The organism is Streptomyces sp. NPDC050743 (assembly GCF_044456925.1).
In the GTDB taxonomy this organism is placed as follows: domain Bacteria; phylum Actinomycetota; class Actinomycetes; order Streptomycetales; family Streptomycetaceae; genus Streptomyces.
Window position 1 is genome coordinate 1 of sequence record NZ_JBITGJ010000001.1, and the last position, 56,640, is coordinate 56,640.

42 protein-coding genes, 1 rRNA gene and 4 pseudogenes are annotated in these 56,640 nt (G+C 72.7%); 19 read left to right on the forward strand and 28 right to left on the reverse strand.

Going from position 1 to position 56,640, the window contains the following annotated elements; translation table 11 throughout:
- Positions 1-292: ribosomal RNA gene (locus ACIBJF_RS00005) — 16S ribosomal RNA — on the reverse strand; the annotation flags it as partial.
- A gap of 550 nt (positions 293-842) precedes the next feature.
- Here ACIBJF_RS00005 and ACIBJF_RS00010 point away from each other — a divergent pair.
- Together ACIBJF_RS00010 and ptsP are read left to right on the forward strand one after the other, a co-directional pair.
- Positions 843-1,292 carry a PTS glucose transporter subunit IIA gene (locus tag ACIBJF_RS00010; protein WP_399171362.1) on the forward strand — a complete coding sequence of 150 codons (450 nt, stop codon included), beginning with the start codon at positions 843-845 and terminating at the stop codon, positions 1,290-1,292.
- A 78-nt stretch (positions 1,293-1,370) separates the two neighbouring features.
- Positions 1,371-3,041, forward strand: coding sequence for a phosphoenolpyruvate--protein phosphotransferase (ptsP, locus tag ACIBJF_RS00015; protein ID WP_399171363.1), 1,671 nt, complete (start codon positions 1,371-1,373; stop codon positions 3,039-3,041).
- Between the two features lie 118 nt (positions 3,042-3,159).
- On the opposite strand, the pseudogene ACIBJF_RS00020 reads toward ptsP, so the two are convergent.
- Positions 3,160-4,052: pseudogene (locus ACIBJF_RS00020) on the reverse strand (hypothetical protein).
- A 24-nt stretch (positions 4,053-4,076) separates the two neighbouring features.
- Positions 4,077-5,348 (reverse strand): MFS transporter, encoded by a 1,272-nt coding sequence (locus ACIBJF_RS00025; RefSeq protein WP_399171364.1) that lies wholly within the window; start codon positions 5,346-5,348, stop codon positions 4,077-4,079.
- Between the two features lie 56 nt (positions 5,349-5,404).
- Between ACIBJF_RS00025 and ACIBJF_RS00030 the strand changes: the two genes are divergently transcribed.
- Entirely contained in the window at positions 5,405-6,724 is a 1,320-nt protein-coding gene (locus ACIBJF_RS00030) for an aminotransferase class I/II-fold pyridoxal phosphate-dependent enzyme (protein ID WP_399171365.1), read from the forward strand.
- Between the two features lie 10 nt (positions 6,725-6,734).
- Here ACIBJF_RS00030 and ACIBJF_RS00035 read toward each other — a convergent pair whose 3' ends face one another.
- Positions 6,735-8,711, reverse strand: a complete 1,977-nt coding sequence (locus ACIBJF_RS00035; protein WP_399171366.1) for an acetoacetate--CoA ligase — start codon at positions 8,709-8,711, stop codon at positions 6,735-6,737.
- A 214-nt stretch (positions 8,712-8,925) separates the two neighbouring features.
- Between ACIBJF_RS00035 and ACIBJF_RS00040 the strand changes: the two genes are divergently transcribed.
- Positions 8,926-11,286, forward strand: a complete 2,361-nt coding sequence (locus tag ACIBJF_RS00040; protein ID WP_399171367.1) for a glycoside hydrolase family 31 protein — start codon at positions 8,926-8,928, stop codon at positions 11,284-11,286.
- A gap of 8 nt (positions 11,287-11,294) precedes the next feature.
- Here ACIBJF_RS00040 and ACIBJF_RS00045 read toward each other — a convergent pair whose 3' ends face one another.
- On the reverse strand, positions 11,295-11,831 hold the full coding sequence (locus ACIBJF_RS00045; protein WP_399171368.1) for an NUDIX domain-containing protein: 537 nt from the start codon (positions 11,829-11,831) through the stop codon (positions 11,295-11,297).
- Positions 11,832-11,877: 46 nt separating this feature from the next.
- Positions 11,878-12,687 carry a M15 family metallopeptidase gene (locus tag ACIBJF_RS00050; protein WP_399171369.1) on the reverse strand — a complete coding sequence of 270 codons (810 nt, stop codon included), beginning with the start codon at positions 12,685-12,687 and terminating at the stop codon, positions 11,878-11,880.
- A 153-nt stretch (positions 12,688-12,840) separates the two neighbouring features.
- Here ACIBJF_RS00050 and ACIBJF_RS00055 point away from each other — a divergent pair, with 153 nt between their 5' ends.
- The 5 genes and pseudogenes from ACIBJF_RS00055 (at position 12,841) to glpK (ending at position 18,051) form a co-directional block, all read left to right on the forward strand.
- Positions 12,841-13,266: a Zn-ribbon domain-containing OB-fold protein gene (locus ACIBJF_RS00055; protein ID WP_399171370.1), complete on the forward strand. Its 426-nt coding sequence runs from the start codon at positions 12,841-12,843 to the stop codon at positions 13,264-13,266.
- Positions 13,263-13,397: pseudogene (locus ACIBJF_RS00060) on the forward strand (lipid-transfer protein); the annotation flags it as partial. The gene ACIBJF_RS00055 and the pseudogene ACIBJF_RS00060, both read left to right, overlap by 4 nt.
- Positions 13,398-13,612: 215 nt before the next feature.
- Entirely contained in the window at positions 13,613-15,262 is a 1,650-nt protein-coding gene (locus tag ACIBJF_RS00065) for an EAL domain-containing protein (RefSeq protein ID WP_399171371.1), read from the forward strand.
- A gap of 382 nt (positions 15,263-15,644) precedes the next feature.
- Positions 15,645-16,394, forward strand: a complete 750-nt coding sequence (locus tag ACIBJF_RS00070) for an MIP/aquaporin family protein (protein ID WP_356307569.1) — start codon at positions 15,645-15,647, stop codon at positions 16,392-16,394.
- Positions 16,395-16,530: 136 nt separating this feature from the next.
- The gene (gene glpK, locus ACIBJF_RS00075; RefSeq protein WP_399171372.1) at positions 16,531-18,051 is read left to right on the forward strand and encodes a glycerol kinase GlpK; all 1,521 of its coding nucleotides are present in this window, start codon (positions 16,531-16,533) and stop codon (positions 18,049-18,051) included.
- 141 nt (positions 18,052-18,192) lie between these two features.
- On the opposite strand, the gene ACIBJF_RS00080 is transcribed toward glpK, so the two are convergent.
- The 4 genes from ACIBJF_RS00080 to ACIBJF_RS00095 are packed head-to-tail and all read right to left on the reverse strand — an operon-like array spanning position 18,193 to position 22,580.
- Positions 18,193-18,798, reverse strand: coding sequence for a GTP-binding protein (locus tag ACIBJF_RS00080; protein WP_399171373.1), 606 nt, complete (start codon positions 18,796-18,798; stop codon positions 18,193-18,195).
- Positions 18,799-18,837: 39 nt separating this feature from the next.
- Positions 18,838-19,233, reverse strand: coding sequence for a DUF742 domain-containing protein (locus ACIBJF_RS00085; RefSeq protein WP_399171374.1), 396 nt, complete (start codon positions 19,231-19,233; stop codon positions 18,838-18,840).
- A gap of 9 nt (positions 19,234-19,242) precedes the next feature.
- The gene (locus ACIBJF_RS00090; protein ID WP_399171375.1) at positions 19,243-19,677 is read right to left on the reverse strand and encodes a roadblock/LC7 domain-containing protein; all 435 of its coding nucleotides are present in this window, start codon (positions 19,675-19,677) and stop codon (positions 19,243-19,245) included.
- A complete protein-coding gene (locus ACIBJF_RS00095; protein WP_399171376.1) occupies positions 19,674-22,580 on the reverse strand; it encodes a nitrate- and nitrite sensing domain-containing protein in 2,907 nt (968 codons plus the stop codon). Before ACIBJF_RS00095 ends, ACIBJF_RS00090 begins: the two co-directional genes overlap by 4 nt.
- Positions 22,581-22,998: 418 nt before the next feature.
- Here ACIBJF_RS00095 and ACIBJF_RS00100 point away from each other — a divergent pair, with 418 nt between their 5' ends.
- A complete protein-coding gene (locus tag ACIBJF_RS00100; RefSeq protein ID WP_351809643.1) occupies positions 22,999-23,529 on the forward strand; it encodes a hypothetical protein in 531 nt (176 codons plus the stop codon).
- Positions 23,530-23,546: 17 nt separating this feature from the next.
- Here ACIBJF_RS00100 and ACIBJF_RS00105 read toward each other — a convergent pair whose 3' ends face one another.
- The 4 genes from ACIBJF_RS00105 to ACIBJF_RS00120 all read right to left on the reverse strand — a co-directional run bounded on the left by ACIBJF_RS00105 (position 23,547) and on the right by ACIBJF_RS00120 (position 31,522).
- Positions 23,547-28,235 (reverse strand): hypothetical protein, encoded by a 4,689-nt coding sequence (locus tag ACIBJF_RS00105; protein ID WP_399171377.1) that lies wholly within the window; start codon positions 28,233-28,235, stop codon positions 23,547-23,549.
- Between the two features lie 65 nt (positions 28,236-28,300).
- Complete coding sequence (locus tag ACIBJF_RS00110; protein WP_399171378.1) at positions 28,301-29,179, reverse strand: hypothetical protein; 879 nt, start codon at positions 29,177-29,179, stop codon at positions 28,301-28,303.
- Between the two features lie 31 nt (positions 29,180-29,210).
- Positions 29,211-30,740: a hypothetical protein gene (locus ACIBJF_RS00115; protein ID WP_399171379.1), complete on the reverse strand. Its 1,530-nt coding sequence runs from the start codon at positions 30,738-30,740 to the stop codon at positions 29,211-29,213.
- Positions 30,741-30,820: 80 nt separating this feature from the next.
- A complete protein-coding gene (locus tag ACIBJF_RS00120; RefSeq protein WP_399171380.1) occupies positions 30,821-31,522 on the reverse strand; it encodes a GntR family transcriptional regulator in 702 nt (233 codons plus the stop codon).
- Positions 31,523-31,635: 113 nt separating this feature from the next.
- Here ACIBJF_RS00120 and ACIBJF_RS00125 point away from each other — a divergent pair, with 113 nt between their 5' ends.
- Positions 31,636-32,475, forward strand: coding sequence for a putative hydro-lyase (locus ACIBJF_RS00125; RefSeq protein WP_399171381.1), 840 nt, complete (start codon positions 31,636-31,638; stop codon positions 32,473-32,475).
- A gap of 440 nt (positions 32,476-32,915) precedes the next feature.
- Here the strand turns inward: ACIBJF_RS00125 and ACIBJF_RS00130 are convergent.
- The 5 genes and pseudogenes from ACIBJF_RS00130 to ACIBJF_RS00150 all read right to left on the reverse strand — a co-directional run.
- Positions 32,916-33,755, reverse strand: a pseudogene (locus ACIBJF_RS00130) (SGNH/GDSL hydrolase family protein); the annotation flags it as partial.
- The gene (locus ACIBJF_RS00135) at positions 33,752-34,927 is read right to left on the reverse strand and encodes a glycosyltransferase (protein WP_399171382.1); all 1,176 of its coding nucleotides are present in this window, start codon (positions 34,925-34,927) and stop codon (positions 33,752-33,754) included. The gene ACIBJF_RS00135 and the pseudogene ACIBJF_RS00130, both read right to left, overlap by 4 nt.
- Positions 34,924-36,051 carry a glycosyltransferase family 4 protein gene (locus ACIBJF_RS00140; RefSeq protein WP_399171383.1) on the reverse strand — a complete coding sequence of 376 codons (1,128 nt, stop codon included), beginning with the start codon at positions 36,049-36,051 and terminating at the stop codon, positions 34,924-34,926. The genes ACIBJF_RS00135 and ACIBJF_RS00140 overlap by 4 nt, the downstream gene beginning before the upstream one ends.
- Positions 36,052-36,237: 186 nt before the next feature.
- The gene (locus tag ACIBJF_RS00145) at positions 36,238-37,656 is read right to left on the reverse strand and encodes a HEAT repeat domain-containing protein (RefSeq protein WP_399171384.1); all 1,419 of its coding nucleotides are present in this window, start codon (positions 37,654-37,656) and stop codon (positions 36,238-36,240) included.
- Between the two features lie 301 nt (positions 37,657-37,957).
- Positions 37,958-38,350 carry an ankyrin repeat domain-containing protein gene (locus ACIBJF_RS00150; RefSeq protein ID WP_399171385.1) on the reverse strand — a complete coding sequence of 131 codons (393 nt, stop codon included), beginning with the start codon at positions 38,348-38,350 and terminating at the stop codon, positions 37,958-37,960.
- A gap of 310 nt (positions 38,351-38,660) precedes the next feature.
- On the opposite strand from ACIBJF_RS00150, the gene ACIBJF_RS00155 reads away from it, so the two are divergent.
- Together ACIBJF_RS00155 and ACIBJF_RS00160 are read left to right on the forward strand one after the other, a co-directional pair.
- Positions 38,661-38,855 carry a hypothetical protein gene (locus tag ACIBJF_RS00155; RefSeq protein WP_365332815.1) on the forward strand — a complete coding sequence of 65 codons (195 nt, stop codon included), beginning with the start codon at positions 38,661-38,663 and terminating at the stop codon, positions 38,853-38,855.
- 40 nt (positions 38,856-38,895) lie between these two features.
- Positions 38,896-40,497 (forward strand): hypothetical protein, encoded by a 1,602-nt coding sequence (locus ACIBJF_RS00160; RefSeq protein WP_399171386.1) that lies wholly within the window; start codon positions 38,896-38,898, stop codon positions 40,495-40,497.
- Between the two features lie 46 nt (positions 40,498-40,543).
- Here the strand turns inward: ACIBJF_RS00160 and ACIBJF_RS00165 are convergent, their stop codons facing one another.
- Positions 40,544-42,052 carry a PLP-dependent aminotransferase family protein gene (locus tag ACIBJF_RS00165; protein WP_399171387.1) on the reverse strand — a complete coding sequence of 503 codons (1,509 nt, stop codon included), beginning with the start codon at positions 42,050-42,052 and terminating at the stop codon, positions 40,544-40,546.
- A gap of 102 nt (positions 42,053-42,154) precedes the next feature.
- On the opposite strand from ACIBJF_RS00165, the gene ACIBJF_RS00170 reads away from it, so the two are divergent.
- The 4 genes from ACIBJF_RS00170 (at position 42,155) to ACIBJF_RS00185 (ending at position 45,644) form a co-directional block, all read left to right on the forward strand.
- The gene (locus tag ACIBJF_RS00170) at positions 42,155-42,808 is read left to right on the forward strand and encodes a YitT family protein (protein ID WP_399171388.1); all 654 of its coding nucleotides are present in this window, start codon (positions 42,155-42,157) and stop codon (positions 42,806-42,808) included.
- A complete protein-coding gene (locus ACIBJF_RS00175; protein ID WP_399171389.1) occupies positions 42,805-43,581 on the forward strand; it encodes a glycerophosphodiester phosphodiesterase in 777 nt (258 codons plus the stop codon). Before ACIBJF_RS00170 ends, ACIBJF_RS00175 begins: the two co-directional genes overlap by 4 nt.
- 63 nt (positions 43,582-43,644) lie before the next feature.
- Positions 43,645-44,991, forward strand: coding sequence for an MFS transporter (locus tag ACIBJF_RS00180; protein ID WP_399171390.1), 1,347 nt, complete (start codon positions 43,645-43,647; stop codon positions 44,989-44,991).
- Between the two features lie 278 nt (positions 44,992-45,269).
- Entirely contained in the window at positions 45,270-45,644 is a 375-nt protein-coding gene (locus tag ACIBJF_RS00185; protein ID WP_003977404.1) for an RNA polymerase-binding protein RbpA, read from the forward strand.
- Between the two features lie 99 nt (positions 45,645-45,743).
- On the opposite strand, the gene fxsA is transcribed toward ACIBJF_RS00185, so the two are convergent.
- The 4 genes from fxsA to ACIBJF_RS00205 form a co-directional block, all read right to left on the reverse strand.
- Entirely contained in the window at positions 45,744-46,298 is a 555-nt protein-coding gene (gene fxsA / locus ACIBJF_RS00190) for an FxsA family membrane protein (RefSeq protein ID WP_399171391.1), read from the reverse strand.
- A gap of 67 nt (positions 46,299-46,365) precedes the next feature.
- Positions 46,366-47,163, reverse strand: coding sequence for a polyprenol monophosphomannose synthase (locus ACIBJF_RS00195; RefSeq protein WP_399171392.1), 798 nt, complete (start codon positions 47,161-47,163; stop codon positions 46,366-46,368).
- Positions 47,164-47,721: 558 nt separating this feature from the next.
- On the reverse strand, positions 47,722-49,341 hold the full coding sequence (locus ACIBJF_RS00200; protein WP_399171393.1) for an amidohydrolase: 1,620 nt from the start codon (positions 49,339-49,341) through the stop codon (positions 47,722-47,724).
- A gap of 62 nt (positions 49,342-49,403) precedes the next feature.
- Positions 49,404-49,844, reverse strand: a complete 441-nt coding sequence (locus tag ACIBJF_RS00205; protein ID WP_069782031.1) for an Lrp/AsnC family transcriptional regulator — start codon at positions 49,842-49,844, stop codon at positions 49,404-49,406.
- 244 nt (positions 49,845-50,088) lie between these two features.
- On the opposite strand from ACIBJF_RS00205, the gene ACIBJF_RS00210 reads away from it, so the two are divergent.
- Positions 50,089-50,523, forward strand: a complete 435-nt coding sequence (locus ACIBJF_RS00210) for a hypothetical protein (protein ID WP_399171394.1) — start codon at positions 50,089-50,091, stop codon at positions 50,521-50,523.
- 6 nt (positions 50,524-50,529) lie between these two features.
- Here ACIBJF_RS00210 and ACIBJF_RS00215 read toward each other — a convergent pair whose 3' ends face one another.
- The 3 genes and pseudogenes from ACIBJF_RS00215 to ACIBJF_RS00225 form a co-directional block, all read right to left on the reverse strand.
- Positions 50,530-51,627 (reverse strand): phosphotransferase family protein, encoded by a 1,098-nt coding sequence (locus ACIBJF_RS00215; RefSeq protein ID WP_399171395.1) that lies wholly within the window; start codon positions 51,625-51,627, stop codon positions 50,530-50,532.
- A gap of 50 nt (positions 51,628-51,677) precedes the next feature.
- Positions 51,678-52,777, reverse strand: a pseudogene (locus ACIBJF_RS00220) (hypothetical protein).
- A gap of 345 nt (positions 52,778-53,122) precedes the next feature.
- Complete coding sequence (locus ACIBJF_RS00225) at positions 53,123-54,295, reverse strand: acyl-CoA dehydrogenase family protein (protein ID WP_399171396.1); 1,173 nt, start codon at positions 54,293-54,295, stop codon at positions 53,123-53,125.
- Positions 54,296-54,627: 332 nt separating this feature from the next.
- Here ACIBJF_RS00225 and ACIBJF_RS00230 point away from each other — a divergent pair, with 332 nt between their 5' ends.
- Entirely contained in the window at positions 54,628-55,860 is a 1,233-nt protein-coding gene (locus tag ACIBJF_RS00230) for a glycoside hydrolase family 18 protein (protein WP_399171397.1), read from the forward strand.
- Positions 55,861-55,917: 57 nt separating this feature from the next.
- On the opposite strand, the gene ACIBJF_RS00235 is transcribed toward ACIBJF_RS00230, so the two are convergent.
- A complete protein-coding gene (locus tag ACIBJF_RS00235; protein WP_399171398.1) occupies positions 55,918-56,538 on the reverse strand; it encodes a TetR/AcrR family transcriptional regulator in 621 nt (206 codons plus the stop codon).
- Positions 56,539-56,640: the final 102 nt, after the last annotated feature.

Consider the following 56,640-nt stretch of genomic DNA (forward strand, 5'->3'; position numbering starts at 1 on the left):
TCTCAGGCCGGCTACCCGTCGTCGCCTTGGTGAGCCGTTACCTCACCAACAAGCTGATAGGCCGCGGGCTCATCCTGCACCGCCGGAGCTTTCCAGCCTCCACCATGCGGAGGAGGCTCGTATCCGGTATTAGACCCCGTTTCCAGGGCTTGTCCCAGAGTGCAGGGCAGATTGCCCACGTGTTACTCACCCGTTCGCCACTAATCCCCACCGAAGTGGTTCATCGTTCGACTTGCATGTGTTAAGCACGCCGCCAGCGTTCGTCCTGAGCCAGGATCAAACTCTCCGTGAATGTTTACCGGTAATCCGGTCGACACCACGAGAGCGGAACAGTCGGAGGAATAGTCCGACCGTTCACAGCGTCCTCGCTGTGTTTTTTTCAAAGGAACCTCGCCCCAGCGGATGCTGGAGACGGGGTATCAACATATCTGGCGTTGACTTTTGGCACGCTGTTGAGTTCTCAAGGAACGGTCGCTTCCTTTGTACTCACCCTCTCGGGCTTTCCTCCGGGCGCTTCCCTTCGGTGTTTCCGACTCTATCAGGGTTTTTCCGACTCTCTGACCACCACTCTGCGGACATGCAGAAGCGGATCCAGAGATTCAGGATCTGACGAGTTTGGGTTCTGCCGAGCGAGGGCGCTCTCGCGGCGCTCCGTCCCAAGCAGGAGTACGACTGTACACGGAGCCTCGAAGGCCGTGCAAATCCAGGAGGTTGGTGGTCTAGACCACTAGCTGGTAGCTTCCATACGGAACCGCCACTTCATCTGACATACGCTGCTCCCAGCGCCGTCCGGGACAGGCGGTGACGGCCCGTAAGCAGCTCCACTCCTTGGGAGGCCTCCCATGACCACCGTGACGTCCCCGCTCGCTGGACGGGCCATCGAACTGGCCGAAGTGCCGGATCCGGTCTTCTCCGGGGCCATGGTCGGCCCGGGCACCGCGATCGACCCCGTGCGTGAGCCCTCCGAGGCCGTGGCGCCCGTGGACGGCGTCATCGTCTCCCTGCACCCGCACGCCTTCGTCGTGGTGGACGACAGTGGGCACGGCGTGCTCACCCACCTCGGCATCGACACGGTGCAGCTCAACGGCGAGGGCTTCGAGCTGCTCGTCAGCAAGGGCGACACCGTGACGCGCGGCCAGGCCATCGTGCGCTGGAACCCCTCCGCAGTCGAGGCCGCCGGCAAGTCCCCGGTCTGCCCCGTCGTCGCCCTGGAAGCCACGGCCGAGTCCCTCTCCGAGCTCCGTGACAGCGGAGACGTGAAGGCCGGCGACAGCCTCTTCGCCTGGAACTGACGACAGTGCCGTCGTCGGACGGCGATCAGGACAACCACCGCGGCGGCGGGACCCGCCGCACTATCGGAGACGGGTGAGATGGAGACAACGCTGCGAGGCGTCGGCGTGAGCCATGGCGTGGCCATCGGCGAGGTTCGGCACATGGGTACGGCGGTGCTGGAGCCGCCGGCCAAGCAGATCCCCGCGGAGGAGGCCGAGCGTGAGCAGGGGCGCGCCCGCCAGGCCGTGGACGCCGTGGCCGCCGATCTGATGGCGCGCGGCAATCTGGCGGGGGGCGAGGCCCAGGCCGTGCTCGAGGCACAGGCCATGATGGCCCAGGACCCCGAGCTGATGGCGGACGTGGACCGGCGGATCGCCGTCGGCAGCACGGCCGAGCGTGCGGTGTACGACGCGTTCGCGGCGTACCGGGAGCTGCTGGCCGGTGCGGGTGAGTACCTCGCCGGTCGCGTGGCCGACCTCGATGACGTGCGGAATCGTATCGTCGCCCGGCTCCTGGGCGTTCCGATGCCGGGTGTCCCGGACAGCGACGAGCCCTATGTGCTCGTGGCGCGGGACCTGGCTCCCGCCGACACCGCGCTGCTGGATCCCTCGCTGGTGCTCGGTTTCGTGACCGAGGAGGGCGGGCCGACCAGTCACAGCGCGATCCTGGCGCGGGCGCTGGGTGTGCCGGCGGTCGTGGCGCTGCCGGGTGCCGGTGAGCTGGCCGAGGGCACGGTGATCGCCGTGGACGGCAGCACCGGCGACATCTTCGTGAACCCGAGCGAGGAGAAGAAGGCGCAGCTGGAGGCCGCGGCCGCCGAGCGCAAGGCCGCGCTGGCCGCCTCGACCGGCCCGGGCGCGACCGCGGACGGGCACAAGGTGCCGCTGCTGGCCAACGTGGGTGGTCCGGCGGACGTACCGGCCGCCGTGGAGGCCGGGGCCGAGGGTGTCGGCCTGTTCCGTACCGAGTTCCTGTTCCTGGACGACAGCAAGAACGCTCCTTCCGAGGAGAAGCAGGTGGAGGCCTACCGGCAGGTGCTGGAGGCGTTCCCCGAGGGTCGTGTGGTCGTGCGCGTGCTCGACGCCGGCGCGGACAAGCCGCTGGACTTCCTGACTCCGTCCGACGAGCCGAACCCGGCGCTGGGCGTGCGAGGTCTGCGGACGCTGCTCGACCACCCCGAGATCCTTCGCACGCAGCTGACCGCGCTGGCGAGGGCCGCCGAGGGGCTGCCGGTCTACCTCGAGGTCATGGCGCCGATGGTGGCGGACCGTGCGGACGCGAAGGCGTTCGCCGACGCCTGCCGTGAGGCGGGGCTGCGGGCGAAGTTCGGCGCGATGGTGGAGATCCCGTCGGCCGCGCTGCGGGCGCGTTCGATCCTGCAGGAGGTCGAGTTCCTGTCGCTGGGCACCAATGATCTCGCGCAGTACACGTTCGCGGCCGACCGGCAGGTGGGTGCGGTGTCGCGGCTCCAGGACCCGTGGCAGCCGGCGCTGCTCGACCTGGTCGCGCTGTCCGCCGAGGCGGCCAAGGCCGAGGGCAAGAGCTGTGGTGTGTGCGGTGAGGCCGCGTCCGACCCGCTGCTGGCCTGTGTGCTGACCGGTCTCGGTGTCACCTCCCTGTCCATGGGTGCGGCGTCGATTCCTTATGTCCGGGCGACGCTGGCGAAGTACACGCTGGCGCAGTGCGAGCGGGCGGCGGCGGCCGCGCGCGCCTCTGACAGCGCCGAGGAGGCGCGCAGCGCGGCTCAGGCGGTGCTGTCCGGCGAGTAGCCGTACCGGCGGCGCATCGCGTGTGCCAGGTGCAGGGGCGTCCCGCCTTCGGGTGGGGCGCCCCTGGTGCGTTCGGCGCGTTCCCGGCCCCGTCGGCCCCTTCGGCGGGCCGGTCGGGTCAGTGCCGGTGGCCGGGTGCCGGGTTCTCGTCCCCGAGGTCGGGGGTGGGCAGTAATCGACGCCGGGTTCCGGAGAGATGAGGTCGCCGGATTCGACGTCGGTGCAGTAGGCGTCGAAGACCTCGGCGGCGGTGAGGGGTTCGAGGACGCCGGAGCGCAGTCGCCAGCCGTAGACGCGGTCGGCCGTGTCCGGGGCGCTGGCGCGCAGGACGAGTCCGCCGGGGCTTCGGGTCGCGAGGCCGAGTGCGAGGACGCTGGTGAATTCCAGGACCTCGGCCTCGTCGAGGCGGATTCCGCCGTCGCTGTCCTGGTCTCCGTTCAGCACGGAGACGAGGGTGTCCGGGGATCCTGAGACGCTGCACACGAGGTGCCGGTCGCCGGGCGGTGCGGTGTCGAGGATGCGGACCAGGAGGTCGGAGGCGCGGGTGAAGGCCGCCCTGCCGATGTCCTCGCCGCAGGTGGGGCAGGGTCCGAGGCGGGACAGCAGGGTGGTGGCGTACTCCCAGGTCGCCTGTCGTACGGCTTCGTCGACGAGGGCGGGTACGAGTGTGGCGAGGGGCTGGCCGTCGTAGGGGATGGTGGGGCCGGTGGCCGCCAGTTCCGCGGTGAAGCGGGTCCGGCTGGCCGGGGCTTCCGGGTCGAGGCCGGTTTCCGCGCAGTAGGCGGCGTAGTCCTCGGGGTCGAACAGGGCGAGTGTGGTGTGGGTGCCCTGGGCGGCGCGGGCTTTGAGGACGGTCTCGACCTGCTTCAGGTAGGTCGCGTGGTCGTCGAAGGTGAAGCTGCGGTAGCGCCGCATGGCGCGGAAGTCGTGTTCGTCGGTGAGCAGGCCGATGGTGCCGGCGATCTCTCGGCGCAGGACGCGTCGCATGGTCTGGTGGTCGGTGTGCGCCATGTTTCCCCCAAAGTGCGCGGTCGATCAGTGCTCACTCACCGTAACCGGCGGCACTGACAACGGGCTTCGCTGGAGCCGGTCGCGGACCAGTCGGTGCTGGAGAGCGCAGGTCAGGGTGATGGCGGCGCCGAAGACGGTCCAGCCGAGGGGGCCGGTGGCGATGGCGGCGGTGACGGCGAGTGGGCCGAGGCTGCGCTGGCCGGACTGGGCGAGGCCGTGCACGCCGACGTAGGCGCCCTGTGCGGTGTCCGGCGCGAGGGCGAGGGAGAGTTCCCAGGACACGACGGCGTGCAGCATCTCGGCCAGGGTGAAGAGGGCGGCGGACGCGGTGAGCAGGCAGATGGCCTGGGTGGTGCCGCCGGTGGCGGACAGGGCGAGGGTGAGGCCGCCGGCCGCGGAGGCGGCGGACAGCGGGAGGAGCAGTCTCCGGGCTGCCTCCGTGGTGGTGCCGTAGCGGGCGAGCGGCACCTGGAGGGCGACCACCATCACGTTGTTGAGGACGAGCAGCAGGGGTGCGAGGCCGTGCGGTACGCCCTCGATGTGCGCGATCCACAGGGGCAGGCCGATCTGGAAGACGGAGTCGTCGAGGAAGAGGACCATGTCGGTCGCCACGTACGCGAGGTAGGTGCGGTCGCGCCAGGGGTTCGCCGGCCGGGCGCCGTGGGATGTGGTGCCGGCGGCGGCTATGCGGCTGCTGGACGGGGGTTCGGGGCAGGTGAGGGTGAGGAGCGCGATCGCCAGGAAGGAGAGTGCGTCGCCGGTGAGGAGCCAGCGGTAGGCGGTGGTGGTGCCGAGGGTGAGGGCGGCCGCGGCGGCGAGGCCGCCCATGGCCCAGCCGGCGTTGGAGGCGGTGCGGTTGACGGCCTGGTAGCGGACGCGGTCGGGGCCGGCGATGCGGGCTGCGTAGAGCTTGGTGAGGACGCTGGAGGCGCGGTCGCCGAGGCTGCCGACGGCCGAGATCGCGAGCAGCGGGAGGTAGTGGTCGGTGGTGAGCAGGCCGAAGGACGCGAGGGCGCGCAGGAGTTGGAGTGCGATCAGGATCCGGGTGAGGGGGAAGCGGTCGGCGATGCGTCCGCCGAGGGGTGCGCCCGCGATGCCGACGGCGCCGGAGACGGCCGCGAGGGTGCCGACCTGGGCGACGGAGAGGCCGGAGACGTAGGTGAAGTACAGGACGGAGACGGATGCCCACAGGCCGCTTCCGATGCGGTCGATGAAGGTGATGAGGAGCATCCGGCGTCCGTCGCGGCCTCCTGGTATGCGCGAGGGCCGGTTGGCGGCCTCGGGCTTCGCGTCCACTGTTCCCCCTCAGATGGAGCTTGCTCGGAGTTATGTACTGATACATAATTAGTAACGTGGCAACACAATATGAGATCAGCGGTACGACGGCCAAAGGGATTGCCGCATCCGTCGAACGAGGCGTGGCTGAGGGGTCGTTGGCGCCTGGGACCGCGCTGCCGCCCGTGCGACGGCTCGCGGACGACCTGGGGGTGAGTCCGGGCACCGTCGCCACGGCCTACAAGGAGTTGCGACGGCGGGGCATCGTCGTCACGCGCGGGCGCGGCGGCACGGTGGTCGCACCGGCTCCCGCGGTCGCGTCGCGGCGGCCGCCCAGGGTTCCCGAAGGACTGCGGGACCTGGCCGGCGGGCATCCCGATCCGGCGCTGCTGCCCGCTCTGCTGCCGCCGTCTCGCCTTTCCCCGGGCGCCCGCTCCCATCGCTCCGCGCCCCGGCTGGCCCGGCTGGAGGACGTGGTGCGCGCGTGGCTGGGCGTGGACGGCGTCCCCGTGGAGCACGTGACGTTCGCGCACGGGGCGCTGGACCTGATCGGCCGGGTGCTGTCGGTCGAGTTGCGTCCCGGGGACGGCGTGGCGATGGAGGACCCCGGTTATCACCATCTGCTGGATCTGGTCGCGGCCCTGGGACTGCGCACCGTCCCAGTCGCCGTGGACGACGAGGGAATGCGCCCGGAGGCCCTGCGCGGGGCGCTCGGGGCCGGGGGGCGGGCCGTGGTGTTCAGTCCGCGGGCGCAGAATCCGTGCGGCGGATGCTTTTCCCCGGCTCGTCGCGACGCGCTGGCCGAGGTGCTGCGCGACGCGCCCGAGGTGCTGGTGGTGGAGAACGACCACGCATCGGAAGTGGCCGGCGCCCCGCTGCACACGGTGACAGGTGCGGGGCCTGCGCGCTGGGTGCACGTGCGGACCGTCAGCAAGTTCCTGGGGACCGATCTGCGCTGGGCGGCCGCCGCCTGTGATCCGGTCACGCTCGCCCGGCACGACGGTCGGCTGCTGCTCACCTCGGGCTGGGTCAGTCACCTGCTGCAGGAGACCGTGCACGGGCTGATGACGGACGAGGGCACGCGTGCGTTGGTGGCACGCGCGCGTGAGACGTACGCGCTCCGGCGTACCGCGCTGGCCGGCGAGCTGGCCGCACGCGGTGTCGCCTCGCACGGTGCGAGCGGGATGAACCTGTGGGTGCCCGTGCGCGACGAGTCGGCGGTGGTGAACGGGCTGCGGTCGTACGGCTGGTGGGTCGCGGCCGGGGCGCGGTTCCGCCTGGCCTCCGGGCCGGGGGTGCGGATCACGGCCGCCGGCCTTGAGCCCGCCGACGCCGCGCGGCTGGCCTCGGACTTCGCCGCCGTGCTGGGCGAGTCCGAGGCCACCTACGGGGGGTGATCCACCCGGGTCAGGCGCGCTTGCGGGCGAGTTCCTCGTAGAAGCCGAGCAGGGAGAGGTTGTCGATGGAGCCCGGGTTGACCGCCTTCTCCAGGGGCGTGCCCTGCAGGAGGCGCTTGACGGGGACCTCGATGCGCTTGCCGGTGAGGGTGTGCGGGACGCCCGGTACCTCGATGATCTCGTCGGGTACGTGGCGCGGCGAGAGCTGTTCGCGGATGGTCTGCTTGATCCGGTTCTGGAGTGCCTCGTCGAGGACGGCGCCGGGCGCGAGGTGCACGAACAGCGGCATCCAGTAGCCGCCGTCGGGCTGCTCAATGCCGATGACGAGGGACTCCCTGATTTCGGGCAGGCGCTCGACGACCTCGTAGATGTCGGCCGAGCCCATGCGCACGCCCTGCCGGTTGAGGGTGGAGTCGGAGCGGCCGTGGATGATCACGGTGCCGCGTGCGGTCACCGTGATCCAGTCGCCGTGCCGCCAGACGCCGGGGTAGGTGTCGAAGTAGCTGTCGTGGTAGCGGCTGCCGTCGGGGTCGTTCCAGAAGCGGATCGGCATGGAGGGCATCGGGTTGGTGACGACCAGCTCGCCGACCTCGTCGATGACGGGCTTGCCGCTCGGGTCCCAGGCCTGCAGGTCGGTGCCGAGACCGGGCGCCTGGAGTTCGCCGGTGTACACCGGGAGGGTCGGTACGCCGCCGGCGAAGCAGGAGCAGACGTCGGTGCCGCCGCTGACGGAGGCGATCCACAGGTCGGCCCCGCTCTCCGCGAACTCGTCGTGCAGCCAGCGGAAGCCGTCGGGCGGCAGCGGCGAGCCGGTGGTGGCGACGCACTTCACCTTGGAGAGGTCGTGGTCGCGCGCGGGGTGGACGCCGGCCTTGCGGCAGGCCATGACATAGGCGGCGGAGGTGCCGTAGAGGGTGGCGCCGGTGCGTTCGGCGACCCGCCACTGGGCGCCCGTGTCCGGGTAGCCGGGGCTGCCGTCGTACAGGACGATCGTCGTGCCCGTGAGCAGGCCGGAGACGAGGAAGTTCCACATCATCCAGCCGGTCGAGGTGTACCAGAAGAAGCGGTCCTCGGGGCCGAGGTCGCAGTGCAGGCCCAGCTGCTTGAGGTGTTCGACCAGGATGCCGCCCTGGGACTGGACGATGGCCTTGGGCAGGCCGGTGGTGCCGGAGGAGTACAGCACCCACAGCGGGTGGTCGAAGGGGACCTGCTCGAAGACCGGCTCGGTGTCCCCCGCCGTCAGCGCCGACCACTCCAGGGCCCCCTCGGGCGCCTCGGTGCCGAGCAGCGGGATGTGGACGACGGCGCGCACGGTGGGCAGCTCGCGGCGCAGTTCGGCGACGATCTCGCGGCGGTCGTGCTCCTTGCCGCCGTAGCGGTAGCCGTCGACGGTGAACAGGACGACGGGTTCGACCTGCTGGAAGCGGTCGAGGACGCTGCGGGCGCCGAAGTCGGGGGCACAGGAGGTCCAGACGGCGCCGACGGCGGCCGTGGCGAGCAGGGCGACGACGGCCTGCGGGATGTTCGGCAGATAGCCGCTGACGCGGTCGCCGGGGCGGACGCCCAGGGCGCGCAGCTCGGCGGCGAGGGAGCCGACCTGGCGGCGCAGCTCGGACCAGGTCACCGGACGCGGCTCATGGGTCTCGTCGACGTGCAGGAGGGCGGGCTCGTCCGCGCGGTCGGCCGCGGCGCGCAGGGCGTGCTCGGCGTAGTTGAGGGTGGCTCCGGGGAACCACTGGGCGCCGGGCATGGCGCGGTCGCCGAGCACGCGCGCGTAGGGCGTCGAGAAGCGGACGTCGAACCACTCGGTGACGGCTTCCCAGAAAGTCTCCAGATGGTCGACGGACCACTGGTGCAGGGCGGGGTAGCCGCCCTCGGCCGGGGCGCCGTGGTGCTCGGCGGCCCATGCCTGGAACTGGGTGATGCGTGCCTGGGCGATCCGCTCGGGATCGGGCTGCCAGAGCGGCTGGGGGTTCGCGGTCGACATGGGGCGGCTCCCGGGCTGTGCGCGTCGTGTGCGTCGGTCCGCGCACGTGCTGGGGTGTGCGCGTGACGCGGCTGACAGGGACGATGCCATGTGATCGACTTCTGCACCAGGGTGCGCCCCACATAGTCGGTGTCATGAAGATGTGGTCCCGGCACGGGTGAACGGCAGTTGAACGACACGCGCGCGTGGGGCGCTCAATGGCAGGGTGAGCAGCATGGACGGTCGTGACCTGGTGCGTTCGGTGAGTGTGGTCGGTGTGGGGAGGGCGGCTCGGGGGTTGCGTACCGTACGGGCGGCGTGGCGCAGGCGGCGGATCGACGCCGTCGGGCTGCCGCGCCGGGGAGCCGAGCGGGCACGGGTCCCGGGGCAGGTGGAGGGCGTGGAGCCGGGGCCGGGCGGCGGACTGATCCGGTTCGGCCGGTCCGAGTTGCGGATCACCGTCGCGGTGAACGGGGCGGTGTTCTGGGGGTGGGACGGCGCGGGTCCGCAGCCGTCCTACGCGCTCGCGGGGAGTTGCCCGGAGCCGGATCCGCGCGCGGTGCTGGAGCCCGACAAGGACGGTGGCTGGCGGGTGGTCGCCGAGCGGGTGACGGTCACCGTCTCGCGGCACGGCGCGGTGGAGGTGTGCACGCCCGGCGGCGTGACCCTGCGACGCGATCTGCCGCCGCGGTGGTGGGAGCCGGTCGAGGGGGGCACGGCGCGCTGGATGCAGCGGTCGGAGGTGGCGGCGGACGCGCGTTTCTTCGGTCTGGGCGGCCGGTCGTCCGGGCCCCGGCTGCGGGACGGCGCGTACCGGCTGTGGAACACCGATCCCGGCCGGGCGTTCGGCCCCGGCGACGATCCGCTGTACGTGACCATGCCGGTGCAGCTCGTGGTGGCCGACGCCGGCACGCATCTGGTGTTCCACGACAGCACATGGGACGGCACGGTCGTGCTGCGCGAGGGCGAGGAGGGCGCCGGGTCCGGGCACGACCGGGCGGGGCGCTGCGAGCTGCGGATGGACGGCGGCCCGCTGCGCTGCTGGGTGATGGTGGGCACCCCCGCGCGCGTGCTGCACACCTGGGCCTCGCTGACCGGGGCGCCCGCGCTGCCGCCCTCATGGGCGCTGGGCCACCAGCACGCGCGGTGGGGCTTCGGCAGCGAGCAGGAGGTCCGCCGGATCGTCGCCGGCTACCAGGAGCGCGGGCTGCCGCTGGACGCCGTGCACCTGGACATCGATCACTTCGACGGCCACCAGGTGTTCACCGTCGACCGGGAGCGGTTCCCGAAGCTGCCGCAGCTCGCCGAGGAGCTGCGCCGGGACGGAGTCCGGCTGGTGTCGATCGTCGACCCGGCCGTGAAGGCGGCGCCGGGCAACGCCGTGTACGACAGCGGTTCGGCCGTGGACGCGTTCGTGCGGGACGCCTCCGGGCGGACGGTGCGCGGTGTGGTGTGGGCCGGGGAGTCGGTCTATCCGGACTTCACGCACACGCGCGTGCGCAAGTGGTGGGGCGGACTCTACGAGGAGCGCCTCGGGCAGGGCTTCGCCGGGTTCTGGCACGACATGAACGAGCCGACGTCGTTCAACGCCTTCGGGGAGCTCACGCTGCCGCGGTCGGCCCGGCACGCCCTGGAAGGGCGCGGGGGCGACCACCGGGAGGCGCACAACGTGTACGCGCTCTGCATGGCCCGGGCGGCCTACGAGGGGCTGCGCGAGCTGTCACCCGGGGAGCGGCCCTTCCTGTTCTCCCGGTCGGGCTGGGCGGGGATGCAGCGGTACGGGGGCACCTGGTCCGGGGACGTGGCGACCGGCTGGCCCGGGCTGCGGGCCTCGCTGTCGCTGGTGCTGGGGCTCGGGCTGTGCGGGGTGCCGTACTCGGGCCCGGACGTGGGCGGCTTCGACGGCAGTCCGTCGGCCGAGCTGTATCTGAGGTGGTTCCAGCTCGGGGCGTATCTGCCGCTGTTCCGCACGCATGCGAGTCTGCGGGCGGGGCGGCGCGAGCCGTGGGAGTTCGGCGCCGAGGTGCTGGAGCACGCGCGCGTGGCGCTGCTCGAAAGGCGGCGGCTGCTGCCGTACTTCATGACGCTGGCGCATCTGGCGCGGCGCACCGGCGCGCCGTATGTGCGGCCGCTGTGGTGGGGGGCGCCGGAGGACCGGGCGCTGCGCGACTGCGAGGACACGTTTCTGCTCGGGGACGCTCTGCTGGTGGCTCCGGTGCTGGATCCGGGTGCCGACCGGCGGGCGGTGCAGCTGCCGCGCGGCCGCTGGTACGACACCGTGACGGAGGAGGCGTACGAGGGGCCGGCGCAGGTGCTCGTCGACGCGCCGCTGTCGCGGATACCGGTGTTCGCGCGCGCGGGTGCGGTCGTCCCCGTGCGCGGCGCCGACGGCGGCCTCGAACTGGAGGTGTGGGCACCCTCGCGCGGCCGCACGGGCGGCGGTCTGGTCGTGCCGGACGCGGACGGCGCGTGGGACGAGCCGGACATCGAACGCTACGTCGTCCGCCGGCACGGCCCCAGGGTGGTCGTCACCCGGGAGCGGGACAACGGCTCCGCCGAGCCCCCCTGCCCGGTGCGGGTGCGGGGGCTCGGCTGAGCCGCGCCTCAGACGTACCGGCCCTCGAACCAGGCCCGTACGGCCACGGTGTGCAGCGGGAAGGCGAGTTCCTCGGGCCTGCGCAGCAGCTGCCAGCCCTCGGTCTCCTCCGTGGGGGCGGCGGGCGGGAGCCCTTCCACCGGGCGCTCCGGGAGGAGTCCGAACAGCAGCAGGTGACCGTCGGGCGAACTCATGGCGTCCACGAGCCGCACGTCCCGGGCGGCCGCGTCGATGCCGGTCTCCTCCTTGAGCTCGCGTACGATGGCCTGCTTCCAGTCCTCCCGGTCATCGATGTAGCCGCCGGGCAGTGCCGTGCCCCCGCGCGCGGGGGCGACGGTCCGGGTGATGACGACCAGGGCCGTGCCCTTGGTGTCGTACACGGGCTGGATCGCGATCGCCACCGGCAGCGGATTGCGGTAGGCGACCGTCCCGCAGGACGGGCAGGTGCGCGGCCAGCCGGACACGCCCTCTCCATAGGGCGCTCCGCAACTCGAACAATGCGAGTCCGGTGCGGAGTTGTCAGTTGAGTGCTGAGTTTCGGACACGCGCGGACTGTATCCGATCAGAGGAGGGACATCTTCCGGAGGTTGCTCACTGGCCGCCGACGAGCGACTTCGAGGAGACGGGGAAGTCGAAATAGGTGTCCGGGTAGGGCTCGGGCTTGTACGTGTAGTGCCACCACTCCTCGGCGAGGTTCACGAATCCGAGGTTTTCCAGGGTGTTCTTGAGCAGCAGGCGGTTGGCGCGCTGTTCACCCTGGATGCGCGGGTCGAGCGTGTGCGCGAGGGTGTCGAAGCAGTCGAATCCAGTGCCCATGTCGACGGAGTTGTCCGGGAAACGCTCGTCCTTGGGCGCGAAGCAGGGCACGAGCGGCTGTCCCGGATGGTAGGGCCGGGTCGGCCTCGCGGGGAGCTTCACGATCGTGAGGTCCATGGTCGAGCCGCGGCTGTGGCCGGATTTCTCGGCGATGTAGCCGTCCGCGAACAGCCGGGTCTTGTCGACGGTCGGGTAGAACTCGCCCTTCATCGCTTGGTCGTCGAGGTCCTTGGCCCAGCGCACGAAGTGGTTCACGGCCCGCTGCGGCCGGTAGCAGTCGTACACCTTGAGGGTGTAGCCCTTGCGCAGCAGCGTGAGCTGCGCCTTGTGCAGGGCTTCGGCGGCGGGGCGGGTGAGGATGCACATCGGCTGCTCGTAGCCGTCGATGCGCTCGCCGACGAAGTTGTGCGGGGTGAAGTAGCGCATCTCCTGGACGATCGTCGGATCCACGGTCCTCAGGGCCACGAAGTCCTTCGGCGCCTTGGGCTCCGTCGTCGCCCCCGCGGTGGCGGGGGCGGTGGTCACGGCCAGCAGGGCGGCGAAGGTGGTGACGAGACCGCGGACTGCACTGGTGAGTCGTGTCATGTCTCCTGCATCTATCAGGTCCGCGTCGCGGCCGGGAAGCGATCGGAAGCGATTCACCCCGACGCCCTGCCCATTTCCGGGTGCCCGTGACACACTCCTGACGCTTCGTCAGAAACCTGCTGGGGAGGGCCATTGCCGCACACACCCGCACCCGTGGCCGACGGATGGTTCGCCGGCGCGGGAGACGGCTTCCGGCTCCTGGGCACCCGCTGCTCGTCCTGCGCCACGGTCTTCTTCCCGCGCGAGGACGTCCACTGCCGCAATCCGCACTGCGACGGCGGCTCCCTGGAGGAGGTGCCCCTGTCGCGGAGCGGGCGCGTCTGGTCGTACACGGACAGCCGATACCGTCCGCCGTCACCCTATGTGAGCAATCCGGAACTTCCGTGGGAGCCGTACGCGTTGATCGCTGTGGAGCTGGAGGCCGAGCGGATCGTGGTGCTGGGACAGGCGGCTCCCGGGGTCACCGTCGCCGATCTGACGGTGGGCATGGAGGTGGAGGTCGTCCCCGGAGTGCTCCACGAGGACGCGGAGACGACCTGGACGACCTGGCACTGGCGGCCGACGGGGGTGAGGGCGTGACGAGGGACGTGGCGGTGCTCGGCGCGTGCATGCACCCATGGGGCAAGTGGCGCCACTCCTTCGTGGAGTACGGGACGGCGGCGGCCCGCGCGGCGCTCGCGGACGCCGGCGTGGACTGGCGCGATGTCGGTCCGGCAGATCGCCGGGCCACGCGTGGGGATCTCCGCCAACCAGGGGCTCTTCGGGCACGGATCGTCGGTGGTCGCGGTGCGGTGACGGCATGGGCAGGCGGCATACGACACCGGAGGCCACAGAGGTTTTCCACGCTGTGTGATCACCCCGGAATCCTGCGTGAACGTCTCATGAACTGCCCCTGGGCGCACGCGGGCAGCGCCATCATGCTCCCGTGCACTCCTGGACGGATACTCTCCGCTTCGCCTTCCAGCCGGTGGTCAACCTGAGGACGGGCGCGGTCACCGCACTGGAGACGCTCGCCCGCCCGGAGACCGGTGACATCCTGGCTGAGGCCCGCCGAGACCCCGAACTCGACGCCAAACTCACGGTGTTGGCGCTCCGCGCCGCGACGCACAAGGAAACCCTGCTGCCGCTGCACCTGAACGTGTTCGCGGCCACCCTCGCCGACCTCGGCGGCCTCACGCCGCTGCACGATGCCGTGCGCGCGGCCGGGCGCCTGCCGTGGGAGGTGACGCTGGACGTGGTCCCGCCCTACACGCATGTGCCGCAACGGGCCCTGCTGGAGGCCGTGGCGGCGCTGCGCGAGCTGGGCTTCCGGATCAGCGCGGACGGCATCGGGGACGGCGACGTACCGCTCCGGCTGCTCACCGACCTCTCCCCCGACCTTGTCAAACTCGACGCCTCGCTGCTGTCCCGGCCCGCCGCGGTGCGGGCCATGCGAACGCTGTGCGAGGAGCTGGGCGCCCTGGTCGCGGTGGAGGGCGTGGAGACCGAGCTGCAGTACGCCGCGGCGCTGTCAGCCGGGGCGCAGCTGGGCCAGGGCGAGCTGTTCGCGCCGCCGGCCCGGATCCCGGCCGCGGACGTATACGTTCCGCCCCGCTCCCCGGGCACCGTCGGTGTGCCCCGGTCCGGGCCGTCGGTGCGGGAGTTCGTGCGCCCGGCCGCCGTACTGCCGGTGACCGCCTCCGCGGGGCAGGTGCGGGCCCTGCTGACCGGATCGCCGGACGTGTCCGGTGTGCTGCTGGTGGACCAGGCCGGCCGGCCCGTGCGCTCGGTGCACCGCTCACGCTTCCTGCTGTCGATGTCGGGCCGCTACGGGCACGCCCTGTACGCCGACCGGCCGGCCTTCAAGCTGGGGGACGCGCCCCGCACGGTCGGCGTCGACGCCACCGCCTGGGAGGTGCTGGACGTCGTCGCGGTCGGCGGCCGGGACCGGACCTCCGACGATGTCGCGGTGGTGGACCGGCACGGCCGGTGGGTGGGCGTCGTACGGCTCGCGGACCTGGTGCGGGCCCTGGCCGAGAGCCGGGTCGAGGAGGCCGCCGGGCTCAATCCGCTGACCCGGCTGCCCGGTTCGGACGCGATCACCAGCGAGGTGGACCGGTGGATCGCGGACGGCCGGACATTCGCGCTCAGCTGGCTGGACATCGACCACTTCAAGCAGGTCAACGACGGTGCCGGGTTCGCCATGGGCGACGAGCTGATCCGGTCGGTCGGACGAGCGCTGCAGCAGGCGGCCTCGGGGCACGCGCGCGTGGGGCACATCGGCGGGGACGACTTTTTGGTGCTGGCCGAGGAGGAGGCGCTCGACCCGCTGGTCACGGCCGTGCTCGACGCGCCCTGGTCGGCGGGAGACCGGTCGGTCACGCTCTCCCTCGCGACTGTGGTGTGCGCGCCGGGAAGCGTGGGCGACCACCGCCAGGCCGCCGCCCACCTCGCTCCGCTGAAGCAGGCGGCCAAGGCGCTGCGGGGCGCGAGCTGGGTGCTCGGCCGGGCCGGGCTGCCCGGTCACGAGGTCCGGCGCGGCGCGGGGGCGGCGCCGGCGCAGGCCGGGTACGCGACCGTCGAGCCGGGGTGGTGAACGTCCTCCCCGGACACCCCCGTTGCGGCCCGGCAGCGGTGACCTGGGCGGCGACTGAGTCGCCGGCACGATCGCGCCCGCGCCACGGGGCAAGTCGCCGTCACCGTCGCCGTCGGCAACCTTGACGCCCCCGTGGCGCCGGTGAACACTTCCCGGTGTCAGTCGACATCGCCGTACATTCTCGGCGTTATCAGGCGCACCGCGCCACGGGTCCGTCCTGTTCCACTGCCCTTCCCTCCCCGGCGATACGGCTGCGACGGCACGCTCGGCACGGACGCCGGGCGGGGCGCGGGGCTCCCTGCCTACGGCTGAAGACGCCAACGGAACGTTCCTGCACGGAGGGCCGGGGCTGACCGCCCCCACCGGCGCCAAGGGAGCCGCCATGAGCAACGGAGACATCTTCGTCGGCGAGGTCATAGGCACCGCGATCCTGATCCTCTTCGGTGCCGGCGTCTGCGCCGCCGTCACCCTCAGATACTCCAAGGCGCGGGCCTCGGGCTGGGTCGTCATCGCGTTCGGCTGGGGCTTCGGCGTGCTCGCGGGCGCGTACACCGCCGCTCCCCTCTCCGGCGGCCAGCTCAACCCCGCGGTCACCATCGGCATCGCCATCGACACCGGCAAGTGGGGCAAGGTCTGGGTGTATCTGCTGGGCCAGCTCGTCGGCGCGATGCTCGGGGCCGTACTGGCCTACCTGGTCTATCTCGCCCAGTTCCAGGCCAACGTCCGCAAGGAGGGCACGACGGAGGGCACCGCCGACGAACCGGTGCCCACGCTCGGCATCTTCTCGACCATCCCGGAGATCCGGAACCCGGTCGCCAACCTCATCACCGAGATCATCGCGACCATCGCGCTCGTGCTGCCGATCCTCGCGTTCGGACTGACCAAGGGGCTCGGCGAGTCCGGCACCACCGTGCTGATCGTCTCCCTGCTCGTCGTCGGCATCGGGCTCTCCCTCGGCGGGCCCACCGGCTACGCCATCAACCCGGCCCGCGACCTCGGACCGCGGATCGTCCACACCTTCCTGCCGATCCCCAACAAGGGCACGTCCGACTGGGGGTACGCCTGGATCCCGGTCATCGGGCCCCTGATCGGCGGCGCACTGGCCGGCGCCATCTACAACGCGGCCTTCTGATCACCCCGTACGTCACTTCCGAGCCCGTACGCCCACTCCCGGCCCGTGCGCGTCCTCCCCGGCCCGTACGCCACCCTCCTCTCCCCGCACGCGCCCCTCTGACCAGCTACCCGACCCAGCGACCCAGGGGACTGCCATGACGGACACCGCCGACACCTACGTAGCCGCCATCGACCAGGGCACCACGTCCAGCCGCTGCATCGTCTTCGACCACAGCGGCGCCATCGTCGCCGTCGACCAGCGCGAGCACCGCCAGATCTTCCCGAAGCCGGGCTGGGTGGAGCACGACGCGACCGAGATCTGGTCCAAGGTGCAGGCCGTGGTGGCCGGTGCGCTCGCCAAGGCCGGACTGCGCGCCGACCAGCTGAGCGCGCTCGGCATCACCAACCAGCGGGAGACGACCGTCCTGTGGGACCGCGCCACGGGCAAGCCCGTGCACAACGCGATCGTCTGGCAGGACACCCGCACCGCCGCCCTGTGCAACGAACTGGGCGGCGCGGACGGCCAGGACCGCTTCCGCGAGCAGACCGGGCTGCCGCTGGCCAGCTACTTCTCCGGGCCCAAGGCGGCCTGGCTGCTGGACCACGTGCCCGGCCTGAGGGAGCGGGCCGAACGCGGTGAGATCGCCTTCGGCACGATCGACTCCTGGCTGATCTGGAACCTCACCGGCGGTACCGAGGGCGGCCGGCACGTCACCGACGTCACGAACGCCGGCCGCACCATGCTGATGAACCTGGAGACGCTCCAGTGGGATCCCGCCATCCTGTCCGCCATGAACGTGCCGGAGGCGGTGCTGCCCGAGATCAGGTCCTCCGCGGAGGTGTACGGCACGGCGGTCGGGCAGCTCGCCGGGGTGCCCGTGGCCTCCGCGCTGGGCGACCAGCAGGCCGCCGTCTTCGGGCAGGCCTGCTACGACGTGGGCACCGCCAAGAACACCTACGGCACCGGCAGCTTCCTGCTGCTGAACACCGGCACCCGGCCGGTGCCGTCCAAGAGCGGGCTGCTGACGACGATGGGCTACAAGATCGGCGGGGAGGCGCCGGTGTACTGCCTGGAGGGGTCCATCGCGATAACGGGCGCGCTGGTCCAGTGGTTCCGCGACCAGCTCGGGATCATCAGCGGCGCCGACGAGATCGAGACGCTGGCGGGGAGCGTCGCGGACAACGGCGGCGCCTACATCGTGCCCGCGTTCTCGGGCCTGTTCGCGCCGTACTGGCGCTCCGACGCACGCGGTGTCGTCACCGGCCTCACCCGGTACGTCACGAAGGCCCATCTCGCGCGCGCGGTGCTGGAGGCGACGAGCTGGCAGACCCGGGAGGTCGTGGACGCCATGTACCAGGACTCCGGGGTGCGGATCACCACCCTGAAGGTCGACGGCGGCATGACGAAGAACAACCTGCTCATGCAGCACCAGGCGGACGTCCTCGGGGTCCCGGTCATCCGGCCCCGGGTGTCGGAGACGACCTGCCTGGGCGCCGCCTACGCGGCCGGCCTGGCGACGGGCGTGTGGAACGACCTGGACGAGCTGAAGTCGCACTGGCAGCAGGACGCGGAGTGGGTACCGGCGATGGAGCCGTCGGTACGCGACCGCGAGTACCGCAACTGGCGCAAGGCCGTGGAGAAGAGCTTCGCCTGGCTGGAGGAGGACGGCGCGTGACGGCGCGCGGCACGCGCGCGTGAGGGTTCATCCCCTGGCACGCGCGCGTGAGGACTCCTCCCGCGGCACGCGCGCGTGAGGACTCCTCACCGGACCACGGCCCGTACCCCGGTCGGCGAGGGTACGGGCCGTGCCCGTGGGTCAGCCGAGGGCGGCGTGGCGGCGGTCGGCCGCGTAGTCCATCGCGTGCCGGACGACTCCGATGAGCACGTCCTTGACGGACTCCCGGTCGCGCGCGTCGCACAGCAGGACGGGGACCCCCGCGTCCAGGTCGAGGGCCTGCCGCACCGCCTCGGCCGGGTAACGGGCCGCTCCCTCGAAACAGTTGACGCCGACGAGGAAGGGGATGCCACGCCGCTCGAAGTAGTCGACGGCGGCGAAGCAGTCCTCAAGACGCCGTGTGTCGGCGAGGACGACGGCTCCGAGCGCGCCCTCGGACAACTCGTCCCACATGAACCAGAACCGTTCCTGCCCGGGCGTGCCGAAGAGGTACAGCACCAGGTCCTCGCGCAGGGTGATACGGCCGAAGTCCATGGCCACGGTGGTGGTGTGCTTGGCCTCCACACCGCTGGTGTCGTCGACGGGGCGGCCGGCCTCGCTGAGCGGTTCCTCGGTGCGCAGCGGCCTGATCTCGCTGACCGCGCCGACGAGGGTCGTCTTGCCCACGCCGAAACCGCCGGCCACCAGGATCTTGAGCGTGACGGGCTCGACCGGGGGCTCGCCACGCTCCGAACGCCCGAGGATCATCAGTTTCTTCTCCTGCTCGAGAGGTCTTGCCGAACGGGGTCACAGCGCCCTGAGGCCGTTGATCACGTCGCGCAGAATGCTCTCGTCCGGCAGCTCGGCCGGTGGCACCGGGCGCGTGACATGGACGAGTTCGGCGTGCACCAGGTCGCCGATGAGCACCCGCACCACGCCGATCGGCAGGTCGAGGCCGGCCGCGAGTTCGGCGACCGACTGCGGTTCGCCGCGGCAGAGCCCGACGATCTCCACGTGCTCGGGCGACAGCACCGGATCCGTCTCCGGGTCGCCCGCGTGGGGTTCCGTGACGACCACCGCGATCAGATCGAGCCGGTGCTGGGCCGCACTCGTGGTACGGCCGCGTGTCATGGCGTACGGACGGACGACCGGTCCGGCCTCGTCGTCGAACCAGTGGTTTCCTGCCTGACCGTCTGCGCTCATGACATCCCACTACCCGCCTGCGGGCAGATCGGTGCGCGGGCTGGTGCCCAGATGTACGCCGACCCGCTTGACCAGGAGCGTCATCTCGTAGGCGACCTGTCCGACGTCGGAGTCGGCGTCGGACAGGACGGCGAGGCAGCTGCCGTCCCCGGCGGCGGTGACGAACAGGAAGGCGTCGTCCAGCTCGACCACCGTCTGCCGGACGCCGCCCGCGTCGAAGTGGCGGCCCACGCCCTTGGCGAGGCTGTGGAAGCCGGATGCGACGGCGGCGAGATGCTCGCCGTCCTCCCGGGTCAGGGCCTTGGACACCCCCGTCGGGAGCCCGTCGCCGGACAGGACGACGGCCTTGCGGATGCTGGCGACCCGGTCGACCAGGTCGTCCAGGAGCCAGTTGAGCCCGCCGTCGTCGGTCGTCGTGTGGCCGGTCGCCTTCGGTGCGGTCATCGACCGTCCCCCTTAGTGGTTCCTTGTGCTGTGCCGTCGTGGTCTGCGTCGCCGCCGGCGTTCTCCTTCCGGCCGCGCTGCCAGCCGCGCTGCAGCGAGGCCATCCGGCTGCGGACCTCCTCGGCGTCGCGGTCGGCGGGCTGGGGCGCGCGCTCGGCGCGCCCTGTGGTGTCCTGCTTGAGCTGCGGGGCGAGGCTGGCCTGACGTATGCGCCGGGGCAGGGGTCCGGTGGCCGGGTCGTCGCCCGATGCGCTGGCGGGCTGTGCGTCCAGGTGGCCGCTGGTGTCGCCGGCGCCGGACGACTCGCCGGAGCGCCCGACCGGGCCGGCGCCGGACAGGCCCGTGGCACCCGGGTCCTCGGCGGCGGGAGGCGCGGGCGGCCGGGTACGCCGGGGCAAGGCGGGGACGTCGGGCGCCGCGCCGGTGTCGTCCGCGGGGGCCGCGTCGTGTTGCCGGACCCGGTCGGTGAGTTCGGCGGGGCGGCGGGAGGCGGTGGTGCGCCGGTGGGCGGGCAGGGGGGCCGGTCCGTCCGTCTCAGGGCGGCCGGAGGCGGCGGAGGGCTGCTGGTCCGGATCGTCGCGGCGGGGGCGCTGGTCGGTGACGGGCCTGCCGTGCGAGCTGACCAGTTTGGGGGTCTGCCGGCGCGGCAGCGGTATGGGTCCGCGATCGCCGGCCTCTTCGAGCGGCACGCGGTCGGCGGACGGGGACGGCGCCTGGTCGTCGGAGCGGGTGCGGGTGCGGCGGGGGCGGAACAGTCCGCCGCGCTCGCTGTCCTCCTCCCCCAGGACGCCGGGATAGCCGTCGATGGCGTCGAGATCCACCGGCGCCTCCAGCTCGAACGGGCCGTCCAGCAGCGAGGTCGGCACGCCGGGCAGCTGCGCCGGCGCCGACCGTCCGGCTCCACGGCCCGCCTGCCCGATCCCCTTCGCCGGGCGGTCCCGGTCGAGGCGGAAGCCGAGGCCGTTGGTGTCCGGTACGTCGTCGCTCAGCAGCGCGTCGGGGATGAAGACGACCGCGGTGGTGCCGCCGTAGGGCGAGGGCTGGAGCGAGACCCGGATGTTCTGGCGCTGGGCGAGGCGGCTGACCACGAACAGGCCGAGCCGGTCGGTGTCGGACAGTTCGAACTCGGGGGTCTCGGCGAGGCGCAGGTTCGCGTCCAGCAGCGCCTCGGCCGTCATGCCCAGACCCCGGTCGTGGATCTCCAGCGTGAAGCCGTTGGCCACCCGCTCGCCGAGGACCTGGACGGCGGTGTGCGGAGGCGAGAAGACCGTGGCGTTCTCCAGGAGTTCGGCCGCGAGGTGGGTGAGGTCGGCGACGGCCGGGCCGGTGACGGCGACACGGGGCAGCCGCCGTACCTCGATGCGTTCGTAGTCCTCGACCTCGGCGACGGCGGCGCGTACGACGTCCATCAGCTGCACCGGGCGACGCCACTGCCGGGAGGGCGCGGCGCCGGAGAGGATCACCAGGCCCTCCGCGTGCCGGCGCATACGGGTGGTGAGGTGGTCCAGGCGGAAGAGGTCGGCGAGTTCGTCGGTGTCCTCCGTGCGGCGTTCCATGGTGTCGAGCAGAGTGAGCTGCTTATGCAGCAGCACCTGGCTGCGGCGCGCGAGGTTGACGAAGACCTCGGAGACACCGGAGCGCAGTTCGGCCTGTTTGACGGCGGCCTCGACGGCGGCCCGCTGGAGGGTGTTGAGGGCCTGGCCGACCTCGCCCATCTCGTTCTTGTCGTACTCCAGACGCGGCACCTCGGTCTCGACGTCGACCTGCTCGCCCGCGGACAGCCGGCGCATCACGCTGGGCAGCCGGACGCCGGAGGCCTCGTGCGCCTCCAGGCGCAGCTGGCGCAGGTCGCGTATGAGGCCGCGGCCGATCCGGACGGACAGGAAGAGGGAGAGCACAAGCGCGACCAGGCCGAGCAGGCCCGCGAAGACCGCCTGCAGGATGACGCCGATCGCCACGGGGCGCGTACGGTCCTGGAAACGGTCGCCCACCTGGTCGTCGAGGGAGCCGAGTTCGTCGAGGACGCCGGCCGCCGCGGAGTCCCAGCTGCGGGCGGTGACACCGCGAGGGGTGCCGGAGCCGGTGCGGACAACGGTCTGTTCGGCGGTGCGCAGCGGGGCGGTGGTGGCGTTCTGCCAGAAGCCTTCGTAGCGGTCGCGCTCGGCGGCCGGCAGCAGCGGCAGGCTGACGTCGTAGAGGACGGTGCGCTGGGCGACGAGGTCGGAGATGCGCCGCGTCTCGTCGCGGGTGAGCCGGCCGACGACGAGGGAGGAGCCGAGCAGGGCGTCCTCGCGGGAGAGCAACTCGCGGGCGCGGCTGACGTCGACCAGTGCGCGGGTCTGCGCGTCCAGTTGGACGTCGTCGATGCCTTCGAGGGAGGCGAGCAGCGCGTAACAGGGGTCGACGAGGTGGTTGTAGCGGTCCAGGGCCTGGGCGCGGGTGACCGTGCGCTGCTCGACGCTGCGGCGCAGGGAGCCGAGGCCCTGGAAGGCGTCGAGGACGGCGGTGAGACGCTCGTCGTCCGCCACGTCCAGGCCGTCGAAGACGTGCTCGTCGTCCGCCACGTCCAGGCCGTCGAAGACGTGGTGGCCGTCGGCGTTCTTGCGTATCTTCGCGATCGCGCGGTCGGTGGCGGCACGCGTGCGCTGGAGCGCGGAGAGGGCGTCGGCGGCCCGTGGGTCGGCGAGGTAGACGAGGGCCTGGCGCCGCTCCTGCTGGAGGACGCGGACCGTGTCCTCGGCGGGGTAGCCGATGTTCTGCTTCACGTCCGATGCCTGGAACAGCCGGGCGGCCTCTCGCCCTGTGAGTACCGTGGCGAAGCCCCAGATGACGGTCAGGGACACCAGCGGCACGAGAAGCAGCGCCACGATCTTCCGGCGGATCGACTTCCCGCGAAAGCGCATGGCCTCCCCCAGCTCGACCCCCGCCGGTCGGGGGTGCACATGTGCGTCAACAAACGGCGCGAGCCTACTACCGCCTCACAGTTAACTCGAAGACATGTCCGGAGGGTGAACTTCCGTTCCGGCAGCGAGAGATGGCGAGTTGTCCTGGCATTGCGGGAGATTGCCACCGCGATCCGGCCCCCACGCCCGGCCGGATGGGGATGCGCTTACCGGGCGGTTGGCTGGATTTCTTCCCCGGTCGGGAATCATCCGGCGAAGTCGTTCGTCCTTCTCTACGGGAAATGGGGGCGGAATGGGCCACAGGAGCCGCATCCCGCACCCGGGCGGCGTAAAACAGCGCAAGCCGGGCAGCCACTGGGGAGCGGAGTCTTGTGACACCGGGGCGAGCGGCCTGCCGGCGGTGGGGAGGGACGCGGTGATGGGCACGGCACAGTGGCGCGAAGCGCCCGAGGAGAGCGTGGCGGGGCGCTCGGCGGCGCGGCGGGGCCCGGAGGAACCGGATCGCGACATTCGGGCGCGTGGGCGCGCCCGGGAGTCCGCCGGCGAACAGCGGGAGTACTACCGGCCGTTGTGGGTCGAGGAGCCGGCCCGGCGGCACCCGTTGCCGGATCCGGTGCGTACGGCGGCGGTGCGGGCCCTTCTGATCATCGCGGTGACGCTGATCCAGGCGATGGTGGCGTTCCTGTGCACGCTGGCCGAGTCCTGGCTGGCCTTCCCCATGGTGATCAGCAGTGTGGCGAGCACGGTGGTGGCCACCTGGGCCGTGGTCGACGTGTGGGTGACCCGCCAGGTGTGGAACCAGCGGTACGGCGTGGTCTCCGAGCCGAGCAGCACGGCCCGGGCACTGCGCCGCGAGCGGCGCGCCCGCCGGCGTGCGGAGCGCGCGGCCCTGCGCGAGCAGGAACGCATACGCCGGCGCGGCGGCACCGGGCAGCTGTCGCACTCCTGAGGCCCGGCGGCTCGCCGCTAGGGCGTGTTCGACACCGGCTTCTTGAACATCCGCGTCGCCGTGATCTCGCTGTGCACCGCCTCTCCGGCCTGGGGCTGCTGGGGCAGCCCGGGCCGAAGGTGCTCCTCGACGCTGATGTACTTCAGGCCCGCCCTGAGGTCGGCGTCGTTGCGCAGGCGGATGACCAGCGGGAACTCGGCCAGGGCTGTCGTGTCGAACAGGCCGGTGGTGTACAGCAACTGCACACCGAGCGCGTCCGACACGGCCCGCTGGAGCTCCAGCAGGTAGGTGGCGTTGGCACGGCCGATCGGGTTGTCCAGGAACAGCGTGCCGGCGTGCCGGTGCTTGTCCCGGCCCCGGTCGTTCGAGCGGAGGGCGGCCATCGTGCAGTACAGGGCGATCGCGGCGGTGAGCAGCTGGCCGCCGGAGAAGACGTCGCCCATCTGGCCCACGGGTACGCGCTCGGCGCGCAGTACGGCGTCGGGCTTGAGGATCTCGACGGCCACGCCCTTCGGCTGCAGCGCGGCCGCGACTCCGCGCAGCAGCAGCGACATGCCGTCGCGGCGCAGGTCGGAGTTCTTCTTCACGGCCGCACGGGTGGCGTCGTCGATGACCTCGCCGAGCCGTTCGGTGAGGGTGGCCTGGTCGGGCTCCTCGAAGCGGATGCGCAGGAACTCCTGGCCGGACCACTCGCCAAGTCCCTCGGGCAGCCGGGACAGGCGCTGGGCGGACCGCAGGGTGGCGAAGGCCGACTCCACCAGGCCCCTCAGGCGGTCCACGATCGAGTCGCGGTTGCGCTCGAGCTGGGCCAGCTCGTCGGTCAGGACGCGCAGCCGGGGTGCGAAGGCGTCGGCCCATTTCTGCGCGTGCTCCGGCAGCGCCGACGCGGGCAGTTCGCGGATCTGCTGCCGGGCGGGGGTGCGGACCTGCTCGTAGCGCGTGGAGTTGGCGTGCCGGACCAGGACGTCGCTCGCCTCGCGCACGGCCGCCTCGGCGGCGGACAGGTCGGCGGCGCAGCCCCGCAGCGAGCGGCGGGCCTCCGCCGCGGAGTGCCGGGCCTCCTCCAGCCTGCCGGGGTACGGCTCCGGCTCCTCCTGTTCCTCCTCGGGGGCGTGCTCGCGCAGCAGGTCGCGGAGCATCGCGGCGATCTCGTCGAAGCCGGCGGCCGCGTCCTCGGCGGCCCGGTGGGCCTCCAGCAGCTCGGCGTGGGCCTCGCGGGCCCCGGCCAGCGCCTCGGTGCGGGCGGCGAGCTCGCCGGTGGCGGTGCGCAGCAGTGCCTGGGCGTGCTCGGCGTCGCGCGGGACGAGCTCCTCGGGCAGCTCGGTGTGCGCCTCGCCGTCCTCGGGGGCGTGCCGTTCGGCCTCGCCGCGCAGTCGGCCGAGCTGCTCGCTCGCGGTGGACATGCGGGTCTCCAGCAGCTGCACCAGCTCCTCCGCGCGGGCGGCGGCGGCCTGCCGGGAGGGCCCGTCGGAGCCGTCGGGCGACTGAAGCAGCTGCTCGGCGCGGGTGCGGACCTTGTTGCTGAGCCGGTCGAGCTCGGCGCGGGCGGCGCTCTCGTCGCTCTCCGCGCGAGCCTGCTCGGCGCGCAGGTCGGCGCCGACGCCCACCTTCTCGTACACCTGGGAGGCGGCGCGGTAGGCCTCGCGGAGGGCGGGCAGGGACGCCTTGGGGGCATCGGCGTCCTCGACGGGTACGTCGTCGGGGGCGCCGGCGATCTCGGAGCGCTCGGCGCGCAGGGCCCGTGCGGTCCGTCGGGCGTCGTCGGCGGCGCGCTGGGCGGCGCGGCGGTCCTCGTCGGCGGCGCGGGCCCGCTCCAGGCAGGCCTGGGCCCGGGCCTCGGACTCGGCGGCCTCGTCGGCGAGTTCGCGCAACCGCACCTGCCAGCCGGCGCGCTCGCGCAGCCGGTAGGCGAGCCCGGCGAGGGCGTCGGCGGCGCGGCGGGCCTTCTGCGCGGCCTCCTGCCGCTCGTCGCGGACCTGTGCGGCCTCGGCGGCTGCCTCGTCGGCCTCCGCGCGCACCGTGCGGGCCTCGGCCAGCTCGGCCTCGGCCTCCTCGGCGAACGCCCGGGTCTCCTCGGCGGTCCGGGCCAGCTCGGTGAGGCGCCCGGCGGGGCAGCCGGTGCGCCAGGAGGCGAGCCGGGCGGCCAGTTCGCGGTCCTTGCCCAGCCGCGCGGCGAGCGTGCGGATCTCCTCGTCGCGCTCGGTGGCCCGCGCGCGCAGTTGCTGCCGTTCCTCGTCGGCGGCGTGCTCGTCGTGCATGGCCGGGTTCGGCGGCACGAGGAAGACGTCCCCGGAGGCGGCGCTGTCGGCGGGCGGCGGGGCGAGCAGGGCGGCGGCCGTACCGACGGCGACGGCGGAGCGCGGCAGCAGGGCTGCGTCGCCGAGCGCCTCGCGGGCACGCGCGTGCGTGGCCGGGTCGGTGATGATCACGCCGTCGACCAGTTCCGGGCGGGCGGCGAGCACGCGGGCGTGGTCGGCGGGGTCGACGGCCTGGGCGAGATAGCGCCAGCCGGGCAGCGCCGGGATGCCGTGCTCGCCGAGGAACTCCACCGTGGCCAGGACGTCGGGTCCCGGCGGCAGCAGGCCGCCGTCACCGAGCGCGCCGAGGATCCGGGAGTCGTCGGCGGCGGCGGTGCGCAGCTCGAAGAGGTGCCGTTCGGCGGTCGAGACGGCGTCGTCGAGGAGTTCGCGCAACTCGTCGGCGAAGCGGTCCAGTTCCTCGGGGGTGAGGGGGCCTTCGGCCGGGGGCCGGGCAGGGCCGCAGGCGCCCTCACGGGAGGTTGCCGTACCGGCCCGGCCGGCGGGGCCGTCGTCGGCTCCGCTCCGGGGTCCGGGAACGTCGGCCCGGCCCGTCCCGGGGGCGCCCGGCAGGCTGAGCAGTTCCGCCAGCCGCTCCTCGGCGGCCAGGGACTCGGCGAGGCGCCGCTCGGCCTCGTAGGACCGCTCGGCCGCCGTCGCGGCGTCCGCCGCGCGGGCGGCGGTCAGTTCCGCGCGGGACTCGGCGGAGGCCGCCTCGCGCGCGTGCTCGGTGGCCTTGCGGGCGGCCTCACGGGCCGTGTCCCAGGCGGCGACGGCACTCTTCTCGGCGTCGCTGGCGGCGAGCGCGGCCCGCGCCGGGTCGGCGTCCGGGGCGCTGTCGTCGAGCCAGCCCGCGCGGACGGCCTCGGCGGTCTCCTGCTCGACCTCGGTGAGGCGCTGGCGCAGATGCCCGGCCTCGCTGCGGGCGCGCTGTGCCTCGGTCGCGGCGGTCGTCGAGTCGCGGTAGGCGCACTCGCCGACCTCCTGCAGCGCGGCGGAGCGCTCCTCCCCCTCGTTGGCGAGGGTCTCGGCGCTCTCGGCGGCCGCGTGCAGGGCCCGTACCAGGTCCACGGCGGCCTTGGCACGGGCGGCGAGCGCGGGCGCGGCGTCCCGCTCGGCCTCCTGGATGGCGGCGGACACGCGCGCGACGCGGTCGGCGGCGGCACGGTGGCGCAGCACGGCCTCGGCGGCCTGCCAGGCGGAGTGCAGGGTGCGGGCGTCGGCCAGCTCGCGCTTCTGCGCGGCGGCGGCCTTCTCGGCGGCGGCGAGCGCCAGGGAGGCGTGCCGGTAGGCGAGTTCGGCCGCAATCAGCGCGCTGCGCTCGCGGGCGCCCTCGGAGTGCGTGACGGCGTAGGCGGCGGCCGTGACCCGCTGGGCGAGGTCGGCGGCGCGCACCCGCTCCTGGACGGCCCGCGCGGACAGCCGCCGGGCGAGGGTGCGGGTACGGCGCTCGGCGCCGGCGTGGATGTCACGCGCGCGTGCGCGGGCCTCGGCCGCCTCGACGATCCGGCCGAGCAGGTCGACCGACCCGGCGGTGAAGTCCCGTTCGGCGATCAGCTCGGCGCGGCGGCCCAGCTTGTTGCCGAAGCCGCTGACCAGGTCGGCGAGGCCGTCGGTGTCGCGGGTGTCGGTGACGGCGCGCAGCAGCAGGTCGGTGAAGTCGGAGTCCTTCTTCACCGCGAAGAGACCGGCCGCCTCGCCCTCGTCGGCGTTCATCTCCCGCTGGTAGCGGAAGAGTTCGGGATCGAGGCCGAGGTCGCCGAGGTGCTCGATCCAGCGGTCGTGGATCTCCTCCCAGTGCACCTCCAGGTGCGGGTAGGCCTTGCCGGCCTCCATCAGGGCGTCGCGGAATCCCTTCATGGTGCGGCGCCGGCCCTGGGCGCCCGAGGTGCCCTCCACGGGCGGCCGTACGGCGGTGGACTCGGCGACGGGCAGGTTGTCCAGGCTCAGTCCGGGGCCGGGCCGGAACGAGTACCAGGCCTCGGCGAACTTGCGCGGGTCGTTGGACACCTGCCGTCCGCGCCACTCGCTCACCTTGCCGACGACGACGCACTCGCCGGTCTGCACGTGCTGCCACTCCAGCGCCACGTGCCCGCAGTCGTCGGCGAGCAGGAACTTGCGCAGCACACCGGAGCTGGCGCCGCCGAGGGTGTTGCGGTGGCCCGGCAGCATCACCGAGAAGATCAGCTTGAGCAGGACGGACTTGCCGCCGCCGTTCTCCAGGAAGAGCACGCCCGCGGGCGCGGGGCGGCGCGGCGGGCCGGACGGCTCCTCCTCGAAGAACTCCGCCTGTGTGGGCGCCGGGTCGGGCACGGGCTCGCCGACACCCCGCAGGTCAAGCACGGTGTCGGCGTAGCGCGCACCGGCGGGACCGATGGAGTAGAGGCGGACCCGGGACAGCTCGTACATGGCGGACTCTCGTAAGTCTGGTGAAAGGTGCGGTGGTTCAGGATTCAGCGGGAGCTCGGCGGCCCTCAGGAGTGGAACGGCAGCCCGGCGTCGGCGACCAGCTCCAGGTCCTCGGTGTCCTCGGCGGGCAGCAGGCTGGCCGTGCCGTCGGTCACCGGTACGACGCCCAGCTCCAGCAGTTCGGCCATGGCGGCGCTGCCGGCCATGTCGCGGACCTGGAGCTGGTAGCGGGCCGTGGTGCGGTACGTGCCGCCGCCGTCGTCGCCGGTGCGCTGCAGGAAGCCCGAGTCGGTGAGGAAGGTCAGGGCCTTGGCCACGATGCCGGTGGTGGAGGCGGCCGGGCGCCGGGCGTCCTTGGTGGCTCCCGTGGCGCTGCGTCTGGCCCAGATGCGCCAGGCGGCCTCCAGGCCGGGCGCGTCGGTCGCCGGGTCGGTGTTCTCGCCCAGTTCCTCGGCCCGCTCCTCCAGGCGCCGGCAGGCCTGCCGTACGAAGGCGTCGACGCCGTTGACGGTGAGGCGGCCGATGTAGGTGTCGTCGGCCAGGTCCTCCGGGCGCGGGAAGGCCAGTGCGGCGACGGCGAGATGGGCGAGCCCGTGCAGGAAGCGGTCGCCGGAGTCGGCGGCGGTGCGACGCGCGTAGTCGCTCATACGGACGGCGAACACCGAGTCCTCGGCGGCCGTCACGGCCATCCCCGCGCGCGGGGACACCTCCAGTACGACGAGACCGAGGCCGGTGGCGACGGCGTCGGCGAGCCGCGCGAACGCCGGGTCGTCGCGGTACCGGCGCAGCAGCTCCGTGTACTCCTGGTCCCGCGCGGGCTGCAGCTTGGGCTGCAGCCCGAAGGCGACGAGCCGCGCCGCGTCGGCGGCGTCGGCGGGGGTGACGGCGGCGGGCGCCGACGGTGCCGACGACTCCGCCTCACTCCACTCGACGTGCTCGCTCACGGTTGGGGCTCCTTGTCGCGCTGTTGTTGACTCATGCTGCTTCCGTCCGGTCCGCCGCCATCCCGGCCGCGTCCAGCAGGGCGGTCCCCACGATCAGGTCCGCCCCGCCGAACTCGGGGTCGTCCAGTTCGGTCCCGTCGTCCACGGCGAACAGCAGCTTCTCCTCGCCCTGCCGGTAGGCGGTGCCCACAGCGGGACTCGCCGCGTGAACCGCCAGCAGGGCCACCAGATAGGCCAGGTCGGGGTCACCGGTGCGCCGGGCCTCGGCCAGCAGTCCGGACAGCCTGCGCGGGGCGTCGGCCGGCAGGTCCAGCAGCTCCGTCGCCGCGGCCAGTTGCTCCTCGCTGAACCGGCTGTCGTCGGGCGTGGCGATGAGGTCGGGCTCGGGCATCTCCGCGCCCAGGTGCTCGCGCTCGACCGGCGGCGTCAGCAGTATGTCGACGAGGTCCGCCACCCGGACGGACACCGGCGTGCGCAGGCCCGTGCCGCCCGCGAAGAACGCGTCCGTGACCCGGATCGCCTGCTCCAGGGGCAAGGGCAGGACGGGGGCGACGAGATGGCCGTACAGGTCTATCCCGGACGTCGTCGCCGGTGTGGCGAAGGCCTGCCGGTCCTGCTCGGCGCGGAACAGCGGGCCCGCCTCCAGCAGCCGTGACTGGAGCTGGGTGTGCCGCCGGATGCAGTCCTTGACGATGTCGACCAGCTCTGCGGCGCGGCGCTTGTGCTCGGGCTCCTCGGTCTCGTCCCGGGCCCTGCGGATGTTGGTGAGGATCGCGTTCTCGTGGCGGTAGCGGTCGGCCACGTGGTCCAGGGCCTCGGCGATCATGTCCGGCACGGCGCTGAGCCAGTCGACCGCGCGGACGTTGCGCCGGGTGGCCTCCAGGGCGCGGCGCAGGGTCTCCGAGTACTGCACGGTGCGGTAGCGGGCCTGTTCGGCGGCGAGCTGGGCGTCGGCGAGCCGGCCGCGGCTGATCAGCACCTCCAGCTTGACCTCGGCGGCGATCTGGGCGCTGGTGACGTCGGTGTCGAGGGCGCCGACCAGGACGTTGACCGCCTCGTCCGTCGTGCGCAGGTACACCGTGCCGCCGGGGCCGGGGACCTCTTCGATCAGCTTGAAGTCGTAGTCCCGGCGGACGTACGTACCGTCCGGCGCGAAGGTGCCGTAGACGGCGCGGAAGCCGCGGTCCACGCTGCCGACGTTGATCAGGTTCTCCAGGACCCAGCGGGCCACGCGCTCGTGCTCGGCGGTCGGGCGGTGCGGTGCCTGGGCGGCGATGCGCGGGAGGAGCCGGGCCACGATCTGCTCGTGGTCGGCGCCGGTGTCGAAGTCCATGTTGAGCGTGACCAGGTCGATGGCGGCGAGGGCCACCTCGGCCATGCCGTACACCGAGTACTCACCGGCCAGGTTGGCCTTGCGGGCGTCGAGGTCGTGCAGCGGCGCGGTGCAGGCGAGCGCGCGCAGCCGCCGCGCCAGCCCCTCGTCGGCGGCCGGGCCCAAAGCAGGGCGCGGCCCCGCGCTGAGCTGGGGCGGAACGCTGTCCGTCGATGCAGGCGAAGTCACGGTGCACAGACTAGGTCCTGGGTCTGACATCGACCCAAACGAGAGGCTCTGCCGGTTTGACCGACCGGGCCGCTGCAAACCTACGGGGCGCTTTCCTCGCCCACCCTGCGCCGGTATACCTCCACGATCCGCTCCAGCGAGTCCGCGAAGTAGGTCTCCAGCAGTCGTTCGGCCTCTCGCTTGTCGCCGGACTCCAGCGCCTGCAGGATCCTGCGGTTGCGGGCGAGGTAGGGCTCGTGCAGCCGGCGCGGGTCGTCGACCACGTGGAAGGCGAGCCGCAGTTCGGCGAAGACGCTGCGCATCAGTTCGTCGGTGCGCTCGCTGCCCGCCAGGGCGACCAGTTCCCGATGGAAGTGGATGTTGGCGGTGCCCAGCGCCTTCCAGTCGTTCTCCGCGGTCGCCCGCTCTCCTTCCCCGACCGCCGCGGCGACTCCCTCCAGCGGGTACGGCGGCTCGCCGAGCCCGCGCACGACGGCGCACTCGACCAGGGAACGCGTGCGGTAGATGTCCTCGACGTCCTCGACGGTCAGGACCCGTACGAACACCCCGCGGTTGAGCTCGTGGACCAGCAGGCGTTCATGCGTGAGCAGCCGGAACGCCTCGCGCAGGGTGTTGCGGGAGACCCCGAGCGCCCCGCCGATGCCGTCCTCGGACAGCCGGGTGCCGGGCGGGAAGTACCCGTCGGCGATACGCGTCCGGAGGATGTCCGAGACCCGCTCCGCCGTGCTGGTACGCCCCAGGAGCGCACGGTCGTCGGCCAGTGCCGTCAGCTGCTCTGCCATGCCCGGAATTCAATCGCACACTCCAGGACGAAACAACATGGGTATTGAAGGATCGTTGAACGATCCTCTACGGTCGTCCGGGACGGCACTGCTCACGTTCCCGAGGAGCTGGCATGACGCAGACACCGCGTACCGAGGACCTCCCCGTCACAGCAGTCGACCAGCGCGCGCACGCGTGGAGTCCGGAAACGGCCCGGGCCCGCTTCCGGGACGGCCTCGCGGGCCCGACGGCCGGGGTCGCGGCGGGCCACACACAGGCCAATCTGATCTCGGTGCCGGCCGACTGGGCGTACGACATGCTGCTCTTCTGCCAGCGCAATCCCAAGCCGTGCCCGGTGCTGGACGTCACGGACGCCGGCTCCACGTCGACCGTCCTCGCCGAGGGCGCCGACCTGCGCACGGACCTGCCGCGCTACCGGGTGTGGCAGGACGGCGAACTGGTCGAGGAACCCACCGACGTGCGCGCGTACTGGCGGGACGACCTGGTGTCGTTCCTGCTCGGCTGCAGCTTCACCTTCGAGTGGGCGCTCGCCCGGGCGGGGGTGCCGATCCGGCATGCCGAGCAGGGCCGCAACGTGCCGATGTACGTCACCACGCGCGCGTGCCGGGCTGCGGGCCGGCTGCGCGGGCCGATGGTGGTGTCCATGCGGCCGGTGCCGCCGGAGCACCTTCGGGCAGCGATCCGGGAGAGCAGCCTGATGCCGGCCGTGCACGGCGGTCCGGTGCACTGCGGGGACCCCGCAGCCCTCGGCATCGAGGACCTGAGCCGCCCCGACTTCGGCGACCCGGTGACCGTCGAGCCCGGTGACATCCCGGTGTTCTGGGCCTGCGGAGTGACCCCGCAGGCGGCGGTGATGGCCTCCCGGCCGCCGTTCGCCATCACCCACGCCCCGGGCCGGATGTTCCTGACCGACGCCCGCGACGAGCAGTACCGGCTGGTCGGCATCGTCTGAGGCCGCCTCCCGCCGGATGCGGTCCGGTGGGAGCACGCGCGCGTTCGGGCTGCGCAGCCGCACACGTGAGCCCCGGCGGGGCCTGGACCTCGACACGGACCAGGCCCCCTCGGACAGGCGTCCGGTCACCTTCCCGGCGTGCCCGTCGGGCGCTACCCGGCGGCCACGGTGGTCCGCGCCGACTGCGCCCCCACGGCCGCACAGGCCTCATCCGGCACCGCGACCGCGCCCGCCGGCCCCGGCACGGTGGCCTCGCCGACCGGATCCGCCGCCGTGGCCACGCGGACCTTGTCCGCCGTGACGACCTCGCCGACCGGCTCCTCCACCATGGCCGCCGTCACGGCCGCACGGGCCGTACCCGCCCTCGTGCCCGCCCCGCTGGGACCAGGTGTCCCCGCCGGATGCGTGCCCGCAAGGCGCCGCTGAGCCTCGGCGTCATGGTCGGGGTCCTCCGCGAGGGCGGCCAGGGCGGCGGACACCGCTGCCGAGGCGCTCAGGTCGAGGCGGGCGCTGGTGCCCCGGGCCCGATGGTGCAGTTCGTCCGCGGCCAGGCGCAGCAGCTGGGGCAGCAGGTCCTTGCAGCGCCGGGCCACCCAGGCGGTGCCGGCCGTGGCCAGCCACAGCAGGCTCGCCGCCCGGGTGGGCGCGGGGAACTCCGGTTCCGGGGACGGCGGTTGTCCCGTCGGACGGCCCGCCTCGGTGAGCAGGGCGTGGAAGCGGACGGCGAGCTCCCGGTGCCCGCGTTCGCCCGGGTGCAGCCGGTCGGAGCTCCACAGGGCCCGGTCGGTGATCCAGGCACCGTCCGCGGCGTGCAGATGGACGGCCCCGTAGCGCTCGGACAGCGCGTGGACGATCGTGTTGACGGCCCGTTGCCGGCGGGCCAGCGGCCGGGCCAGGGCGCTGGGCAGACCCAGCATCGCGCCGGGGTCGGGCAGGCAGGCGGTCAGCAGGGTGGCGCCCTGCCGGGTGAAGGCCGCGTAGACCCCGTCGAGGTGGGCGGCCACCGCCTGGATGTCGAAGGTGCGGCGCAGCGTGTCGTTGACGCCGATCACCACCGACACCAGGTCGGGACGGAGTTCGAGGGCGGCCGGAGTCTGCCGCTCCAGCACGTCACGGGTCTGCGCGCCGCTGACCGCGAGGTTGGTGAACTCCACGGCCTCGGGGGTCGCGGCGAGGGAGGGCGCCAGCAGCGCGGCCCAGCCCCGCCAGCCGTCCCCGACGGGGTCGCCCACGCCCTCGGTGAGCGAGTCCCCGAGGGCGACGAAGCGGACGAGGCTCATGCCACGCCCTCCGGCACGGTGCGACGGACGCCGGCCGGGCGGAGCACCTCCGCGTCGTGGGCCGCCAGGAACGCCTCCACGGCCGTACCCCAGCCGAAGCACTCCGCACGCGCGCGTGCCGCCTCCCGCCGTGCGCGCTCGCCGCGGTCCAGGAGCACTTCCACGGCGTCCGCGAACGCCTCGCCGCGGTCGGCCGCGGTCGCCCCGGCGGAGCCGATGACCTCGGGCAGCGCGGACGACCTGCTCGCCACGACGGGCGTGCCGCACGCCATGGCCTCCAGCGCGGCCAGCCCGAAGGTCTCGGCGGGCCCGGGCGCGAGGGCGATGTCGGCGGTCGCCTGGAGGGCGCCGAGCGCGGCCCGGTCGGAGACGTGCCCGAGGAAGGTCACGGGCAGCCCGTGCTCCCGCGCGTGCTGCTCCAGCCGGGCCCTGAGCGGCCCGTCCCCGGCCACCACGAGCACCGCCCGGCGCCCGCGCCGTATCAGCGCCTCCAGGGCGTCCAGAGCGGTGCCGGGCCGCTTCTCGACGGACAGCCGGGAGCACATCACGAGCAGCACCTCGCCCCCGCGCGCGTGCTGGGTGCGCAGGCCCGGGTCGCGCAGCGTGGGATGGCGTTCCGTCAGATCGACGCCCAGGGGGGCGCGTACGACGTTGCGCGCGCCGATGCGCACGAACTCGCGCTCGGCGAACTCGGTGGTGCACACCACTCTTGAGTAGACGTGCGCGGTACGGGTGTTGAGGGCGTCGGCGGCCCGCCGGGAGAGGTGCTCGGGCAGGCCCCAGGTGCGCAGCACGCCGTCGGCGGTCTCGTGGGAGACCATCACGGCGGGCACGCGCGCGCGGCGGGCCCAGCGGCCGGTCCAGCGCAGGGTCGTGCGGTCGGAGACCTCCAGGCGGTCCGGGGCCAGCTCCTCCAGGAGGGCGGCCACGCGCCGCTTGTCGGTGAGGACGCGGTAGCCGCCGGTGCCGGGCAGCAGCGGGCCGGGCAGGGTGATGACCCGGCCCTGCTCGGTCTCGCGGTCGGTGTGCCGTTCGCCGGGCACGATCAGGACGGGTTCGTGGCCCGCCGCCTTGAAGCCCTTGCCCAGCTCGCGCAGGGCGGTGCGCAGGCCGCCGGAGGACGGGGCGACGAAGTTGGCGAGCCGGACGATGCGCAGGGACTGACCGGTCATGCCGCCACCGCCGTCCTGCGTGCCGAGAGAACGTCGTCGTAGTGGGCGATCAGCTGGTCGACGATGGCGGCCCAGGTGCGGCCCTCGACCATCGCGCGCGCGGCGGCGCCGAACGCGGTCCGCCGCGCCGGGTCGGCGGCCAGTTCGCGGACGGCCTGGGTGACAGCGCTGACGTCGCGCGGCGAGACGAGGAGCCCGGTGCGGCCGTGGGCGACCAGGTCGAGGGGGCCGCCGGCGGCGGGGGCGACGACCGGAACCCCGCTGGCCATGGCCTCCTGGACGGTCTGGCAGAACGTCTCGAAGGGGCCGGTGTGCACGAACAGGTCCAGCGAGGCGAAGATCCGCGCGAGGTCGCCGCCGGTGCGGCGGCCGAGGAAGACGGCGCCGGGCAGGGCCTCGGTGAGGTGCGCCTGGCTGGGCCCGTCGCCCACGACCACGACCTTGACGCCGTCCAGGCCGCACGCGCCGGCGAGGAGTTCGACGTGCTTCTCGGGGGCGAGCCGGCCGACGTAGCCGACGATCAGCTCGCCGTTCGGGGCGAGTTCGCGACGCAGCGCCTCGTCCCGCAGATCTGGCCGGAAGCGTACGGTGTCCACGCCGCGCGGCCACAGCCGGACCCGGGGTATCCCGTGCGCCTCCAGGTCGCCGAGGGCGGCGCTGGAGGGGGCGAGGGTGCGGTCGGCGGCGGCGTGCACGGAGCGGATCCGCCGCCATGCGGCCGCCTCGCCGGCACCCATGTAGGTGCGGGCGTATCCGGCGAGGTCGGTCTGGTAGACGGCGAGGGCGGGGATGCCGAGCTTGGCGGCGGCGGCCATGCCGCGCACGCCGAGGACGAAGGGGCTGGCGAGATGTACGACGTCAGGCCGGTGTTCGACCAGCGCGGCGGCGAGCCGCCGGCTGGGCAGGGCGACGCGGACCTGGGGGTAGCCGGGGAGCGGGAGGGAGGGTATCCGGACGACCGGGCACGGGGCGTCCGTGTCCGGTCCGCTGCCCGGAGCGGGGGCGGGGGCGACGACGAGCGGATGGTGACCGCGATCTACGAGGTGCCGGGCGGTCTGGAGCGCGCAGTGGGCCACGCCGTTCACATCGGGGGGAAAGGATTCGGTCACGATGACGACACGCATACGGGTGTTGTCGCCGCGCCGAACGTGGCGGCGTCAACGTGGATCTTTCCGCCCGGGGAACGTCCCATGAGCGTTGGGCTGCGCACCCGAGCAGGTCAGACGGCCGTCATGACCGCCTGACCTGCGGGACACCCGGTGTTCACACGGCGGGCGGTCGTCCGCCCCGAGCCGTGTGCGTGGGTGGGGTCAGCCGAGGGCGGCGTCGGGTCCGAAGCGGCTGCGCACCGCCGTCTGCACCTCCGCCTCCTCGGCCGGATCGGCGGCCAGGCGGCGCAGGCGCTCCACGACCCGGGCGTCACCGGTCTCGGCGTGCCGGGCGGCGAGTTCGCGGGTGGTCTCCTCGCAGTCCCACAGGCATTCGACGGCGAAGCCGGTGGCGAAGGAGGGATCGGTGGCGGCCAGGGCGCGGGCGGCACGGCCGCGGAGATGGGAGGAGGCCGTCTCGCGGTAGATGTGGCGCAGTACGGGGGCGGCGCAGGCGATGCCGAGGCGTCCGGTGCCGTCGACGAGGGTCCACAGTGCGGGCGCGTCGGGGCCCTCGCCCCGCACGGCCTCGCGGAGGGCGCCGAGGACGAGGTCGCGGTCCTGGACGCCGCCGCGGCAGGCGAGCATGCGTCCGGCGGCGGCGCCGAGCGCATCGGGGCGCTGGGCCCAGCGGCGCGCGCGGTCGACGGCGGCGACGCTGCGCATCCGTTCGAAGGCGTCGACGGCGGCCTCCACGACGACGGACGTCCCGTCGGCGACGGCGGCCTCGATCAGGTCGAGGGCGTCGGGGTCGTTGCCGTCGGCGAGATAGCGCAGCGCGGTGCAACGGGCCCCGTCGATGCCGGTCCGGGCGGCCTGGACGATCTCCGGCCGGTCCTCGGGGCCGGCCACGGCGACCAGACAGCGGGCGGCCGGCACATGGAGGGCGGCGCCGCGGTCCATGCCCTGCTGGGCCCATTCGAAGACGGCGCGCACGCTCCACCCGGGCCGTGGGCCGGTGGGCCGCATCTGCCGCTGCCAGCGGTCGAAACAGCCGGTCTCCTGGGCGGCACGCACGCGTGTGGCGATGGATTCGCGCGGGTCCTCGGCCCACAGCCGCCAGGGCCGCGGCTCGAAGGCGTCGCGTACGGCGGCGGCCAGCTCGGCCTCGCCCTCGGGGTCGGTGCCGAAGCGGGCGAGAACGGGTGCGGCGAGGGCGCGCAGGCCCGCGTCGTCGTCCCTGAGGGCCAGCTCGTCCAGGGCCCAGGCCCAGTTGGAGCCGTGGGCGGCGTACCTGCGCAGCAGGTCGAGCGCGTCCCGCCTGCCGTAGGAGGCGAGGTGCCCGAGGACGGCCAGGGCGAGGCCGGTACGGGACTCGTCGGTGTCGAGGACGTCCTCGGGGTCGAAGAGGTGCGCCTCGATGGCGTCCAGCTCGCCGTTCAGGTCGAGGTAGAGCCGGGCGTAGTAGAGGGAGCGGTTCTCCACCTGCCAGTCGTGGCGGGGGTCGCGCAGCACACAGTGGTTCAGGGCCGCGAGCGCCTCCGCGCGCGGGGCGGTGAGCGCGTGCAGCGTGCCGTCGCCACGGCCGCGCTGAAGCAGGCCGAGCAGCGTACCGCTGGGCGCTATGACCGGATCGAACATGGGAAACAGCCTCACATCAAGCGTCGACGCAACCGGAGAACACGCACTACCTGGCCGCGTGACACAACGTCGGAGCGCCCGCCGTCTCTTGCTTGCTGAAGACCATCTCTCTCTGCCTCTCGTCGGTGGCCCATGCGGACCGCATCACGGCCCGCGCGGTGCGGCAACACCTGCCCAGCCATCGCGTCCGTGAATCACGTCGTCATGATGACCCGGCGGTTTGTGCTGCCGCGACCGTATTTCCGGCGGCCCTTTACCGCCTCCCCCGTTTTCCGTCTCGTAGCTGGTCAGGACGTGCGCGTCAGTGCGCGCCGAACAGCTCCAGGAGTTCCGTCTTGCCGAACATCCGGGCGGTGTCGACGGCCGACGGCGTCCCCGCGCCGGGGTCGGCTCCGCTCTCCAGGAGCGCCTTGATCACTTCCGTCTCGCCCTTGAAGACGGCGCCCGCGAGCGGCGTCTGGCCTCGGTCGTTGACCTGGTCCGCCGCGGCGCCCCGGGCGAGCAGGGCGCGGACCGCGTCGGCATGGCCGTGGTAGGCGGCGAGCATCACCAGGGAGTCGCCGCGGTCGTTGGTGAGGTTGGCCGGAACGCCGGCGTCGACGTACGCCACCAGCGCCTCGGTCTGCCCCTGCCGGGCCAGATCGAAGATCTTGGTCGCCAGCTCCACGACCTCGGGGTCGGGGGCTTCACTCATCGGGCGGACCGCCTCTCCTGCGAACTTCGGGGACTTCAGGGAGCGTACGGCAGCGAGAGCGGAGCACGGCCGTACGAGTGAATCGCCAGCGTACTGGCTCGCGCGGCACATGACCCGATGTGCCCGAGGTAAAGATCACCAACAGCCCCCACCGGAGGCGATCACCCAGCTCGACCGGGCCCTTACCGCGCCGCCGACCGGGTGATATCTGGTGGATTTCACCCAGTTGCACCTTTAATCATATGGATACATCCTGTGATCCTGGAAGAACTCATGGTGACTGTCCCCCCTCGACACCAGGAGGCCCCAAATGATCCTCTCCATCTCGGGCGTCATGCTGCTCGGCACCGTCACCTTCCTCTTCTTCCGCAAGGACGGCCTCAAGGGCACACATGCCTGCACCTCGGCCCTGTTCGGGTTCTACCTGGCCAACACGGGCATCGCCCCGAGCATCAGGGCCGGCGGAGAGAGCCTGGCGAGCCTCCTCGGCGGCATCAAGTTCTGACCCCGCCCGTCCCGCCCGCACGCACCTTCAGGAGACAGCAGTGGCCCGGCGCCCTCTCCCCCGCATCCTGAGCAAGGACAGCGCCCAGATCGCCCGGACGCAGCTCGCACGGAGCCGGGAGCTGGCCCGGACGGCGGCCGACAGCGCCACCGACGTCCTCCACCCGCTGATCACCGTCACGCGCGGGCTGCGCCGGCTGGCCTCGGCCGGACGGCGCCGATGGGCCGACACGCCCCAGGACAAGCGTGGGCCGCTGCTGTTCCTGACGGCCTCCGTGATCCTGGCCGTGGCACTGATGCCGTACGGGCCGCTGCTCGCCGTCATCACCGTGATGGCGGCGGCAGCCTGGCACGGCCGCGACCGCACCCCACCGGCCCCCGAGGGCCCCGACGAGTCCCAGGCCGAACGGCTCCAGTCCCTGTACGAGGCCCTGGTGCCCTACTTCTCCACCCCCGAGGACCCGGCGCCGCTGTACGCGCACGGCGGGGAGTGGGAGAAGGCTTTCACCGCCCACGAGTTCGACGGCGACGGGCGCGTCGGCCATCTCGTGATCCGTTACCCCGCGTACTTCCCGGACGGCGAGTCCGAGGCCCGCATGCGGATCGAGCAACTGCTCACCGCGAAGGCCGGCCGGGGCCGTGAGTACCGCTTCGGCTGGGACGAGGAGGGCAACCAGCTCACCGTCACCGTCCTGCCTCCGCTGCCCGCCGACATCCCGGCCCAGCACTTCGTCACCGCGCCCGGCGAGACGGTCCTCGGCTTCACCGACCCCAGCGAGGTCCAGCGCACGCTTCCTCTCTCCTACGGAGAGGAACAGATCGACGTGCCGCCGGTCGTCTGGCGCACCGGCATCCGCTCCACCGAGCCGCACCTGCTGGCCATGGGCCACCCCGGCAGCGGCGTCTCGACCCTGCTGCGCTCCATCGCCCTGCAGGCCCTCCAGTACGGCGACGTCCTGATCGTCGACGGCGGCGGCACCGGCGAGTACGCGTGCCTGACCGGCCGGGACGGTGTCCTGTCCGTGGAGTGCGCGCTGCCCGGTGCGCTGGCGAGCCTGGAGTGGGCGGCGCAGGAGACCGAGCGGCGGCTCATCGCCGTCAACCTGGCCCGGCAGGCGGGCGACCCGCCGCCGGGCGACGCCCGGCGCCCGCTGTGGATCGTGCTGGACCGCCCCTCCGTGTTCGCCCACCTCGCCGCGACGGACGGCCGCAAGGACCCGCAGGCGCTGCTCCAGGTGCCGCTGCGGCACGGCCGCGCGGCGAACGTGACCGTCGTCGTGGCCGAGCAGTTCGACAGCGAGGAGGCCTTGAGCGACGCGGTACGGCAGCACACACGCGCGCGTGTCGTCCTCGGACCCGCCACGCCCCGGCAGGTGGAGGCGGTACTGGGCGCTCCGCCGCACACGACGCCGCTCGGGCACGTACCGCCGGGGCGGGGGTACGCGCGGCTGGGATCGGGCCCCGTGCACCGGCTCCAGGTGCCGCGCACGCCGGATCCGTACGACGACGCGACCAGCGACGCCGACCGGCAGGCGGTGCTGGAGTTGCTGCCCGCGCGGACCACTGCCGCGGAGGCCGAGCCGACGGATCTCACGAAGCCGGCGGTTGGCATGGCGCCGGCGACCGCAGAGGCGACGGGGTAGCGCCGCCGCCGAACCACACCGCGCCCCGAGTCGTCAGGCGCTCGGCCTAGGCCACGAACGTGCCGGGCGCCTCCACACCCCCCGTGGCACCCGTCTCCACCAGTCGGACCGCCGCGGCCAGGCGGACCGCCGCCTCGTCCGCCACCGCTCCCCCGACGGTGAACGGCAGCCGGAGATAGCCCTCGAACGCGCCGTCCACGCCGAAGCGGGGGCCGGAGGGGACGCGGACGCCGGTCCGCTCGCCCGCTTCGGCGAGCCGGGAGCCGGACAGGCCGCCGGCGCGGACCCACAGGGTCAGACCGCCGTTCGGGAGGTCGAACGCCCACGTGGGCAGCTCACGCCGGATCGCCGCCACCAACGCGTCCCGGTTCTCCCGGGCCTGCGCCCGGCGCAGCTCCACCGCCTGTTCCCAGCCCCCCGTGCTGAACAGCCAGTTGACGGCGAGCTGTTCCAGCACCGGCGTACCGAGGTCGGCGTACGCCCGCGCGGCGACCAGGCTGCGGATGACGTCCGGAGCCGCCCGGACCCAGCCGATCCGCATGCCCGCCCAGAACGCCTTGCTCGCCGAGCCGACCGTGATGACGGTCGAGCCGGCCGGGTCGAAGGCGCAGACCCGGCGCGGCATCCCGCCGGCCGCGAGCTCCTCGTCGAGCCACAGCTCGCTCATCGTCTCGTCGGCCACGAGCACCGTGCCGGCCGAACGTGCCGCGTCCACCAGCCGGCGCCGCTGGTCCTCGTCGGCGAGCGCGCCCGTGGGGTTGTGGAAGTCGGCGACGACGTAGGCGAGGCGGGGCGCGGCCTCGCGCAGGACCTGGCGCCAGCGGTCCATGTCCCAGCCGGACAGCCCCTCGGCCATCGCGACGGGGACCAGACGGGCGCCCGCCTCGCGCATCAGCTGCAGGATGTTGGCGTACGACGGGGACTCCACCGCGATGCGCTCGCCACGGCCGGCGAAGAGATGACAGATCGCGTCGATGGCGCCCATCGCACCGGTCGTCACCATGATCTGCTCGGGCATGGTGGGGATCCCGCACGCGGTGTACCGCTCGGCGATCATCGAGCGCAGCGCGGGCAGGCCGGCCGGGTAGTCGCCGTGCGTGTGGGCGTACGGCGGCAGTTCCTCCAGGGCGCCCTGCACGGCGCGGGTCAGCCATGGCTCGGGGGCCGGCAGCGAGGCGCAGCCGAGGTCGATCATCGAGCCGAGGGCCTCGGGGGGCAGGGGTTCCAGGCCCCGGGCGGGCAGCGGGTTGCCGGCCGGTACGGCGGTCCAGCTGCCGGCTCCGCGCCGGGACTCCAGGAAGCCCTCGCCGCGCAGCGCCTCGTACGCGGCCGCGACGGTCGTACGGCTCACGGACAGCGCGAGGGCGAGTTCGCGTTCGGCGGGCAGGCGGGCTGCCACCGGGACGCGCCCTTCGAGCACCAGCAGCCGGATGCCGTCGGCGAGGGCGCGGTAGGCGGGCGGACGGCGGGTGCCGGGACCGGCCGGGCGGTCCTGCTGGGACTTGAGGAGCCGGGCGAGCTGCGCGGCCCCCATGGCAGAGGTCCACTGAGCCATGAAGATCAGTCCACCTTCCCCGAATTGGCCATGGATGGCGATTGTTCCCAAGCCACAGAGTGTCATGCGTCAGGCCACCGCCACCACTCAGGGGGGTACTTCGTGTCCATTCGGCGCCGTCTCGGACGGCGATTGATCCAGCTGTACGCCGGGCTCGCGCTCTACGGCGCGAGTTCCGCACTGCTCGTCGAGGCGGGCCTGGGCCTGGAGCCCTGGAACGTGCTGCACCAGGGCCTCGCCGAGCTCACCGGGCTGACCATAGGGGTGGTGTCGATCATCGTGGGAGCGGCGGTGCTGCTGCTGTGGATCCCGCTGCGCCAGCGCCCCGGGCTCGGCACGGTCTCGAACGTCTTCGTCATCGGCCTGGCCATGGACGCCACGCTCGCGCTCGTCCCGGACGCGCACTCCCTCGCCGTACGCGTCCCGCTCCTGCTCGCGGGGATCGTGCTGAACGGCGCGGCGACCGGCCTCTACATCGCGGCGCGCTTCGGTCCGGGCCCCCGCGACGGCCTGATGACCGGGCTGCACCGGCGCACCGGCCGCTCGATCCGGCTGATGCGGACGGGGATAGAGGCGGCGGTGGTGGTCACCGGGTTCGTGCTGGGCGGCACGATCGGCGTCGGCACCGTGCTGTACGCGGTGTCCATCGGGCCGCTCGCGCAGCTGTTCCTGCGGGTGTTCGCCGTTCCGTCGGCATCGAGCCGCAGCACGCTCGTTGCCGGCGTTTCACCGGAACGCGCGATACTGCGTCCGTGACCCTCGCGACGCCGCCCATACGCCACCCCTACCTCGACCATCCCGTCCCGATCGCCTTCGCCCACCGCGGCGGGGCCGCCGACGGGCTGGAGAACACCGTGGCGCAGTTCCGGCGCGCGGTCGAACTGGGCTACCGCTACATCGAGACCGACGTGCACGCCACGGCCGACGGCCGGCTCGTCGCCTTCCACGACTCGACGCTGGACCGGGTCACCGACGGTGCGGGCCGCATCGCGGACCTGCCGTGGGAGGACGTACGGCAGGCGCGCGTGGGCGGCCGTGAACCGGTGCCGCTGTTCGAGGAGCTGCTGGAGGCCTTCCCCGAGGTCCGCTGGAACGTCGACATCAAGGCGGAGCCCGCCCTGCGCCCCTTCCTGGACCTGATCGAGCGCACGAACGCCTGGGACCGGGTCTGCGTGGGCTCGTTCTCCGAGGCGCGCGTGCTGCGCGCCCAGCGGCTGGCCGGGCCGAAGCTGGCCACCTCGTTCGGCACCCGGGGGGTGCTGAACCTGCGACTGCGCTCCTGGGGCCTGCCGGCCGCCGTGCGCCGGTCCGCCGTCGCCGCGCAGGTGCCGGAGGCCCAGTCGGGCGTCCCGGTGGTCGACCATCGCTTCGTCCGCGCCGCCCACGCCTACGGGCTGCAGGTGCACGTGTGGACGATCAACGAACCCGCGCGCATGCACCGGCTCCTGGACCTGGGAGTCGATGGCATCATGACCGATCACATCGACACGTTGCGCAAGGTCATGGAGGACCGCGGCGTCTGGGTCTGACCACCCGGCCGCCCGGATCGAGCCTTCGCGCTTGAGCACTTGAGCGGGGAAGCGAGGGCACGGGTGGGCACGGACACCCTGCGGAAGGACGCGGCGGACGACACCGCGGGCCTCCGGCGCGAGCAACGCGGCTGGTACTTCTACGACTGGGCCTGCTCGGTCTATTCGACGAGTGTGGTGACGGTCTTCCTCGGGCCCTACCTCACCGCGGTCGCCGAGCGGGCCGCGGACGCCGACGGCTATGTGCACCCGCTGGGCGTCCCGGTCCGGGCGGGCTCCTTCTTCGCCTACTCGGTGTCCCTGTCGGTGATCCTGGCGGTCGTGGTGATGCCGGTCGTGGGCGGCGTGGCCGACCGCACCGGCCGCAAGAAGCCGCTGCTCGCGGCGGCGGCGTACATCGGGGCCGCCGCGACCACGGGCATGTTCTTCCTGGACGGCGACCGGTATCTGCTCGGCGGGGCGCTGCTGGTGGTGGCCAACGCGGCGCAGTCGGTCGGGATGATGCTCTACAACTCCTATCTGCCGCAGATCGCCCCGCCCGAGGAACGCGACGCGGTCTCCTCCCGGGGCTGGGCCTTCGGCTACGCCGCGGGCTCCACGGTCCTGGTCGCCAACCTGGTCCTGTACTCGGCGCACGACTCCTTCGGCCTGACCGAGACGGCCGCCGTCCGGGTCTGCCTGGCCTCGGCGGGCCTGTGGTGGGGTGCCTTCACACTCGTGCCGCTGCGCAGGCTGCGCGACCGGCACGCGCGCGTGGAGCGCGCCCCGGCAGCCGGGCTCAGACAGTTGGCGGCGACGGTCCGGGACATGCGCCGGCACCCGCTGACGCTCGCCTTCCTGCTGGCGTACCTCATCTACAACGACGGCATCCAGACGGTGATCACCCAGGCCTCCGTCTACGGCTCGCAGGAACTGGGGCTCGGCCAGTCGACGCTCATCATGGCGGTGCTGCTGGTGCAGGTGCTGGCCGTGGCCGGGGCGCTGGCGATGGGGCGGCTGGCCCGGACGTACGGCGCCCAGCGGACGATCCTCGGCTCGCTGGTGGCGTGGACACTCACCCTGGCCGCCGGTTACTTCCTGCCCGCGAACGCCCCGGTGTTCTTCTTCGTGCTGGCCGCCGGTATCGGCCTGGTCCTCGGCGGCAGCCAGGCGCTGTCCCGGTCGCTGTTCTCCCATCTCGTGCCGCCCGGCAAGGAGGCCGAGTACTTCTCGGCGTACGAGCTGAGCGACCGCGGGATGAGCTGGCTCGGGCCGCTGCTGTTCGGCATGACCTACCAGCTGACCGGAAGCTATCGGTCCGCGATCATCTCGCTGGTGGCCTTCTTCGTGATCGGCTTCGTGCTGCTGGCGCGCGTCCCGGTGCGGCGGGCGATCGGCGAGGCGGGCAATCCCGTTCCGGGGAAGATTTAGGACTGATTTAGCGCTCGGGGCCAAAGGGCGGTAGTGTACGCCTTTGGCCTGCCAGGCGTACCGTTACTGCGCGTCAAAGATGCCGAAACGCTGGGTGACATCTGCTAGCAGATGTGACAAACCGGGCGCCGGTGGGTAGAACAAGGGGCGGCTACGACGGCGACGCATGACCCGGAACGGGACACGGAACGGGAATCTTTACCGCCGACCGGACGTTGACCGGATGACGACGACAGCGACACCTGTCCTGTGGGCGACAAGCCCGGGAGGCACGATTCATGAGTGAGCGAGCTCTTCGCGGTACGCGCCTCGTGGTGACCAGCTACGAGACGGACCGCGGTATCGACCTGGCCCCGCGCCAGGCCGTGGAGTACGCATGCGAGAAGGGGCACCGCTTCGAGATGCCCTTCTCGGTCGAGGCGGAGATCCCGCCGGAGTGGGAGTGCAAGGTCTGCGGGGCCCAGGCACTCCTCGTCGACGGCGACGGCCCTGAAGAGAAGAAGGCCAAGCCCGCGCGTACCCACTGGGACATGCTGATGGAGCGGCGGACCCGTGAGGAACTCGAAGAGGTCCTCGAGGAGCGCCTGGCGGTTCTGCGCTCGGGGGCGATGAACATCGCGGTTCACCCTCGGGACAGCCGCAAGTCGGCCTAGTCCCTGCTGGCTGGGCGAAGACACAGCTACACAAAACCGCGGGCGCCGTACGTGATCCACGTACGGCGCCCGCGGTTTTCCGCATGTCCGGGGGCGTGCTCAGCGGGTCAGCGGCGGACGCTCCTGCTCCCCCGGCTCGGGCCGGTCCTCCTGGATGACCTCGCCCTGCACCACCTTGCCGTCGGGACGGTGGATGCGGGCCTGCTGGAAGGCGTCGCCGAAGCTGCCCGGGGCCGCCGTGCGCAGCCTCTTGTCCAGGGCGTTCTCCGCGTACCGGCTCACGGCCTGCTGCACTGGCGGCAGCAGCAGGAGCAGGCCGGCCGCGTCGGAGACCAGGCCCGGGATCATCAGCAGCAGTCCGCCCAGCATCATCAGGCCGTTGCCGCCGCCGCGCTCCGGCGAGCCGCCCCGCTGCAGCGCCTCGTTCAGGCTCTGGAAGGCACGGCGGCCGGCCCGCTTGATGACCACGGAGCCGGCCACGAAGGCCGCCACGAGCAGCAGGAACACGGCGAACCCCCCGGCCGCCCCCGCGACCAGGGTCAGCAGCCAGATCTCCAGCACCAGCCAGGCGGCGACGCCCAGCGGCAGATACCTGCGCAGCCGGGAGCGCCGGGGCCGGGCGGTGTACGGAGAGGTCGGAGCGCCAGTCGTCATGCCCCCAGTGTGCCTGGCGGCTGCTCAGCGCGGGATAAGGGGATGTCCGCCGAGGGCCGACGCGGGACTACTGGGCCCGCTTGCTCTTGCCGGTGAGCTTGGCGACCCGCTCGCTCGCGCCCCAGGCGGTGACCCGCCACAGCGCCTCGACGAGGATGTCCTTGCTCATCTTGGAGTCGCCGAGTTCGCGCTCGACGAAGGTGATCGGCACCTCGACCACGTGGAAGCCGGCCTTGACCGCGCGGCGGGCCAGGTCGACCTGGAAGCAGTACCCCTGCGAGGCGACCTGCTCCAGACCCAGACCCTGCAGGGTCTCGCGGCGGAACGCGCGGTAGCCGCCGGTGATGTCGCGCAGGGGCAGGTCGAGGGCGAGCCGGGAGTAGAGGCTGCCGCCACGGGAGATGAACTCACGGGACTTGGGCCAGTTCACCACGCGGCCGCCGGGCACCCAGCGGGAACCGAGCACCAGGTCGGCGCCCTTGAGCGCGGTGAGCAGCCGGGGCAGTTCCTCGGGCTGGTGGGAGCCGTCGGCGTCCATCTCGATCAGCACGCCGTAGTCGCGCTCCAGGCCCCAGCGGAAGCCCGCGAGGTAGGCGGCGCCCAGGCCCTCCTTGCCCTTGCGGTGCATCACCTGGACGTTCTCGTCCTCGGCCGCCAGCTCGTCGGCGAGCTTGCCGGTGCCGTCCGGGCTGTTGTCGTCCGCGATCAGCACGTGCGCCTCGGGAACGGCCTTGCGCACCCGGCCGACGATGGTCTTGATGTTCTCCGCCTCGTTGTAGGTCGGAATGATCACCAAGGCCGTGCCGAGCGGACCGAACTGCCTCCCCTGGGCCTTGGCCGCGAGGGTCCCGTCGCCGTCGTTCACTGCTGCCCCTTCTGGTCGTACGCAGGCGTCCACCATAGTGGCCGCTGCCTGGTATGACGTGCCGACTCATGCCTTTGGTGGTGTCGATTCCACAAGAGTGGGGTAAGAATGCGCTTTTCGGCACCTTTCACAGCACACGGGACCGCTTCCCCGTCACGGCGGATGGGGGCCCGGCGCCCTTCGGGCCGACCTGGGACCCGCTGGCTGCGGATCGACCGAAAGCCGTTGTCTACTGAGCGCACGGGCCCCACCCGGGTCACACCTTGCCGACCGGCCGGAACGTTCCCTCGTCGGCGCGGGCGCTGAGCCTGGCTCCCAAGCGACGGTGCCCCGGTGCGGCACACCGTCCCTGACCCAGCAGCGCTGCGACGAGTTCGCGAACATTCCCCGGTCGGGCGTCCGGTGGTGGACTCGGACGAACCTACCGGCCCTCGGCCGTCGACTGTCAACAGCCCTCTGGCCTGCGACGACGGCCCCAAAGGGGCGGCCTCGGGGGAGGATGCGCAGGTCGGGCGGCGGGGCGCCGGCGAGCGAGCGCCGCCCCGCCACCCCCGTAGATCACTCGCCCGGCCGTACGAAAACGGTCCGTCCGCCGACCACGGTGCGCAGGCAGACCGGCAGGTCACGGCCAGGGGTGAGGTCCGGCAGGCCGGGCGTGCCGGAGCGCGGGTCCGTCGACCAGCGGGCCACCCGGTCGTCGGGGGCCTGGACGACCAGCTCGTCGGTGCGCCAGACCGCGTAGTCGGCGGGCGCGCCCGGCACCAGAACGCCGGCGTCGTCCCGGCCCACGGCCCGCCAGCCGCCGCGCGTGTGCGCGGTGAAGGCGGCCCGGACGGAGACCCGGTGCTCGGGCGTGCGGTGGAACGCGGCGGCGCGGACGGTGCCCCACGGGTCGAGCGGGGTGACCGGGCTGTCGGAGCCGAAGGCGAGGGGCACACCGGCGCGCAGCAGGGCCGCGAAGGGGTTGAGGGTGCGGGCCCGTTCCACGCCCAGCCGCCGGGCGTACATGCCGTCCTCGCCGCCCCACAGCGCGTCGAAGGCGGGCTGCACGGAGGCGATCAGGCCCAGCTCGGCGAAGCCGGCGACGGTCTCGGGGGTGAGCATCTCGGCGTGCTCGACGCGGTGCCGGGCGGCGCGGATCCGGGCGAGGCCGAGCTTCTCTGCCGCGGCGCGCACGCCCTCCACGACGGCGGTCACGGCGGCGTCGCCGATGGCGTGGAAACCGGCCTGCAGGCCCGCCTCGGTGCAGGCGACGACATGGGCGGCGACGGCTGCGGCGTCCAGGTAGGCGGTGCCGGTGTGGCCGGCGTCGTCGTACGGCTCGTGCAGACAGGCGGTGTGCGAGCCGATCGAGCCGTCGGCGAAGAGGTCGCCGGCCGCGCCCACGGCGCCCAGATCCCGGGCCCTCGCCACGCCTTCGTCGGCCCGTTCGGCCCAGTAGCCGACGACGCGGGGGCCGGGCACCTCGGCGGCCAGCCTCAGCAGGCCGGTGAAGTCGTCCTCGGAGGAGATCCGCGGGCCGCCGCACTCGTGCACCGAGCCGATGCCGAGGGAGGCCGCGTGGGCGAACGCGGTGCGCTGGGCCTCGGCGCGCTGGGCCGGGGTGATGGCGGCGAGGGCGGCCTCGCGGACGGTGTGGTGGGCGTCGGCGGTGAGCGGGGCGTCCTCGCGGGGGGCGCCGGGGATCAGGTCCAGCAGGGCGGTGGTGACGACCGCCGAGTGCACGTCGATGCGGGAGAGGTACAGCGGACGGCCGCCGGTGGCCTCGTCGAGTTCGGCGCGGGTCGGCGGGCGGCCGCCGGGCCAGCGGGCGGCGTCCCAGCCGTGGCCCAGCAGGACGCGGTCGTCCGGGCGTGCGGCGGCGAAGTCGCGGACCAGGGCGAGGGCCGCCTCCAGGGTGGGGGCGTCGGACAGGTCCAGGCCGGTCAGGGCGAGGCCGGTGGCGGTGGTGTGCACATGGGCGTCGGTGAAGGCCGGGGTCACCAGGGCGCCGTCGAGGTCGATCACCTCGTCGACGCCGTCGGCGAAGGCGTCGGCGGCGCCCTCCGAACCGACCCAGGCGACTTGGCCGCGCTCGACCACCATCGCCGTGGCGAAGGGATCCGCGGGGCTGTGCACCTCTCCTCGGCGCAGGAGGACGGTCTCGGGGGGCTGGGGGTCGGCGGTGCGGTCGCTCATAGCGGACAGTTTCCCCTGCCGCCGGGGAGGACCTGCACCTGGGGCGTGCTGGGAGGCAGCGATCAGATCCGGGGTGGCCGTGCCTCGTACGGCGTCGACAGGACCACCGTCGTCCGCGTCGAGACGCCCGCCAGGCTCCGCAGCCTCGCCAGCAGCTCCTCCAGCTCGTGCGGTGTCGCCACGCGCACCTTGAGGATGTAGTTCTCGTCGCCCGCGACGCTGTGGCAGGCCTCGATCTCGGGGACGCCGGCGAGGCGGTCCGAGATGTCGTCGGGGGCGCTGGGGTCGAAGGGTTTCACCGAGATGAACGCGGTGAGCGGCAGCCCGACCGCCTCGGGGTCGACCACCGCGGCATAGCCGCGGATGACGCCACGCTGTTCCAGCCGCCGCACCCGCTGGTGCACGGCGGACGTGGACAGGCCCGTGGCCTTGCCCAAGTCGGTGTAGCTCATCCGCCCGTCCTTGACGAGCAGCTGCACGATCTGTCGGTCCAGCTCCTCCATGGCGCCAAAACCTACAGTGCGCTTGATCTCCTGGGATAGCCGAGAGCGCAGGTCATAGCCGGTTCGATACAAAAAGCGGCGCATAAGGCCCGCAGCACGCACCTGCACGCGGCATGTGACGAACGCCACACATCCCGAACGGGCTCCGTGATGTTCTCGTGATTACCGCCGAGGGCGGACGGGAAGTGCTTGCTGTGGTCGAGGCCGCAGCGCCGTAACGGCCCAGCCTTAGGGGGAGAATCCCATGCAGAGTGTCCATCGCCCTGGTCGATCCGCGTCCAAGCGGCAGCAGCCGGTCGTCGAGCCCGAGCCGGAGGGCGTCGAACCCGACGCCTTCGACGACGAACTGGACGCCTACGACACCTTCGAGATGTACCGGGTGATCTGCCCGGACTGCGCCCAGCCGATCGCGCTGCTGGCGGACGAGCAGGTGCTGCCCGAGCACGCGCTGTGCGCCTCGCCGTGGAACCCGTTCGGTCTCACGGTGTGCGCGGGCACGGGCCGTTCGGCCGCCGACGCCCGCCCCGCGGACGAGTCCGCCGAGCCGCAGGAGCAGGACACCGCCCTGCTGCTGACGCTCCCCCAGACTCTGGACTGGCGCACGCAGCCGTTCTCGCACGTCGGCGGCCCGGGCTCGCGCCCGATGCGCGTGCCGGCGATGCGCCGCCAGGCCGCCTGAGCCGCCTCACCGCATCCAGTACGTGCCCTGCACCATGGCGCGCAGGCTGTCGTGGTGCAGGATCAGTGTGTCCGGGTCCGCCGGGACGGCGACCTCCCCGAAGTACGCCTGCCGGTAGGCGATGCGCAGCATGACGATCGCGTGCCGGAGGGCGGCGTAGAGGGTGTGGAAGTCCATGTCCCGCGGGGTGTGGCCGGTCAGCCGGGCGTAGCGGGCCTCGACGCGGTCCCGGCGCAGGAAGTCCGGCAGTCCGCGCTGTCCGAGGGCGACCGTGAGGTCGTGGAAGAAGCGGTGCAGATAGACGAGCCAGCCGAGGTCGACCTCGCGCGGGGCGAGTGCCGCCATCTCCCAGTCCAGGACGGCCACGGGGTCGAACCCGTCGTAGACGATGTTTCCGACGCGTGCGTCGCCCCAGCTGAGGACGGGTTCGCCCACCTCGCGCGGCCACAGTTCCTCCAGCCGGTCGAAGGCGGCCTCGATGAGGGGTGAGGGGAACAGGCCGTCGATCACCCAGGAGTAGTAGGCCCGCTGGGCCGTCACATGGCGGCGCAGCGCGTCCTCCGGGCCGGGCTGGGTGAGGAACCGGGCCTCGGCCGGGGGTACTTGGTCGTGCAGGCGGGCCAGCAGTCCGACGGTCTCCACCTCCAGATGCTCGCGTTCGGCATCGCTCGCCGCGTGCAGCCAACTGCCCTCGTAGGTGTACGGCATGACGTCCGGCGGCACCCGGCCGGCGACCCGCTCCATGACGAAGAACGGCGCCCCGAGCGGGCCGGGGTCCTCCTCCAGCCACAGCACCCGGGGCACGGGCACGTCGGTGCGCTCGGCCACCAGGCGCAGGGTGCGGTACTGGCGGGCCATGTCGTACTCGGGGAAGACGGTGTACGCCGCGGGATCCGCCGCGAGCCGCAACGCGCAGGTCGCGCAAGGCGCTTGAGGGTGTCCGAGGTCGAACAGCAGGGTCTCGCTGGACATGCCGTTGGAGGCGGGGACGGTGACGCCGGTCGCCTTGGCACCGGGTAGCCGGCTGCCGAGCCAGACGGTGAGGCGCCGGGCGAGCTCCTCGGGGTCGCGGGTGGTGGTACGGGGACGCGGTGCCGTGGCCATGGGGGCTCCTCCCTCGGGTGCGGCTGATGTCTCAGGGCGCGATCGGTGCCTCAGGGAGCGACCGAGTCGAAGCCGGTGAAGCCGCTCGGGTCGTGCCGGCCGAACGAGCCGTGCTCGAAGATGCCGTACCCGCTCTGCCCGTCGAGCCGGAAGCGGGCGGAGTGGTCGGTGACGCCGTAACCGGCGAGCGGGTGGGGCAGGTTCATGTCGTAGGTGCGCCGGTCGGTCCAGCCGGGCCCCCGCCAGGTGCCGTGCTGCCAGTCGTCCGCCGGCGGATAGCCCGCGCCCAGGGCGAGCGGCGAGGAGGCCAGGATCTCGACGTCCAGCTTCCGCGATTCCCGCGCGTCCCCCAGATGGACGACCGCCCGTTCCGGGTGGCGGGTGCCGGAGCGGTAGCGGATCTCGGCCTGCGGCCAGCCCAGCTGGCGGTCGCGCCGGCCGGGGCGGACCAGGGTCGCCTCGTTCAGGGAGCGGTGGCCGTCGGCGTCCTCCTGGGTGATGACCATCAGGAAGCGGTCGTCGAAGCGGACCGGGCACCAGATTCAGTGGAAGCCCTCGGTGGGGTGGTCCGCCGCGAGCCGCCCGCCGTCCTCGCCGGGGACGGGCCGCACGCCCCAGCTGCGGTCCCGGGTGCCGGTCCAGCCGTCCGCGGTGACCCGGAACTCCTCTCCCCCGGCCCGGATCACGCCCTGCGCGGTGCCCGCCTGGACGAAGCGGCGGCCCTCCAGGGTGAGCCGGTCGCCCCGGCGCTGGAGGTGGTGCGGTTCCCAGAGGGCGGGGAAGGCGGCCGTCCAGGTGAGGTCGTACGACAGCCGCTCGTCCGCGCAGATGAGTCGCAGTTCCCGGAGCGGTCGCGGGACCTCGATGCGCAGCGGGCCGACGGCGAGCCGCATCCGGTCCTCGCCCAGGGCGTCCGAGGCGCGGACGGCGTGCAGGGTGTCCCCGGTGCGCAGGGTGGCGTAGGCGTCGATCACGCCGAGGTTGGGGTAGACGCCGAGGCCGAGGATGAGCAGGGCCCGGCCCGCGTGGTCGAAGACGTGGAAGATGCAGCGGTCGTAGGCGTTACGTCGCCGGTCGCCACGTGCTTCATGGACAGCGGTACCTGGTGCACCGGGTACTCGTCGAGCGGTACGGGACGGTCGTCGGCCACGGGCACCCCCTGAGCGTCGATCGGCTGACGGTACGTCAGATGACCGGAGGAGGCCAGAGCGGGGACGGGACGGGTCTGGACTGACGCTCGATTCCGCCGGGCGGTGACCTGCCCGGGCGCTGCCGCGTTGATCGGGCATGACCCCCATGCACGCGGCCACCGGGCGTCAGCGCCGCATTCTCGTCCCCCGACCCGCAGAATCGGTTCCGCCGCCGCCCGCCCCGCAGGACCCGCCCATCTACCGCGACCTCATGCGGACGTGGGCCGACCGGGGCCGGACCCTGCCGGGCCGCCACGACCCGGAGTGGATCAGGCTGGTGGCCCCGACGGTCCGCACGGGGCAGTTCAGTGAGCTTCGGGTCCCGCCACGTGACGGGCGATGACCATCCGCTGGATCTGGTTGGTGCCCTCGACGATCTGCAGGACCTTGGCCTCACGCATGTAGCGCTCGGCCGGGAAGTCGGTGGTGTAGCCGTACCCGCCGAGTATCTGCACGGCGTCCGTGGTCACCTTCATGGCCGTGTCGGTGCAGTGCAGCTTCGCCATGGCGGCCTGCTTGGCGAACGGCTTGCCGGCGTCACGCAGCCGGGCCGCCGCGAGGTAGAGCGCGCGGCCCGCCTCGATCTGGGTGGCCATGTCGGCGAGCATGAAGCGCAGGCCCTGGAAGTCGGCGATGGGGCGGGCGAACTGCCGGCGCTGGGTGGCGTAGGCGACCGCCTCGTCCAGGGCGGCCTGGGCGAGGCCGATCGCGCAGGCGGCGATGCCGAGCCGTCCGGAGTCCAGGGCGGACAGGGCGATGAAGAAGCCCTGGCCCTCCTCGCCGATCCGCCGGTCGTCGCCGACGCGGACGCCGTCGAGGTGGACCTGCGCGGTGGGCGATCCCTTCATGCCCATCTTCTTCTCGGGCGCCGCCCCGCTCAGCCCGGGCGCGTCCCCGGGGACAAGGAAGGCGCTGATCCCGCGCGGCCCCTCCTCGCCGGTGCGGGCCATCACGGTGTAGAAGTCGGCGATGCCGCCGTGCGTGATCCAGGCCTTGGTGCCGTTGATCACCCACTGGTCGCCGTCACGCACGGCCTTCGTGCGAAGTGAGGCCGCGTCGGAGCCGGAGGACGGCTCGGAGAGGCAGTACGCCCCGAGCAGGCCGCCGCCGAGCATGGCGGGCAGGTGCTCGACCTGCTGCTGCTTGGTGCCGTAGGTGGCGAGCGCGTAGGAGGCGAGCGTGTGCACGCTGACGCCGAGGCCCACGGTGAGCCGCGCCGCGGCGAGCTCCTCCAGGACCTGCAGGTACACCTCGTAGGGCTGGTCGCCGCCGCCGTACTCGGAGTCGTACGGCAGGCCGAGCAGGCCCGATTCGGACAGCAGGGTGAAGACCTCGCGCGGAAAGCGCCCCGCGTCCTCCTCCTCGGCCGCCTTCGGCGCGATCTCACGCTGGGCGATGTCACGGACGAGAGCGAGCAGATCCCGCGCCTCCTCCGTCGGCAGCTGACGCTCCACCGGCTGCGGGTCGCGGTCGGACATGGCGTCGGTCTCCTCCCTGGTCGGGCACCGGCGGTCTGGCCCTGGGGGTGGGGGCGGCTCCGCCTGGTCTTTCCGGATGGCCGAAGGCGCCCTCTCCCGGGTCTCGGAAGCGGCTGACCAGCGGCTGTGCGCTGTGAGTATGCCCGATCAGCGACCTCCAGTCACCAGTTAACGACCGCTTACTTCAAGAATCCAGTCGGGCCGCCCAGCGACCGCACAATTGGTCCGAACCATTGACTCAGTGGTCTAGTCCTCCTACTGTGCATGACCAACGCTTTACCGCGTTCATGCCAATCGGCGCGCGTTTCCCTCCCCCCACGAGGAGACACCCGATGCACACTCCCCACCGCTCGCGGCTGCGGGCGTTCGTCGCGACCGCGTGTACCGCCGTCCTCGGCGCCGGACTGCTCGCCGGCGCGGGCACCGCCACCGCGGCGGCCCCGGCCGCGCCGCAGGTCAAGGCCGGCTCGAAGGTCGTCGGCTACTTCACCGAATGGGGCACCTACGACCGCAAGTACTACGTCAGGAACGTCGAGACCTCGGGGTCGGCGGCCCGGCTGACCCACATCAACTACGCCTTCGGCAACGTCACCGGCGGCAAGTGCGCCATGGGCGACTCCTACGCGGCCACCGACCGCACCTACACCGCCGCCGAGTCGGTGGACGGCGTCGCCGACACCTGGGACCAGCCCCTGCGCGGCAACTTCAACCAGCTGCTGAAGCTGAAGAAGAAGCACCCGGGCCTGAAGATCCTGTGGTCCTTCGGCGGCTGGACCTGGTCGAGCGGCTTCGGCGAGGCCGCGAAGAACCCCGCCGCCTTCGCCCAGTCCTGCTACGACCTGGTGAAGAACTCCAAGTGGGCCGGGCTGTTCGACGGCATCGACATCGACTGGGAGTACCCCAACGCCTGCGGCAACACCTGCGACACCAGCGGCCGGGAGGCGTTCCGGAACGTCATGGCGGCGCTGCGGTCGAAGTTCGGCGGCAGCGCGCTGGTCACGGCGGCGATCACCGCGGACGCCTCAGGCGGCGGCAAGATCGACGCGGCGGACTACGCGGGCGCCGCGCAGTACGTGAACTGGTACAACCCCATGACGTACGACTACTTCGGCGCCTGGGACGCGAGCGGCCCGACCGCCCCGCACTCCCCGCTGACCTCCTACTCGGGCATCCCGAAGGCGGGCTACAACACCTCCGCGACCATCGCCAAGCTCAAGGGCCTCGGCATCCCGGCGTCCAAGCTGCTGCTCGGCATCGGCTTCTACGGCCGCGGCTGGACCGGGGTCACACAAGCGGCGCCCGGCGGGACGGCCACCGGACCGGCGGTGGGGACCTACGAGCAGGGCATCGACGACTACAAGGTGCTCAAGTCCAAGTGCCCGGCGACCGGCACCGTGGGCGGCACGGCCTACGCCAAGTGCGGCAGTGACTGGTGGAGTTACGACACCCCGGCGACCATCGCGACGAAGATGACGTACAAGAACCAGCAGGGCCTCGGCGGCACCTTCTTCTGGGAACTGAGCGGCGACACCGCGAACGGCGAGCTGATCAAGGCCATCGACTAGCCCGGCACCAGGGGGACTCGGGAGCGGAGGACCACGAGCCTGAAGTCCCCCGGTGTGTCAGGTGTCGCGGCGGGCCGGCTGCGGCGCCGGGTAGGCCGGGTCCAGTTCCTCGACGGCCCGCAGGGCTCCGCCGAGCGTCTTCACCAGCAGCTCGCGCATGGTGTCGCGGGACAGCTCGGGGCGGTCGATCCAGTCCAGGGTCGCGCCCTCGACACTGCACACCCAGGAGAGCAGGCCCATCCGGGCGAGCGGGGCGATGTCGCTGCGGCCGTAGGCCCCATCGGCGATGGTGGCGATGATCGCCTCGCGGACGCCGTCCCGGATGGCGTGCACCTCGGCGTCGAAGCCGACGCCGCCGCTGACGATGGTGCGGTAGGCGGCCTGGTGGTGCTCGGCGTAGCGCAGATAGCCGTCGATGGTGCGGTGGACCCGGTCCACGGCGGGCAACTCGAGACCGTTCGCCGCGAAGGTGACCAGGTCGGCGACGGAGTCCTGGATGATCGCCAGGTAATAGCCGCGCTTGGACCGGAAGTAGTAGTAGATCAGCCCCTTGGCGACATGCGCCTGGCGGGCGATGTCGTCCATGGACAGCGCGTCGTAGGAGGTGTCGGCGAACAACTTCCGCCCGATGGCGATGAGTTCGGCGCGACGGGCCGTCGAGCGCTCGGTGCCGCGCATCCGGGGACGGACGGCGGCACGCTGATGCGGCACATTCAATTTCGACCCTGTTCCAGGCGGTCGGCGGGACCACCGCAGTATGTCAGAACATGCCGCACACGT

What these genes read in the sequence shown, in the direction of transcription:
- ACIBJF_RS00100 (WP_351809643.1), top strand. Translation starts at nt 22,999, where the DNA reads ATGGGCACGGCACAGTGGCGCGAAGCGCCCGAGGAGAGCGTGGCGGGG.
- ACIBJF_RS00165 (WP_399171387.1), bottom strand. Translation starts at nt 42,052, where the DNA reads ATGGCTCAGTGGACCTCTGCCATGGGGGCCGCGCAGCTCGCCCGGCTC.
- ACIBJF_RS00125 (WP_399171381.1), top strand. Translation starts at nt 31,636, where the DNA reads ATGACGCAGACACCGCGTACCGAGGACCTCCCCGTCACAGCAGTCGAC.
- ACIBJF_RS00120 (WP_399171380.1), bottom strand. Translation starts at nt 31,522, where the DNA reads ATGGCAGAGCAGCTGACGGCACTGGCCGACGACCGTGCGCTCCTGGGG.
- ACIBJF_RS00210 (WP_399171394.1), top strand. Translation starts at nt 50,089, where the DNA reads ATGCAGAGTGTCCATCGCCCTGGTCGATCCGCGTCCAAGCGGCAGCAG.
- ACIBJF_RS00090 (WP_399171375.1), bottom strand. Translation starts at nt 19,677, where the DNA reads ATGACCGCACCGAAGGCGACCGGCCACACGACGACCGACGACGGCGGG.
- ACIBJF_RS00230 (WP_399171397.1), top strand. Translation starts at nt 54,628, where the DNA reads ATGCACACTCCCCACCGCTCGCGGCTGCGGGCGTTCGTCGCGACCGCG.
- ACIBJF_RS00040 (WP_399171367.1), top strand. Translation starts at nt 8,926, where the DNA reads ATGGACGGTCGTGACCTGGTGCGTTCGGTGAGTGTGGTCGGTGTGGGG.
- ACIBJF_RS00135 (WP_399171382.1), bottom strand. Translation starts at nt 34,927, where the DNA reads ATGACCGGTCAGTCCCTGCGCATCGTCCGGCTCGCCAACTTCGTCGCC.
- ACIBJF_RS00215 (WP_399171395.1), bottom strand. Translation starts at nt 51,627, where the DNA reads ATGGCCACGGCACCGCGTCCCCGTACCACCACCCGCGACCCCGAGGAG.
- ACIBJF_RS00085 (WP_399171374.1), bottom strand. Translation starts at nt 19,233, where the DNA reads ATGAGCGCAGACGGTCAGGCAGGAAACCACTGGTTCGACGACGAGGCC.
- ACIBJF_RS00035 (WP_399171366.1), bottom strand. Translation starts at nt 8,711, where the DNA reads ATGTCGACCGCGAACCCCCAGCCGCTCTGGCAGCCCGATCCCGAGCGG.
- ACIBJF_RS00095 (WP_399171376.1), bottom strand. Translation starts at nt 22,580, where the DNA reads ATGCGCTTTCGCGGGAAGTCGATCCGCCGGAAGATCGTGGCGCTGCTT.
- ACIBJF_RS00150 (WP_399171385.1), bottom strand. Translation starts at nt 38,350, where the DNA reads ATGAGTGAAGCCCCCGACCCCGAGGTCGTGGAGCTGGCGACCAAGATC.
- ACIBJF_RS00155 (WP_365332815.1), top strand. Translation starts at nt 38,661, where the DNA reads ATGATCCTCTCCATCTCGGGCGTCATGCTGCTCGGCACCGTCACCTTC.
- ACIBJF_RS00080 (WP_399171373.1), bottom strand. Translation starts at nt 18,798, where the DNA reads ATGATCCTCGGGCGTTCGGAGCGTGGCGAGCCCCCGGTCGAGCCCGTC.
- ACIBJF_RS00205 (WP_069782031.1), bottom strand. Translation starts at nt 49,844, where the DNA reads ATGGAGGAGCTGGACCGACAGATCGTGCAGCTGCTCGTCAAGGACGGG.
- ACIBJF_RS00050 (WP_399171369.1), bottom strand. Translation starts at nt 12,687, where the DNA reads ATGACACGACTCACCAGTGCAGTCCGCGGTCTCGTCACCACCTTCGCC.
- ACIBJF_RS00145 (WP_399171384.1), bottom strand. Translation starts at nt 37,656, where the DNA reads ATGTTCGATCCGGTCATAGCGCCCAGCGGTACGCTGCTCGGCCTGCTT.
- fxsA (WP_399171391.1), bottom strand. Translation starts at nt 46,298, where the DNA reads ATGACGACTGGCGCTCCGACCTCTCCGTACACCGCCCGGCCCCGGCGC.
- ptsP (WP_399171363.1), top strand. Translation starts at nt 1,371, where the DNA reads ATGGAGACAACGCTGCGAGGCGTCGGCGTGAGCCATGGCGTGGCCATC.
- glpK (WP_399171372.1), top strand. Translation starts at nt 16,531, where the DNA reads ATGACGGACACCGCCGACACCTACGTAGCCGCCATCGACCAGGGCACC.
- ACIBJF_RS00200 (WP_399171393.1), bottom strand. Translation starts at nt 49,341, where the DNA reads ATGAGCGACCGCACCGCCGACCCCCAGCCCCCCGAGACCGTCCTCCTG.
- ACIBJF_RS00070 (WP_356307569.1), top strand. Translation starts at nt 15,645, where the DNA reads ATGAGCAACGGAGACATCTTCGTCGGCGAGGTCATAGGCACCGCGATC.
- ACIBJF_RS00235 (WP_399171398.1), bottom strand. Translation starts at nt 56,538, where the DNA reads ATGCGCGGCACCGAGCGCTCGACGGCCCGTCGCGCCGAACTCATCGCC.
- ACIBJF_RS00185 (WP_003977404.1), top strand. Translation starts at nt 45,270, where the DNA reads ATGAGTGAGCGAGCTCTTCGCGGTACGCGCCTCGTGGTGACCAGCTAC.
- ACIBJF_RS00225 (WP_399171396.1), bottom strand. Translation starts at nt 54,295, where the DNA reads ATGTCCGACCGCGACCCGCAGCCGGTGGAGCGTCAGCTGCCGACGGAG.
- ACIBJF_RS00105 (WP_399171377.1), bottom strand. Translation starts at nt 28,235, where the DNA reads ATGTACGAGCTGTCCCGGGTCCGCCTCTACTCCATCGGTCCCGCCGGT.
- ACIBJF_RS00010 (WP_399171362.1), top strand. Translation starts at nt 843, where the DNA reads ATGACCACCGTGACGTCCCCGCTCGCTGGACGGGCCATCGAACTGGCC.
- ACIBJF_RS00140 (WP_399171383.1), bottom strand. Translation starts at nt 36,051, where the DNA reads ATGCGTGTCGTCATCGTGACCGAATCCTTTCCCCCCGATGTGAACGGC.